Genomic DNA, 57,671 nt, shown 5'->3' on the forward strand with positions numbered 1-57,671 from the left:
CGTCATCGGCGTTGGTCTGGGAGCGGGCGTGGCCGGTGCTCGGGGTTGCGGGCAGGCTATTTCTGTCGTGATGCCTGCCATTTGTGATTCCCGCAGCACCTCGGCTTGGCGTCGTGCGAGCGCTTCAGCGCCTTCGGCGGTCACGATCTCGAACTCTGCCCTCGGCGGCTCCTGTCGTCGGCCCCCACGACGTGGAGGGCTCTTGGGTTCGTCATTGTCAGCCACTCCGTAGGTGTGCCCACCGAGCATCATCAACGCACTGAAATGCCGATGGGCGAACGCCCTACCGGTGCTCTACGATCTCGAAAGCCGGTCCACCTCCAGCCGGTTCGGTGTCACCACAGCGAGCGGTGTATGACTGAACGCGACGAGGCTGTCTCCGGAATATCTGGTGGGGCCGCGATGGGCAACGGGCCACTGCCCGAATCGAATTGGGGCATTTGCCCGATAGCGCCCGTCCGGGACGGCTTGTAGTTTCTAGCCGTATGCCGCACCGATTGACAGCCCTGTTGAGCATCGCCAGCTCGTTGTTCGCGATTGCCGTCGGTGTTGCCGCACCGCAGGCCGCCGCGGGCAATCCGGTGGTGCTGGCTCCCTGGGTCTCGTGCACTGACCGCTGGTGCCGCAACGAAACTGACGACACCTACCGCGTGGACGTGATCTTCGACTGCGGTCTAGGGAAACAGCAAATGGCCCGTGCCTACCTTCCCCCACATCTGACCACGGCCGTAGGTGGTAACTGTGGTTCTCACGACGAGCGCTGTTTGTACGACCGTGAGCGCTGGTGCAGCACGGACAATCCGATCCTCGGAATGCGGTACGAGAACGTCGTGGTCGACGACGGGCCGATTCCGCCCTGGCCCTTCAACAGCGCGGGTTCATCGCATTGAACGCGGGCACTTCGCGGCGACCGGCGTGTCCGGACAATCGAACGCACTGAACCGTTCTGGCACCGGCTGCGACCGCGCGCGCCTTCGCCTCCTCGATCAGGAGTGCGCCGACACCGTGGCCACGCGCGGCGTCGGCGACCACGACGTCTTCGATGCGCGCCCGCAGCCCTGACGGAATCGGGTACATCACCAAGCTCAGAGTGCCGACAACAGCTCCGTCGTGGCGCGCGATCAGAACGGTGGTCGAATCCGCGGACACCAACCGCGTCAACGCATCTCGATCAAGCGGCTTCGCCGATTGCGACAGCTGCGGCAGCAGCCGATCGAAGGCCGCGACGATCTCGTCATCGACCACACTCAACACTTCTACGGTGACTGCCATTCCGGCACAGTACCGCCATCCGAAATCGGCACCGCCCCTAAAATAGTGGTGTTGGAAGGGACGGGGACTCATGCCCATTCATCACATTGTCACCATTCGTGTCGCACCGGTCAGGGCGGCCGAGTTCGCCCGGGTATTCAGGGAGCTCAATGCCGTGGTGGAGGAGCAGGAGGGGTGCGAGCAGTACGAACTTTCTCAGAACATGGATGATCCGGACACGCTGGTGATGTTGGAGCGGTGGACCAATCAGGAACTGCTCGACCGGCATACCGCGGCTGAGCGCGGTTCCGATGCGGGGCTGATCGATGCGCTGATCGCGCTGTGGGCGCCGGGTGTCGCCCCGACATTCGAACGCTTCGAGGATTGACGAGGGGTTGGGATCGGGCATGGGAGGCGGCCTCCATTCTCGCCGATGTCGACTGAAGCGTCTTGGGGGGCAGTGTGTTACGCGCCCGGCGCGAGGAATTTCGGGTGACGGTCTCGACTAGCTTGTCCTCGGATGCGGCTGCCGGTGCGTGTTAGGGCCGGGGTTTACCGGGTAAGCGGAGTGCGATCGGCCGGGCGGGTGTCTCACCTGTCAGGGGAAGGAATGATGTCTGATACCAACACTTCTCGTGTTCCGGCGGACTCGTCCGGGTCTTCGTCGGACAACTCGTCCTCCACGGCCGAGCGGCTGGCGCAGAACAGTGTTTTCGAACGGTTCGCCAGAGCGGGATTCGTGGTCAGCGGCATCGTGCACCTGCTCATCGGCTATATCGCGATCCGAATCGCCTTCGGGGGCGGGGGCGGAACCGCCGATCAATCCGGTGCGATGGCGGAATTGGCGCGCAAACCCGGTGGGGTCATCGTGCTCTGGGTCGGGGTCGTCGCGTTCGTGCTGATGGGTTTGTGGCGGGTGGCCGAGGCGGCATTGGGCAGTGCTTCCGAACCCGATGCGGATTCCACGAAGGCGGAGGCGGTCAATCGGCTCAAGGCGTTCTCGGTGGCGGTGGTGTACTTAGCGTTCGCGTTCTCCGCGTTCGGATTCGCCCGTGGCAGCGGTAAATCCAGTGGCAGTCAGAGCGCCGGGTTCAGCGCGCGCATGATGCAGAACACCGCGGGCACAATCGGTTTGATCGTGGGCGGGCTGATCGTCATCGCGATCGGCGGCTACCACATCTACAAGGGAGCCAGCCGGAACTTCCTGAAGGATTTGAAGGGCACGCCCGGCGATACGGTGCGAATTCTCGGAACGGTCGGATATATCGCGAAGGGCCTGGCGATCGCCGCGGTCGGCGCACTGGTGATCCTCGCCGCCGGCCAATCACGCCCGGACAGGGCCACCGGCCTCGACGGAGCCCTCAAAACCCTCGGCGCGCAACCACACGGGGTGATCCTGCTGGTCATCGCGGGTCTGGGCATTATCACCTACGGCCTGTACAGCTTCGTCATGGCCCGATACACCAAGATGTAGCCCGCGTGTGGTTCGAGTCGCCATCACATGCTAGCGCCGGAAATCACCGGACCAGCCTCTCGCTCCGAAGCCAGTCGTAGGCGACATCGGAGGGATCCTCCCCGTCGATGTCGACCCGGCCGTTGAGCTCCCGCATCAGCTGATCGGTGAGCCGTTCGGAAATGGTGCCGAGCAGAGTCCGCAGGTTCGGGTACTTGTCGATCACAGCGGTCCGAACCACCGCGGTGCCGCTATACGGCAGAAAGAACTTCTTATCGTCTTCCAGGACAGTGAGATTCAAGTTCTTCACTCGACCGTCGGTGGTATAGACCATACCGAAATCGCAGGGTGAGCTCTTGGCGGTCGCCGGATAAACCACACCCGCGTCCATCCGGGTCACGTTCCCCGCGGGAACCCCGTTCGGATCATTGTAGGGGATACCGTATTTCGCCAGCATCGGAATGAAACCATCGGAGCGACTGAAGAATTCGTCATCGACACAGAACGTCCGATCGGCGACCGGCAGCGCCGCGACATCCGAGAGCGAGGCCACCCGCAAGCGCTGCGCGGTCGGCGTCGAAGCGGCGAACGCATAGGTGTCATTGAAATTCGACGGCGGCAACCATTCGAGATCATTGTCGCGCTTCTCGATATCGTGCACCCGCTGCCACAACTCGTGCGGATCCACGATCGTCTCGGTCTCATTGTGATAGTTGACCCAACCGGTACCCGTGTACTCCCACAGGATATCGGCATCGCCATTGAGTTGCGCCTGCCGCGAGGAGGCCGACCCGGGCGCACCCGTCAAATCCGTGACATCGGCCCCGGCGGCGGCCAGATAGGTCGCGGTGATCTTGCCGAGCAATACGCCCTCGGTGAAGCTCTTGGAGGTGACGGTCAACTTCGCACCGGCCAGCGGCGTATCCCCGCCCGGCAGGCTCGCGGCATGGAACGTGCCCGAGGAACTCACCAGCCCGCACCCGGCCACTATCGAAACCAGCAGCAGCGCAATCGATCCGGCCCGCGGTCGCCTCATGACACACCCCGCGGCGTCGCGGCCAATTCCACCAATCGACCCAGCCAGTCGATGATCAGCGCCAGCAGACCGACCAGAATCGCCCCGGAGATCAGCAGTTTGGGCAGGAACAGCGTGACACCCGTCGTGATCAAGGTGCCCAGACTGGTCGCGCCGATGAAGGTGCTCAGCGTCGCGGTGCCGACCAGGATCACCAGCGCGGTGCGCACCCCATTGAGAATCACCGGCACCGCCAACGGCAATTCGACCTGCACCAGCGTGCGCGCCGCGGAGAACCCGATCCCGCGCGACGCCTCGATGGTGCGCTGATCCACCTGCCGCAATCCGATGATCGTGTTCTGCAGAATCGGCAGAATCGCGTACACCACCAGACCGATGACGGCGGTGCGGAATCCGGTGCCCAACCAGAAGGTGAACAGCACCAGCAACCCGACCGCGGGCGCGGCCTGCCCGATATTCGCGACATTGATGACGATCGGTTCCAACCGCTTCAACCCCGGCCGGGTCAGCGCGATCCCGAGCGGAATCGCCACCACCACGACGATCAGCGTGGCGACCACGGTCAGCTTGATATGCGCCAGAATCGTGGTCTGCAAATTGGCCCACCCGAGCGAGGCCCGCTCGGTCGGGGTGAAGGTGGTGGACCGATACCACAGCATGTAGCCGATCCCGATCGCCAGAATGATGAGCGGTTCGAACCAGACGTCGATGGGTGTGCGGCGCAATCGATTCATGATTGCCCGGCCGCTTCGTCATCGCGCGCAGTCGCCGCGAGCGAACCGGGTTCGTCCGCGGCGGCGATCACCGGCGTCGGCTCGTAATCGGCGCCGTCGACATGGTTTTCGTAGGACTCTTCCGCTTCCTCGGGATGCCCCTCCGCGAGCTTGGTCCGAATGAGCTCGGTCACCGACCCGATGCTCAGCGATCCGACGACCGCACCCCGGCCGTCGGTGACCAGCGTGGCGCCCTGACTGGTCGCGAGCATCTCATCGAGCGCGTCATTCAAGGTGGAGGACCGTGCCACCACCGGCAACCGCCGATCCAGGAAGTCCGAAACCTCGGGTTTGGACGCCACTTCGGTGAGCGTGGGCCAGGCCCGCGGCCGCCCCGAGCGGTCCACGACCACGATCCAGTCGTGCCCCGCCGCCTTGGCCCGCTCGATCACCTGCCCCGATGGCTCCCCGACCCGGGCGGTGATCACCTCGTCGTACTCCACATCGCGCACCCGCGACACCGTCAGGTACGCCAGCTTCGCCCCCGATCCGACGAACTCCTGCACGAACGGCGTGGCCGGATCGGTGAGAATCTCCTCCGGCGTCGCGTACTGCTCGATATGCCCGCCCTCGGACAGGATCAGCACCTTGTCCCCGAGTTTGGTGGCCTCCTCGAAATCGTGCGTCACGATCACGATGGTCTTGCCGAGCTCGTGCTGAATCGCGATCAGACTGTCCTGCAATCGAACTCGGGTGATCGGATCGACCGCGCCGAATGGCTCGTCCATGAGCAGCACCGGGGGATCGGCGGCCAGCGCCCGGGCCACGCCCACCCGCTGCTGTTGCCCGCCGGACATATCCTTGGGCAGCCGGTCGGCGAACGTCACCGGATCGAGCCCGACCAGATCGAGCAGATATTCGGTGCGTTCGGCGATCCGCTTCTTGTCCCAGCCCAGTACGCGCGGAATCGCGCCGATATTCTTGGCCACCGACCAGTGCGGGAACAATCCGCCGGACTGGATGACATACCCGATCGACTGACGCAGCTTGTCCGGATCCTCCCGGGTGACATCGCGCCCGTCGATCAGGATCCGCCCCTCACTCGGCTCGATCAGGCGATTGATCATCTTGAGCGTCGTGGTCTTGCCACACCCGGACGGCCCGACGAACGCGACGATATGCCCGGCCTCGATCTCCAGGTCCAAGCGCTCGACCGCCGGATTCTCCTGCCCCCGATAGCGTTTGACGACACCGTCCAGGGTGATGGACGCACCGGTCACATTGCGTTCCGCCGGAACTGGCCGGGTGGTCACGGCATCGGTCATGACAGTCCCTTTGCGATGGTGAGGCGTCCGAGCAGGACGAGGAGCGCGTCGAACACCAACGCGATCGCGACAATGAGAATGGTTCCGGTGAGCGCCATTTCGAGGGCATTCGCGCCGCCGAGCCGGGACAGGCCGTTGAAGATGAGCGAACCCAGACCCGGGCCCAGCACATACGCGACAATGGCGGCGACGCCGACCACCATCTGCGTGGAGACGCGAATACCGGTGAGAATCACCGGCCAGGCGATCGGCAATTCGACGGTGAACAGAATGCGCCAGCGCGAGAATCCGATACCGCGCGCGGATTCGATGACCGAATCCGGCACCGATCGCAATCCGACAATGGCGTTACCGATCACCGGCAGCGTCGCGAAGAACGCCAGCATGAGGAATGACGGCACCACCCCGAGCCCGAACGGGACCAGCAGCAGCGCCAACAGCGCCAGGGAGGGAATGGTCAGCGCCACCCGGCTCGAGGTCAGCGTGAGCGCGGACAACAGGGGCAGCCGATACACCGCGATCGCGATCAGCACGGCGACGACCGTTCCGACCAGAACCGTCTGAAATGCCAGCGACGCATGCTGATAGGTGAGGAAGGCGAGCGTCTCGCCTCGTCCTCGAATATAGCTCCACAAATGCACGGGATACCCCTTGTCGGCCGAGGCAGGGTCGGTTCCTGATTTCGCGATCACCGAACACGTGAGCCGTTGGACAGTAGTCGATCGGCCGCGCCCGCCGGGATATGGCACGCGGTGCGCGAATAGTCGTTATGGCGTTGTGCCTTTCAGGCCGCTCGCGGCGTCGCCGATGAGTAGTCGCCGGCATCACCGGCGATGACGGTGCTGGCGCGGCCGTCGACGCCGACCGGGATATCGCCCGCGAGGGTGATGCGGGTGAGGGTGCGGCGCTCGCTGCCGTCGTAGTCGTCGATGGCATAGTGCTGAGTGGCACGGTTGTCCCAGATCGCCACATCGCCCGGCGACCAGTTCCACCGGGTGGTGTTCTCCAGCCGAGTGATTCGCTGCTGGAACAGCTGGAACAGCGCCTTGGACTCATTGCCGGACAGCCCCACCAGTTCCTTCACGAAGCAACCCAGCAGCAATGCGCGCTCCCCGGTTTCGGGATGCACCTCGACCACGGGATGCTCGGTCTCGAAATACCTCGACTCGAATTCCCTGCGATAGGCGGCGGAATTCTGTTCCGATGAGCGACCCTCACCGGCGTAGTCGTAGAGATTGGTGTGCCGCGCGCGCAGGCTCTCGGCCAGCACCTTCAGCGGTTCGGGGAGCGCCTCGTACGCCGCGACCGTCGAGGCCCAGGTGGTCGAGCCGCCGTAACTGGGCAGGGTGACCGCCCGCAGAATCGACGCCCGCGGCACCCGATCGACGAAGGTGACATCGGTATGCCAGACATTCGAGCGGCCATGCCGCGAATCGATGGCCAGGCTCTTCGCCCCGCCCGAACTCAGCGTCGGATGCGGAGTGGTCGGATTGCCCAGCAGTTCCGCGAACTCGTGCTGCCCGTCCTCGGTGAGGTGATCCTGCCCCTGGAAGAAGATCACCCGGTGCTCGCGCAGCGCCGCCCGAATGGCCGAGACGGTCCGCGCGCCCAGATCCCCGCCGAGTCGCACCCCCTCGACCCGCGCGCCGATATGAGCGCCCAGCCGCACCACCCGCACCGCGGCTCCGGAATCAGTGGCTGAAATATCCACGGACATGTGCGGGCCTTTCCCTCGAACCGAACGACAGGCCCGAGGAAATCACGTCTCGACCGGCATGAACACCTTTACGGTCAGCCAGATCCGATCCCGGCGATCGCACGGCGAACGGTGTCCCGGCGCGGACGTAGACGGTTGCCGCAGCGCAATCCACCGGCGTTGGTTGATTTCCTGTTTATGGCGTGTTTGTTATGCGGTCGAAGGGGTCGACGCCGGTGAGGGCTGAGCTGGCGGACCATAGTTGGGTGGCGGTGCCGGGGTCGGTCATGTGGGGGTGGGGGGATTCTTGATGTGGTTGGCCGCGGAGGCCGAAAACGCGTGGGCCCCAGAGTTGTCCGCTGGTGATTTCGGGGTCCAGGACTGCTCGGACGATGGATTGGGCACCTGAATGTTTGCCGTGCAGAACGATATTCGCGGGAAGGCCGCGGAGACGTTGGGCGGTCGTGCGGCTGAACAGTGGTGGGCGGGCGGGGGACAATGAGTCCAGTGCGCCGCCGGGGTGGACGATGATGCTGGCGGTGGTGGAGCCGTGTGCGCGTAGGCGGCGATCCAGTTCGAAGCCGAACAGCATTTGTGCCAGTTTCGATCGGCCGTAGGTGCGTTTGGGCCGGTAGTCGTGCTCGGACTGGAGGTCCGCGAGGTCGAGTCGTTCCGACCGCGCCGCGAAGCTGCCCACGGTGATCACGCGGCCGGCGGGGGCCGCGGACAATATCGGTGCCAGGTGGGCGACCAGCGCGAAATGGCCGAGATGGTTTGTGGCGAACATCAATTCGTGTCCCTGGGGGCTCACGCGGCGTGCCGGGTCCGACAGTAGGATCCCGGCATTGAGCACGACCGCGTGCAGGCTGTCGATGGCGAGCGCGTCCACCGTCGCGGGCAGTGTGGACAGATCCGAAAGGTCCAGGGGGATCCGGCGTAGCCGAGCATCCGGGACCCGCTCCCGGATCACCCGCATCGCCAACTCGGCCTTCCCGGAATCGCGGCAGCCGAGCACAACCGTGGCCCCACTGGCCGCGAGCTGTTCCGCGGCGAAATACCCGATGCCCGCGTTCGCGCCGGTCACCAGAAATGTCTTCCCGTCGGCACGAAGGCCGCTCTGCCATGTCATGTGATCGATGCTCGCGGTGTGCTCTTGCATCGCGCTCACATCACGCTCACGCGGGCGGTTCCGCGTGTCGGACGTTCAGCTTCCGCTCCAGCCGCCGGTGTACGCGCCACCGAGGAGGCGACGCCGCCGCCGGCGGCGCTTGGCTTCCTGGTCGGACTGGGTGGGGGCGGCTTGCTGGTCGGTTGATGGTTCGGGGTCGCGCTTGGTCTTGCGGAAGATTCCCATGACGGGCTCCTGTTCGCTTACTTTCCTGGTAGGAAAGTAACGATCCACTTTCCTGGTGGGAAAGTCAAGATGCGGGCGACTCGAAGACCGGGAAATCCAGTACCCCGGGGTGATCCGCGAATGGGGTATCACCCCGGAGGCTGATTCGGGTGAGCCCTACCGAGATGAGCAGCACCCGGCCCGAATTCACCGACGTGACACGGCCGGTGACCACGGGAAGGCTCTGGGCCATGCTGGGGGTCTACGTGGTGTCCACGCTGACCGCCTCGGTGATACTGCTTGCGGCTCAGCCGCATTCGGGCATCGATCGCGCGGCACTGTCCCTGGTCCAGTTCGGTCCGGCGCTGGGTGCGCTGATCACCTGGCCGGCCTTCAGGACGACCGTCTCGCGCCTGCTGCCCGCGCCGGTTCCCGCGCGCCGGGTCGGGGTGAATGTGCTCGCGATGGTCGCGGCATGCGTGGCCTTCTGGCTGTTGATCACCGGCGCCACCCTGCTGGTCGATATCGACCTCGTCGGCCCGGTGGCGGTCGGCGGTGTGCCTTTCGCGGTCTTCGTGCTGTTCCAGCTGGTCGGCGCATGCGGTGAGGAGATCGGCTGGCGCGGCCTCATGCAGCCGCTGCTGGAATCTCGAATGGGGAAATTCGCGGCGGTCACGGTGACGGGCGCGGCCTGGGCGCTGTGGCATGTGCAGGCCTTCGTCGCGGGTCCGGTGGTGGCCGCCTGCTTCTTCGTTTCCGTGCTGGGGTTCGCGATCATCCTCGGCTACCTGGGCACGGGCAGTTTCGGTCAGCGCGTACTGGTCGCCACGATCGGGCACTGGTTGATCAATGTCGCGATGTACCTGCTGGCCGGTGACAACACCACGGATCGGCCGCAACTCGTATTCATGGCGATAGCCGCCGTCCTCCTGGCCGCGACCACGGGGTTGGCGCGCCGCGATCACGGGTAGACACGTATTCGAGCCGGCTCCGTGCGGCGGTTCCTCCACGGTTGCGGCGTGCGGGTGCAGTATGTTCCGACTGGACGGTTCGACCGAATATCGCTCGGGGCGTGAGGAGGTACGTTGGCGCGGGCCGATGGAGACCCGATATCCCGATCCGCCGTAATCGCCGCCGCCGACCCGCTGGACGGATTGCCGCTGTCGGCGGCGCAATTGCGCTGGTGGGTGGCGCAGCAGTTGTATCCCGAGGTTCCCAATACCGTCGCCATGTATCTGACCCTGCGCGGACCGCTCCGGGTGGATCTGCTGGGCGAGTGCGCCGGGCTGGCCGCGGTGGAATTGCAGTCACCGCTCGTGCGCTTCCGGATCGAGGGCGGCTATCCCCGGCAGTTCCTGGACCGGGATGCGTTCGGCGCGCTGGGTTTCCAGGATTTCAGCGCGCTGCCCGAAGCGGATGCGATCGCGGTCGCGCTCCTGCGGATGGACCGTGATCACGGTTCGCCCCTGGATCTGCTCGCCGATGCGCCGACCGCGGCCACGGTGTTCCGGGTGGGGCGGGATCATCATCTGCTGTATCTGCGCAGTCATCACATCGTGCTGGACGGGATCGGGGCCGCGGTGATGCTGCGCCGAACCGTCGAACTGTACGCCGCTGCAACAGGTTTGACCGAGACTGTGCCCGGCGAGCGGGTGCGGACCCTATCGGGTTGTCCGCTGACGATCGCCGAACTCCTGGCAGAGGAGCGCGCCTACTCCGAGTCGATGCGCGCGCGGGCCGATGGCGAGTACTGGCGGGAGCAGCTGGCGGATATGCCCGCGCCGGTGCGGCTGGCAGGGCGCTCGGCGGTGCGCCCCCGCACACCGCATCGGGTGACGGGCCTCGTGCCGCCGCACACCGTGGCGAACGTGGCGGCCTGGCAGCGGCGGGGATACACCCTGCCGGAGCTGACCATCGCGGCCTTCGCCTGCCACCTGGCCGCGCTGACCGGCGCGGACGATCTCGTGCTGTCCCTGCCGGTGGCCGCGCGCCCGACCGCCGCGCTGCGCCGGTCGGCCGGATCGGTCTCCAATGTCGTTCCGCTGCGGATGCGCGGGCTGCGCGCCGAGACCAGGGCGGGCGTGGTCGAGCAGGTGCGCGCCCGTGTGGTCGGGGCGTTGCGGCATCAACGCTACCGATACGAGGATATTCAACGCGATCGAGGCGAAAGCCATACCGTGCGAGGCGGTTTCGGCCCGGTGGTGAATATGCTCGGGGCCGTCGCGCCGCTGAACATGGGACCGCTCACCGCACAGGTGCAACTGCTGGCCCTGGGTCCGGTGGAGGATCTGCTGATCAACGGCTACCAGCTGGGACCGGACGATGAATCCATCACCATTGGCATGCAAGCCAATTCGGAGCTGTACTCCGCGGACTCGCTCAATACCCTGCACGAACGATTCCTGGCCTATTTCGATCGATTCCTCGCCGACCCCGATCGACCGGTCCGGACCTTGGAGCCGGGCGATATCCGCGCGGTCCCGAGCGTCGAGCACGCCGATCGACTGCTCCCGGATCTTCTCCGCGGCAAGCTGAGCGTGCCGGAGACGGCAGCCGAAGACATTGCGCTACAGGATGATCCCCGTTCCCTGACCTATCGTGAGCTGGACGAGCTGTCCTCCCGGTGGGCCCGCGAGCTGATCGACGCGGGAGCGGGGCCGGGCGCCGCTGTCCTGGTCGCCATACCGCGTTCGATCGAATCGGTCGTGGCGGTGTGGGCGGTGGCCAAGACCGGAGCCACCTTCGTGCCCGTCGATCCCGCCGACCCGGTGCACCGACTGACCGTGGTCGCGACGGATTCCGGTGCGCGCCACGGGCTGGCGGTGGCATCGGCCCGCGACGCCCTCCCCGCCGGACCGGAGTGGCTGATCCTGGACGACCCGGACACTCGCACCCGGATCCAGCGTCACCCGGCCACCCCGATTCGGGACGTCGACCGGATTCGCCCGCTGCACCCGGACCATCCGGCCTATCTCATCTACACCTCGGGCACGACCGGCACCCCGAAGGGCGTGGCCGTCACCCATCGCGGACTCGGCCCGCTCACCGATCACATTGTCGAACACTATGGCGTAGCGCATGATTCGCGTGTCCTGCACGCGCACGCCCCGTCGTTCGACGCCCACCTGCTGGAACTGCTCGCGTCGTTCGCCGCCGGAGCCACCTTGGTCATCGAACCGCCGTCGGTGGTGGCGGGCGCTGCGCTGGCCGAGCTGTTGCACAGGGCGGCAATCACCCACTTCCTCACCACCCCGGCGGTACTGGCCACGATCACCCCGGAGCAGGTGCCGTCCCTGCGGGTCGCGGTGGTGGGCGGGGAAGCCTGTCCGCACGATCTGCTCCGGCGCTGGGGCCCGGCACTGCGGCTCTTCAACGGCTATGGACCGACCGAAACCACGGTGATGGCAACGCAATCGGAGGCGCTGACGCCCGCGGGCCCGGTATCCATCGGGCCGCCGTTGCCCGGCGTCCGGGCCTTGATTCTGGATTCTCGACTGCACCGCGCGCCGCCGTGCGGCACGGGCGAGTTGTATCTGGGCGGCCCCGGCGTGGCGCAGGGCTACCTCGGGCGACCCGCCGCCACGGCCGAACGCTTCGTCGCGGACCCAGCCGGCACCGGTGAACGCGTATATCGCACCGGCGATCTCGTGCATTCGGCGCTGGACGGCGCCCTCGAGTTCCGAGCGCGCGCCGACGACCAACTGAGTGTGCGCGGTCGCCGCACCGAACCGGCCGAAGTGGAAACCGCGCTCATGGCCCTGCCGGAGGTCTCGCACGCCGTCGCGACCGTCCTGGACGGGCCCGGCGGCGGCCGCGTGATCGGATATATCGTTGCGGCACAAGCGACTCCACTCGACCACGCGGATCTCACCGCGCGCCTGCGCACGCTGTTGCCCGCCGCGCTCGTACCCGCGCAACTCGTCGAAGTGGACCGGCTCCCGGTCACCGCACACGGCAAGATCGACCGCTCCGCGTTGCCGGTGCCACCCCCGGTGCGCCGCACCTACCGTGCTCCGGAGTCGCCGCTGGAGTGCCTTGTCGCCGACCATTTCGCGACGATCACCGAGACCACCCCGGTGGGCCTCGACGACGATTTCTTCGAGATAGGCGGCAATTCGCTGACGGGCGTGGCGCTTTCGGCCGAGCTGGCCGCGGCCACCGGCCTTCCGGTGACGGTGCGCTGGCTCTACACCGCGCCCACCGTCCGGGAATTGGCCGCGCGCCTGGCCGATCACGAGGGCGGAGCCGCCACCGATGACGCGCTCGGCGTGGTACTCACCCTGCGCCGCAACGGATCTCGTCCACCGCTGTTCTGCGTGCATTCGGCGGTCCCGCTGGCCTGGTGCTACGCCGCACTGGCGCAGCAACTCCACGACCGCCCGGTCTACGGGCTGCAAGCCCTGACACTCGCGGGTGAACCGCGGGCCGGGACCACCATCGACGAACTCGCGGACGGCTATGTCGAGGAGATCCTGCGGGTGTGCCCCGAAGGTCCCTACCATCTGCTCGGCTGGTCACTGGGCGGTCAGATCGCGCATGCCATCGCGATCCGGCTGACCGAGCGCGGTGCGCGGGTCGCGACCCTGGCCATGCTCGACAGCATCGTCTTCCCCGACGATATGCCCCCGCCCCCGCTGCCCCGCATGCGTGATCTGCTGACCCATCTGCTCGGGGACGAACCCGAGAACGGCGATGAGCTCGCGGACCTCACCGCCGAAGCGGCCGCGGCCGAATTGGCCGCTGCCCCGGCCTCGTTCGGCACCGGTCTGACCGCCGAACAGCTGACCCGCCTGCATCGGGGTTATGCGGAGGGCGTGCGCCTGTCGCACGGCTGCCGCCCCGGCGTGTTCGACGGTGATCTGCTCTACTTCTCGGCAACACGCGGGGTGACCGAATCGCTCGGCGCGGATATGTGGAAGCCGCACATCGAGGGCGCGCTCATCGAGCATCGCATCGCGACCACGCATGCCCAGTTCTGCAATGCCGATGTGGTTCCGATCTTCGGCCCGCTGCTCGCCGCACAGGTGGAAGCCGGTGACAGCCGATGAGGACCGGGCGGCGTTCCGGAGTCCGCTGGTGGAATGTGTACGCCGATCCCGGGCAATGGGAACGGCAGGGACCCGAGGCCGCCGCGCTGCTGCGCTGGATGACCGAGCACCTGCCCCGCCCGCATCCGGAGCTGGGTCGTCCCGGGCCGGTATGCCCGTTCGTGCGGTACAGCGCAGCCCATCGACTCATCTGGGCCGGATCGCTCGCCGGCGGCGACGTGTTGACCGAGGACCGGATGCACCTCGCGATCGACGACGCGTTCGAGGCGTATCGGCGATTGCTGCGGGAGAACCCCGCGGAGGCAAGGCGTTCCACCCTGGTCACCGTATTTCCGGGTTTGACGCGCTATGACCTGATCGATGCCGTACATCTGGCCCGCAAATCGGAAGCGGTGGCCGATGGGCTGATGCTCGGGCAGTTCTATCCCGGCTGTGGGGTTCCGGGACTGTGGAATCGCGACTTCCGTCCGCTCGACGCGCCGGTGCCGATGCTGGTGCTGCGCCCGATGATGAGCACCGACTATCCCTTTCTGGTCTCTCGCACCGAGTGGCTGTACGCGTATTTCTCACAGCTGGCTCCGGACCTGCCCCGTAAGCTGCGCTGGTCGATTGCCGAGCGAATGCTGGTAACCGGTCCGGACTGCGATGAAATAACTGCTCTGCGAATACATTCCATCGACGAACACGCTCGGTGATACCGGCGAATCCGGCCCGCACCGGTTGATACTGGAAGCATGCACCGAATCCTGCGCTGTTCTGTCGTAGTCATCGCCGCATTCGCTGTCCTATTGCCCATACCCGTGCACGCCGATCCGGGCTCCTCGATTGTCGGGGTGCGCCCGCTCGGCGGTCGTCAATTCGAGGTCGACGTCTATTCGGCCGCCATGAACCGGACGATCCCGGTCTGGGTGTCCCATCCCGATGGCCCCGCGCCCGCGCTGTATCTGCTCAATGCGGTCGACGGCGGCGAGAGCGGCGGCCCGTGGACCAATCGCACCGATATCGCGCAATTCTTCGCCGACAAACCGGTCAATGTCATTCAGCCGATCGGCGGGCGGGCGTCGTATTACACCGATTGGGTGGCCGACGATCCGGTGCTCGGGCGCAACCGGTGGTCCACCTTCCTGATCGACGAGTTACCCCCGCTGCTGGAGAACCAGTTCGGCATGACCGGCCGCAATGCCGTTGCCGGAACCTCGATGTCGGCGACCTCGGCACTGAACCTGGCCATCGAGGCACCGGGCAGATATCAGGCCGTGGGTTCCTACAGTGGATGCCCGCGTACGAGTGATCCGGTGTCGACCGCGTATGTGTACTCCCAGTTGCAGCCGTACGGTGCGAACGCGAGCAATATGTGGGGCGCACCGGGCAATCCGGCCTGGGCCGCCCATGATCCGATCGTGAACGCGGACCGGTTGCGCGGTGTGGCACTGTATATTTCGACCGGTAACGGTGCGGCCGGTGTGCACGATACGCTCGCCGACCCGTCGATCGGTGGTGATGCCGGTCGATTGGCCGACCGCATGCTGGTGGGCGGCACCATGGAGTCGGTCGTGCGCGGTTGCACCGCCGCGCTCACCGATCGGCTTGCCGCGCAGGGTATTCCGGCTCAGGTCGTATTCCGGGCAGGCACCCATGCCTGGCCGTACTGGCAGGACGACGTGCACGATTCGTGGCCCCTGTTCGCCGCGGCGCTCGGGGTCTAGCCGTTCTCGCGATGCGCCGATTCGGGCAGTACGAGCGTGAGCGTGCCCAGGGCCAGTGCCACCACCGCGATCGCGGTGAACATGGTGGCGCTGCCGTTCAGGGTGTGCGCACGGAAGAACACCGCACTGAGCAGTGCCAGACCGAGCGCATTGCCGAGCTGTTCGATGGTCGGCACCAGACCCGAGGCGGCGTCCAGCTGCCGCTGTGCCAGACCGGACAACATGACGGGTTGCAATGGCACACAGAACAATCCGACGCACAGACCCGCCAGCAGGACCGGCCCGAGCACCAGCGGTACCGAGATGACACCGGCGGTGACCCGCAGATAGATCGCGCCCACCACGACGCATCCGCCGTAGGCGGTGATCGCCCCGGCGAGCGTGCGAATTCCCCAGCGCCGCAACAGCATCGGGGAGGCGAGCGCGCCGAGGCACGCGCCCACCGCGAACGGGGTCATCAAAAGCCCTGTGCGCCAAGCGGAGAATCCGAGCACGTCCTGCATGGTGATCGAGACCGCGAAGACGAAGGCGGTGAACATGCCGAAGAAAACGGTCACCAGCACCGATCCGACAGCGAATCGGCGGTCGGCGAACAGCTCGAATCGCACCATCGGGCCGCGTCCGCGCCGGGCCTCGCGGCGCTGCTGGGCGATGAACACCGCACCGCATCCGGCGGACCCTGCGATCAATGTCAAGGGCAGGGGCCGCCAGCCGTTCTGCTGGATATCGGTGAGCGCGAACAGCAGTGCGAACAGGCTCACGGTGGACAGCAGCGCCCCGGCGGGATCGAGCCGTTCGCGCCGGAGCGGACGGCCCAGGTGCAGATACCGCAGCGCCAAGGCCAGGGCGATGAGCCCGAGCGGCAGGTTGATCAGGAATACCGCATGCCAGCCCAGTCCGAACACATCGGCCATCACCAGCGCCCCGCCGAGAATGGGTCCCACCATTCCGGCGAATCCGGCCACCGCGCCATAGATGGCGAACACCTGCTGGTGCCTGTCCCGGGGGAAGGCCGCAGCGACTATGGCAATGGTCTGCGCGGTCATTCCCGCGGCCGCAGCGCCCTGCACGACCCGCGCCGCGACGAGTTCCCCCGCGCTGCCGGACATTCCGCACCACATCGAGGCCGCGGTGAACAGCACCACCGAGGTCAGGAACATGGTGCGCCGACCCAGCAGTTCGCCCAGGCGCGCCGCCGTCAGCAGTGTGCACGCGAAGGCCAGCGAATACCCCGACACCACCAGCAGCTGTGCCTGCCGGGTGACCGCCAGATCCGCGGTGATACTGGGCAGCGCGGTGGTCACGATCGTGCCGTCGATCATCTGCATGAAGACCGCGATCAGACAGCCCGCGAAGGACAGCCACGCCGCCGTCTTCGCCCGGCTCTCCGCGCCCGGGGGTGCGACGGCAGGATCGCCGTCGTGCGCAACGGCGTCACTCGCCCCGACAACGGATTCCTCGAAACTCTGCGGTGAGTCGATGGGCTCAGCATATCCGCAGCGAACAACTCCGCGCCGCACCCCGGCCCGGCATCGCGGCGGGGTGTCCCGCGTCGGAACTCAGTGGGCCCCGACCGCGACTCAGTGCGCCCCGACCGCGACTCAGTGCGCCCCGACCGCGACTCAGTGCGCCCCGACCGCGACCGGCGGCAGGAAGCCCGCAGCCGTGAACTGTTCGAGGTAGCGGTTCAGGACCGTGCGATCGATGACCGGGCAGTGGATGTTCTGCTCGTGCAGTGCTTCTCGGGTGTGGCTGTCGTCCCATCGGGTGTGCCCGGCGAGGTCGCCGAAGGTGGAGGCCAGTACCGCCGCGCGGGCGAGGGAGTCGTCGCCCGCCGCGGAGCGGGCCGCGGATTCACGGTGCAGCTCGGCGAGTACGAAATCCATCGACCGCTCACGCACCGGGTAGCCCCGTTCGCGCAGGCATCGCAGGACCTCACGCACCGCGATCGGGGTGTGGTTGACCTGGTGGTAGACGGTCTCGCGCCGCGGGCTCGAGGTGAGGGCGACGATGGCGCGCACGACGTAGTCGACGGGGACCAGTGAGACCGTGGCCTCGCCCACCTCGGGTGCGACGCCCAGGATCGCGGCGGCGCGCACCATATTCCAGAAGGCGTCGTCGGGATTGTTGACGCCGGTGGTGGTGTCGCCGCAGATCGTGCCCGGACGGTGGATGGTCACCGGCACCCCGCGCGCACCGGCCTGCCGAATGAGTTCCTCGCCAACCCATTTCGAGGTGAGGTAGCCGTTGGACTGGAGTTGATCCGCGTGCAGACGGTCGTTCTCGGTGACGACCTCGGGGACCGGGCCCGCCGGGATGGCGGCTCCCAGGGTGGAGATGAAGTGCACCTGCTTGACCCGTGCGGTGGTGGCCAATTCGAGCACCGCACGGGTGCCCTCGACATTGGCCGCGCGCAGGCGCTCATAGGGATCGACGTGATTGACCTTGGCGGCATTGTGATAGATGATGTCGATCCGATCGGCGAGCAACTCGAATCGCGCGGAGTCCAGGCCCAGTCGCGGCGCGGCGAGATCGCCCCGCACGGCCGTCACCCGGTCGGCGACGCCGTCTGTGGGGAGTCCGAACCGGTTCAGTGCCACCAGGATTCGATCCAGTGGATCGTCGTGGGCACCCGCGCGCACCAGGCACCAGATCCGGGTCCGGGTGCGGGTCAGCAACTCGTGCAGCAGATGTGCGCCGAGGAATCCGGTCGCGCCGGTGAGCAGGACATCGTGTGCGGTGCGGCGGGCGAGCGCGCACCCCGCGATCGAGATCGCCGGGTCCAGGATCGCATCGGTCGCGGGCGTGAACGCCGGGACTGGCTGCCGGATGCCGCTCACATAGGCGGCCAGACCCGCCACCGTCGGGGCGGCCAGGATCGCGGACATCGGCACATCGCAGTCGAGTCGATCCGAAAGTCGTTGGTGCAGGACGAATATCAGCAGCGATGAGCCGCCGAGCTCGAAGAAGTCCGAGGCCGGGCCGACACCGGAGACATCGAGCACCTCGGCGAAGACCTCCGCGATCACGCTCTCCAGCGGCGTGCTCGGACGTGCGGCTTCCTCGCCGGCGAACACGGGTGCGGGCAGGGCGGCCCGATCGACCTTGCCGCTGGTGTTGACCGGTAGCGCATCGAGCACCATGATCGCGGCCGGGACCATGTACCCCGGCAGCTGTCCGGAAACCCGGTGCCGCAGGTCCTTCGGCTGGACGGTACTTCCCGGACGCGGGACCACGTAGCCGATCAGGCGGTCCTCCTGGCCGGTCCGGCGCACGGTGACCACGGCCTGCGCCACGGCGGGATCGTCGAGCAGCGCCGATTCGATCTCGCCGAGTTCGATGCGGTGCCCGCGCACCTTGACCTGGAAGTCGGTGCGGCCCAGGTATTCCAGGATCCCGTCGGGCCGGGAGCGGGCCAGGTCACCGCTGCGATACATCCGCGATCCGGGCGGTCCGAACGGGCTGGCCACGAATCGCGCCGCGGTGAGACCCGGTGCGCGGTGATAACCGCGGGCGAGCTGATCGCCCGCGAGCACGAGTTCCCCGGCGACGCCGGGGTAGAGGGGATGCAATCGGGAATCGAGCACCTCGCACTGTGAGTTCCATACGGGCACGCCGATCGGCATGCTCGATGCCCGCCGATCCGCTTCCGCGACAGGGTGTTCGGTAATGCTGACCGCGGCTTCGGTCGGACCGTACAGGTTGTGCAGCTCGGCCGGGCAGACCTCCGCGAACGCCTGGGCGGTCTCGGGCGCGAGCGCCTCGCCGATGACGAACACCGCCCGCAGGGTGTCGAGTTCGGCGGAGGTCGCGGATCGGGCCACCAGGGTGAGCATGGTCGGCACGAAATCGGTCAGGGTGACACGGTGATTCGCGATCGACCGGCAGATGGCATGCGGGTCCCGATGTTCGTCGGGTCCGGCCAGCACCAGGCGAGCGCCGGCTCCCAGCGGCAGGAAATATCCCCACAGCGAGACATCGAAGGTGGCGGCGGTCTTGTGCAGGTACGTGTCCCGGGGCCGCACGTCGTAGCGGGTGCGCATCCACGCGAGTTGGTTGACGATCGCGGTATGGGTGACGACCACCCCCTTGGGCTTGCCGGTCGATCCGGAGGTGTAGATGACATAGGCGGGATGATCGCCCCGCAGCGGTGTGGTGCGCTCGGTGTCGCGCACCGGTCCGGCGGGGTAGCCGCTCGTATCGAGGGTGTCGACGGTGTACGGATCGCCGAGCGTGAAGCCGTCCGCGGTGGTGGTCAGAACACAGTGCGCCGCAGCGGAATCCAGGATGTAGCCGATGCGCTCGGCGGGATGATCGGGGTCGATGGGCACCCAGGCCGCACCTGCCTCCGCGACCGCGTACAGCGTGATGACCTGCTCGATGGAACGCCGCATGGCCACCGCGACAAGGGATTCCGGGCCGATGCCCCGGGCGATCAACCATCGTGCGCGCCGGGTCGCGCGATCGTGGAGCTCGGCGAAGGTGACCGATTCGTTCCCGCTCACGACCGCGACCGCGTTCGGATGTTCGGCCGCGTGGCGGGCGAACGCGGCGGTGAGATGCTCCCGCGCGATCGGCACATCGTCGCCGCGGAGAGCCTCGCGGTGGTCGGCGATCATGAGATCGCCGACCGGTACGCGCGGGGCGGCGAGGATCGATTCCAGCAGCCGGGTGTAGGCGTCGATGAATCCCTGTACCGTCGCTCGATCGAAAAGGTCTGTGCTGTAACCGAATCGCAGTGCGATGGGACCGAGTGCGCCCGCGGCGTCGCGGGTGTCGATCACGCCGATGTGCAGATCGGTCTTGACGGTGTCGGTCTCGATCTCGAACACCGACATATCCGTCGCGGTCATCTCCAGATCGGCCGGGGTGAAATTCTGGAAGGCGAATCCGACCTGATACAGCGGATGCCGCCCGGGCGAGCGCACCGGATCGACCGCGTCCACCACGTGTTCGAACGGCACGTCGGCGTGCGCGAAATTGACCAGATCGCGATCTCGGGCGCGGGCCAGCAGCGCGTCGAAGTCCTCCGCCGCATCGACTCGGGTGCGAGAGACGGTGGTATTGACGAACATTCCGACCACGCCGTGCAGGGCCGGTTCGGCGCGATTGGTCATCGGCACACCGATTGCGATGTCCTCGGTACCCGACAGGCGGGCCAGCAGGACCGCGAGCGCGGTGCGCATCACCATGAACAGGCTCGCCTGGCGTGCTCGCGCGAACGACAGCAGCCGCTCGTGGGTGGCGGCGGGCAGCAGTTGATCGACCGTCGCGCCGCGCAGTGAGGCGATGGCGGGCCTGCGGCGGTCGGCGGGCAGATCGAGTTGGTCGGGCAGGCCGCGCAATTCGCCGGCCCAGTAGTGAAGCTGTTGTGCCAGCAGCGATTCGGGATCGTCCCGGGAGCCGAGCAGCTCGCGCTGCCAGAGCGCGTAATCGGCGTACTGCACCGCCACCGGCCGCCATGCCGGTGCGGTGCCGCCGCAGCGGGCGGCGTAGGCCAGGCCCATATCGTGGGCCAGCGGCGCCATCGACGAGCCGTCGGCGCAGATATGGTGCACCGCGCACACGAGCACCTCTTCGGTCGGCGTCCGCAGCAGACGCATCCGCAGCGGGACCTCGGCGGTGACATCGAAGCCCTCGCGAATCACCCGGTGCACCTGCGCGGAGAGGTCCGCCTCGGCGATATCCCGTACCGCGAAACCGTCCATGACCAGGTCCGCGTCCATGATCTGCTGATACGGCCCGTCGGCATCGGCGGGATAGCGGGTGCGCAGCGCCTCGTGGCGGGTGACCACATCGCGCAGTGCCGAGCGCAACGCCTCGGCGTTCACACCCGCCAGGCGCAATGCGAAGCCGATATTATCCACCGCCGTGGTGGTGTCGAACTGATTGCGCAGCCAGAATCGAAGCTGATTCGGCGACAGCGGAATTCGCTGCGGGCGCAGTCCGGCCAGCAGCGCCGGGCGGGCGGAGTCGAACCGCTGGGAGCGGATGGCCTTGGTGAGCGTGGCGATGGTCGGATGGTCGAACAACAGCTGCGGTGGGATCCGGGCCTTCCAGATCTCGCTCAATCGCGCGGTCGCCTGGGTGGCCAGCAGCGAATTGCCGCCTGCCACGAAGAAATCGGTATCCGCGCCGAGCTGCTCGATGCCGAGTACCCGCGCGAAAACCTCGGCGACCAGGTCCTCTCCGACGCCGGTCACGCGCCGCGGACCCGAACGCCGCACCGGAAGGTGACGTAGTGCGGCGCGGTCGACCTTGCCCGACTCGGTGCGGGGGAACTCCTCGATCACGACGATGGAATTGGGGACCATATAGATCGGCAGATGCTCGGCCAGACCTGTCAGCAGATCCGGCGCGTGCGGCTCCGCCCCGGCCTCCGGCAGTACGAAGGACACCAATTCGGCATCGCCGGAGGCGGTTTCGCGGTCGATGGTCACCGCACCCGCCACACCGCCCAGCCGGGTGAGTGCGGCGTCGATCTCGCCGAGCTCGATGCGCAGGCCCCGGATATTGACCTGGTGGTCGATCCGGCCGAGATATTCGAGTTCGCCGATGTCGTTGCGGCGCACCAGATCTCCCGTGCGATACATCCGCGTCCCCGGCGCTCCCTGCGGATCGGCCACGAAGCGGGCCGCGGTGAGTGCCGCAAGACCCGGATAGCCCCGTGCCAGCCCCGGTCCGGCGACATACAACTCGCCGACCGCGCCGGTGGCGGTCGGCCGCAATCGGGTATCGAGGATGCGGTGCCCGACGCCCAGCACCGGCCCGCCGATCGAGACGGGTGCTCCGGGGCGCAATGGACCGCTGAGGGTGGCCGCGACGGTGGTCTCGGTGGGACCGTAGGCATTGTGCATCCGCCGTGCACCGGTCGCCCAACCGGTGATCAGCGCCGGGGGACACGCCTCACCACCCACCACGATCGTGGCGAGAGTATCGAGTCCGTCCGGTTGTACGGTCGCCAGCACCGAGGGGGTGAGGAAGGCATGGGAAACCCGGCGCCGGTGCAGGAATGCCGCCAGCTCACCGCCGCCGATGATCGAGGGCGGCGCGATGACCATGGTGGCGGCCGAGCCGATCGCGAGCAGCAGTTCGAGCATGGAGGCGTCGAAACTCGGTGAGGCGAAGTGCAGGCAGCGGGACGCATCGGTGACCGCCAGCGTGGTGCGCAGGTCCGCGCACAGTGCGGCCAGACCGGCGTGGGTGACGGCCACCCCCTTGGGCAGGCCGGTGGATCCGGACGTGTAGGTCAGGTAGGCGATATTCGAAATACGCAGGGGCGCGGGCCGATCGAGATAGGAGATCGGACTCGACGGTTCCGCCGCGATATCGGCGACGATCCCCGGATCGTCCACCACCAGCCACCGCACCGTATCGCCGAGCTCATCGCGATGGCGTCGATTCGTGATCCCGAGAACACACCCGCTGTCGTCGAGCAGGTGATCGATCCGCGCCCGCGGGTAGCCCGGATCCACCGGGACGAACGCCGCCCCGGTTTTGGCGACCGCCCACACGGCCGCGATCGAGTCCACCGACCGCGGCAGCGCCACCGCCACCCGATCCTCCGGCCCGACCCCGAGCCGAGAAAGCCCGCGCGCCAACTGATTGGTCCGAGCATCCAATGCCCGGTAGCTGACCTCGACCTCCTCGGCCACGATCGCGATCCCATCCGGATTCCGCTCGACCGCGGCGGCGAGCAGCGCCGCCAAACTCCGGCCCCCGGTTCCGCCGTCGCGCCGACGTCGAGTCGAACGTGGAGTCGAACCTTGGGTGCCCTCGCGCATAGGTGTCCTGCCGTCTTGGATCGGATGCCCGCTCGATGCTACGACCGATCCGCACCCCTTGCCACAGCAGAGAAATGGGCGACCGCCGGCCCCAGCCCCGAGCTGCGGGGCGGGACCGGAGTTGCGTTACGACGGCAGCGAATTGAAGAGTTTGGCCCCGATTTTGTTGGAGTCGGCGCAGGGATCGGTTTGAGACTTGGTGTGGCGCACGGTGAATTCGATGCTGCCGAACGAGGCGGCGGTGCCGATGTAGCAGCCCAGGTTGTTGGTGTCCTGGACCGAGCGGTAGAGCGAGAGCGGGCGGCCGTAGAACTCGGTGTTACGGATGTCCTTGACGGTGCCGGGCCGCATGAGGTCGGCGAGGGGGCGCTCGGAGGCGCCGATGAGCAGTTCGAAGGATTGGTCGGCGGACTGCCAGTGGCAGATCTGGGTGGGCGGGGTGCCGGGCACGCGGGTCTTGCTGGCGGCACTCAAGCCCGCCGCGGTGAGATCGGAGGCGGCCAGCGAGCAGGGATCCCAGAGTGCGGCGGCGGCGGCGCTCGTGGTCGTCGGATCCTGTGCCGCGGTGGTCGTTTCGGTGACGGTGTTGTCGACCGGGCTGGGCGTCGGTGCGGACGAGCCACCGTCCGCCTTCGCCGGGCTGGTGACGGCCGCGCTCGCGGCTACCGTTGTGCCGCTGGACTTTTGCGAGCCGCTCGTGGAGTCGGTCCCACACCCGGCGAGCACCAGTACCGTGCCGCAGGTGATTGCCGCGAGGCACTTCCCGATTACCTTGCTTGTCATCTCGATATTCCCCTGTCGTCAGGTAGTGCGCGGTGTGCGACGGTCGAGGCATGGCCTCCGTCGGTTGTCCGTCCTGCCAAGGCGGACAACGACCCGTAGCCGACAGTTGAATCGTCGGATGATCTCCTGATTCCGTTAGCCCAACTCACGGCCCCCAAAAACAGGGGCACGCCGCTGTCCACCGAGCCTCCAAAACTCCATTGTTTCCACACCGCCGGCACCACCGCTCCGGCCCGTGCGACTCAGCTCACACCACGGCCCCGGCGGGCGCGATCGGCGTCATGCCGACCATGCATGGATCGCTTTGTGCATGTGCACGAACGCGCGGCGATTCTCCGCCGCGGAATCAATGCGCGGCCGATGCGTTGCCATGCACATGACCTCCGCACTGCGGGCGACCCGCTTCTCCATTCTCGACCGTTCACGCGTGCGGGAGGGTCAATCCCACCCCGAGGCGCTGCGCGAGACCGTCGAATTCGGCAGGCTGGCCGAGCAATGGGGTTACCACCGGTTCTGGGTTTCCGAGCATCACAGTGTGCCGGGGGTGGCGGGTTCCGCGCCCACCGTACTCGCCGCGGCGATCGCGGGCGCTACCAAGCGGATTCGGGTCGGAACGGGCGGGGTCATGCTGCCCAATCATCAACCGCTGGTGGTGGCCGAGCAGTTCGGGACGCTCGAGGCGCTGTATCCGGGGCGGATCGATATGGGTCTGGGGCGATCGGTGGGATTCACCGACGGGGTGCGCCGCGCGCTCGGGCACAGTAAGGATGACGCCGAGGATTTCGACGCGCAATTGACCGAGCTGCTCGAATACTTCACGCGCGGTCGAAATGGTGTGCACGCCTGGCCCGCCGAGGGATTGCGGGTTCCGGCATATCTGCTGGCGACGGGATCCGGGGCGCAGCGCGCCGCGCGATTCGGGCTGCCGCTGGTCATTGCCGCGGTGTCCGGTGAGGATGCCATGGTGGAGGCAATCGAGAACTACCGCAGGGACTTCCGGGCGACCGAATGGGGCAGTGTGCCGTACGTGATGGTGTCGGCCTCGGTGGTCATTGCCGATAGCGTCGAGCAAGCCCATCGTTTGCTGCTGCCCGAGGCGTGGTCCGCCGCCTGGTCCCGCACCCGCGGTGAGTTTCCGGTGCTGATGTCACCCGAGCGGATCGAGCGCGAGCCCATGACCGAGCGTCAGCGCCACCTCTTCGAGGATTCGCTGCGCGGGCATATCCACGGCCCCGAATCCCTGGTTATCCCGGCGCTGGAAAGCCTGGTCACCCGTACCGGTGCGGATGAAATCCTGGTCCACACCAGCACTTTCGACCGCACCGCGCGGCTCGAGTCGCATCGGCGACTGGCCGCGGCGGCGTGGGCGGACGCGCCCGCCCGGGTCTGATCGGATATCAGATGGTGACGCCGAAATCCTGGGCGATGCCCGCCAATCCGGAGGTGTAGCCCTGGCCGGTGGCGCGGAACTTCCACTCCGCCCCATTGCGGTACAGCTCGCCGAAGACCATGGCGGTCTCGGTGGAGGCGTCCTCGGAGAGGTCGTAGCGGGCCAGCTCGGTGCCGTTGGAGCGGTCGACGACGCGAATGTAGGCGTTGCGGACCTGGCCGAAACTCTGTGCGCGGGTGTCGGCTTCGTAGATCGAGACCGGGAAGACGATGCTGTCGATGGTGGCCGGGGTGTTCACCAGGTCGACATTGATGACCTCGTCATCGCCTTCGCCCTCACCGGTCTTGTTGTCACCGGTGTGCTCGATGGTGCCCTCGGGCGACTTGAGGTTGTTGAAGAAGACGAAGTGCCCGTTGGACACGACCTTCTTCTCCGGCCCGAGCGCGATGGCGCTGGCGTCCAGGTCGAAATCGGTCCCCGTCGTGGTCCGCAGATCCCAACCCAGTCCCACGGCCACTGCCGTCAGGTTCGGAGCCTGCTTGGTCAGCGAGACATTGCCACCCTTGGTGAGACTGACACCCATACCGACTTCTCCTAACGATCTGAACGGTGACCGGTCGGCCACCGAATACTCGGAGTTCCGCTCCGCAACCGCTCAACGACGCTGCCCCCGCGAAGGTTCCGAGCCTTCCCTCGAACCGTAACCCAGGCCACCCTGACCTGGGGGATGGTTTCGCCCCCTGCGATCCCGCGGTCGCCGCCGAACAATTGCTCGCCCTGCTCAATGCCGTGGTCGCAGAGAAGGTTCCGGGCCGGCCGGAGGTATCATGCCGGCATTGCCGCTTAGCGGCGGAGGGCGGCGTCGAGGGCGAGGGTGTCCGCCAGGACCAGGTCGTCGGTGAGGCGGCCCCAGCGCGGGGTGAGCCATGGATTGCGGTGTGGCGGCAGGGAGTTCCGTCGGCGAGGGTGCCGGTGACGCGAAGTTGTACGGCCACGGTCGTTTTCACGGCCATCCGTTGGCGACGACGTCCGTCAGTTCGAGGCGGACGCCCGGAGGTGCTGTTCGAAGGTGTCGAACCACTGTCGGAAGGCTTCTCGGCCGTGATGAGCAGCATGCGAAAGTGACTGCCGCCGAACTGAAGTCGATCTCCGACGTGGCTGCCGACATCTTCCTCGCCGCTGCCAACCGCGACGCTGGCGATAGACGCGGCACCGCGAACTCTCATACGAGGGCGGCGAGGGACCGCACGTAGATGATGGCGTCGTCGCTGTACTCGGGTGACTCCTGCGCCGCGATGCCGCGCAGCAGCTGATCGATCGCCTCGTCGAGTTGGGTGCTCGGCCCGCCGTCGGCGAGCAGGACGACGATCGCTTCCCGGATGCCGAGGTGCGGATCCGGTTGGGCCAGTAGCTCATCGAGATAGTGGTCGGGTTCGAGCAGCCGAATGGCGCGGCGGGCGTAGGTGTGCACGCGGCGCGGGAGTTCGGCGCGGATGGTGTCGATATCGGCCGGGTCGATGTGGCCCTGGTCCACCAGGCGCAGGGACCACATCTCGGTCATGGCCTCGGGCAGGCCGTCGGGGATCAGGCCCGGGCCGGTGGCCTCTTCGATGGGGATCGGTGCGAGCCCTAGTCGGGTGTTGCGCCAATTGCGGAACTCCCACCAGGGCAGCGGTGTGGTGCTCATGGTCAGACCGAAGCGCAGGATCTGCTGACCGCCGGTGAAGGTGCGGAAGGTACGGGTGCGCCCGATGGTCGCGACCCCGGCGTCTTCGACGCGTACCCAGGTGGGCTCCTCGCCCTGGAATCCGTACGGCTGCAGTAACTTTCCTGTGTCGCGCATCAAGCGCCGCAGCGCGGATTCCGGTTTGACCATATTCGGCAGATTAGCGCCGGGGGCCGACAGATCGGTGTAACCCGCTCTCGCGCCGTGTCTATCGCGGTGTCGGGTGCGCGGAACTGCTCTGACCGGGCCGGGTGGTCGTGGTGCCGCGCGTGGTCGTGGTGGTCGTACCGGTCGAGGTGCAGGAGTATTGGATGCCGTACTCCTTCGCGCCGGCCTTGGTCAGGCAGCCGAACGGCACCGCGCCGGCCGAGCTGAGCTGTACCGCCGAACCGGTGGATCGGTTGCCGCAGAACAGGCCGGTCTGGTCCATCCGGCAGTCGTAGTCGTCGATGCTGAGCTTGCTGCCGTAGGCCAGCGTCGCGCCCTCACCGAGCGAGAACTGTCCCGGATCGCCTTCGAGGTGTCCGATGCCCAGGGCGGAGCCGGGGAAGTCGACCCAGCTGCCGACCCATTGGCCGTTCGGGCGAGTGGAGGGCCGCGCGGGTGGATCGTCGAAGCTGACCATGCAGGTCAGTCCGCCCTGTCCGAAGCTGGTGCCCGATTTGGGGGTCATGCACTGGATCTTCTTCGACGGGCTGGTGAAGGCGACGGCCGAACCGAGGTTGTTCTTGGTGCCGTCGGTGGCGGTCGCGGTGTGGAAGTCGCTCGCGCTGACCGGTGTGCCCTCATTGATCCAGCCCAGCACCACGGCCAGCGAGGCTCCGGCGGCCGGTGGTGCCGAAGGCGCGGGTTTGGCCGAGGTGGTGGTCACCGGGGCCGCCGACACCGTGGTGGTCGGCAGCGCGCTCGTGGTGTCGGTGGAGCCGCTGAATTTTCTGGCGGCGAAGAATCCGCCGGTGGCCAGGGCTATGACCAGGACGGTCGCCAATCCGATGAGGGCGTACCGAACCGCCGGTGACATGCGCCGGGCGCCGGGCTGCGGCTCGTACGCCGGGTCGTAATCGCCGACGACCGGCAGTATCTCGGTGTCCTGACTCCACAGGTCATCGGGCCGTCGGTAATCCGGTGACATCGATACTCCCCAATTCCATTGATCCGCAAGCACAGTCGGTAGGGCGGCGGTGCGTTGTGAGGCAGCATACGGTCAGATGCGGTCGGAGGAGAGGTTGCTGGCGGTGGCAAGGGCTTCGGTATAGACCGCGAGAATCTGGGTGATATGTCTGGATTGCCGGGGCTCGTCGGAGTGCGGTGCGAGAGCCCCGCGCATGGCCTCGACGCGCGATCGGTCCTGTGCGAGAGTCCGCAGTGCCGAGGCGAAGGAATCGACCGCGGCGGTGGGGGTGCGCAGGCCGCCGTCGGCGGGGACGGTTTCGGAGAGCTCGGGATCGCAGTAGACGATGGGCAGGCCCATGGCCACGGCCTCGAGCAGCACCATGCCTTGTGTATCGCAATCCGAGGTGAGCAGCAGGAGATCGTGGGTGCGCATGGCGGCGAGGCAGTCGGCCTGGTCGACTTCACCGTGCAGGCGCACGCGATCAATCAATTTGCCCTGCGCCACTGCGGATTCGACTCGATCGGCCAGCGGGCCGCTGCCGTAGATGTCGAGGGTGCAGTTCTCGACCCGGCTGACCGCCTCGATGGCTTCGAGAGGACGTTTCTCCGCGGAGAGCCGACCGCACCAGAGGGCACGCAGTGGAGCCCGCGGATCCACGGACGGAGTGGTCGCGGCGCGAATCCGCTCCAGCAGCGCACCGTCGATTCCGTTGGACACCACATGAATCGGCCGGTCGACGCCTCGTGCGGCCAACCGTCGGGCGAAGTGATGGGTGGGAACGGTCACCCGGTCGGCGGCCTGAGCCTGCGCGATCATGGGCCGCCAGGCCAGGCGGGTGGTGCGGGTGTCACCTTGGAATGGCGGTCGGCTGCGCAATGGCACGAACCAGCCGTGCAGCAGCCGCATGGTCAAGGCGGCCAAATACGGTGACGGCGAATATTTCTCGATCACCGTGTCATCGCGACTCTGCATGGTCTGCACCACCGGGATGCCGTGCCCGCGTGCCGCGCGAATACCCGCGATCCCGCAGCCGTACGTGGTGAGCGTATGCACGATGTGCACGGGCCCGCGTTCGGCGAACGCGGCGTCGATCACCCGCCGATTGCCCCGCGTCGGCAGTACCACGGGCAGGCCGGTCGACATCTTGAACGGCACCGAATCCAGCACCACGGTATTGCCGTCCGCCGCCAAGGATCCCGGTGCGGGAGCGCAGAATACGGTCACCCGATGGCCCAGCGCCCGCAGTCCGTCGCAGAGCGAGCGCATCGCCGTCTGCACCCCGCCCAGCGTCGCCGGATGGAAGTCGGTGAACAGCGCGATATGCAGTGAATCCACGGGTCAGGCCGATGCGTTGGCGGCGAGCTTCTCCACCGCGTCGGCGGCGGCCGCGACACCGTTCTCCTGGGACACCCGGCGGCCCAACTCCGCGGCCCGATCCCGTGCCTGCGGGGTGAGCGTGCGCACGAGCGCCTCGTACAGCCGGTCCTCGGTCAGCGACGGATAGGGGAAGTCCGCACCGATGCCGAGCGCGGAAATCCGCCAGCCGTAGAAGAATTGGTCGCTGTGCACGCCGATCACCACCGCGGGCAGTCCGGCGCGCAGCACATCGTGGGTATTGCCGCTGCCGCCGTGGTGCACCACCGCGCGGCAGCGCGGCAGCACCCGGTCGTAGTCGAAGGAGTCCAGTACGAACAGGTTTCGGTCGTAGCCGATACCGCGCGGATAGCCCTCGCCCTTGACCGTCACCAGTGCGCGCGCTCCCAGTCGGCCGCACACCTTGGCAATGAGATCGCAGCAGCCGACCGGGTCCAGGATCGGCATTCCGGTGAGGCAGAAGTAGATCGGCGGTTCACCTTCGTCGAGCCAGTCGCTGAGTTCGGGGGAGACCACGGCCTCACCCCAGGCATCGCGCAGCCGCTGCGGCAGAATCGGCGCGCCGACGACGGTGGCGCGCTCCTCCCAATCGGCGGGTTTGGGCAGTAGCACCGGACTCACCATGTGTACCAGCGGAATTCCGTCTTCGCGGATGCGCTTGAACGGATTGCGCGGTGCGCCGGGCAATCCCATCATCTCGCGGACGCGCCGATCCATCTTGCGGTAGGCCACCCCGTAGGCGAGTTCGAAGGCCGAGTAGCTGGCCAGGCGCAGCCGCCGCGAGGAGATCATCTTCTTGATGGTGAACGAGGACGGGAACTCCGCGGTGCGCTCGAGCGGATATGGCAGTCCGCCGACCACGACCTGCCCGGTCTTCTCCCGGCGCTCCATCGCCCACGGCAGTGTGGAGGCGCAGGAGACGATCACATCGGCGGATTCGACCGCGTCGGTGAGCACCTCGTGCATCTGCGCACCGCGCTCACCCGCCATGATCTTGACCGTATCGAGCATAATTCGCAGGAACGGCAGCGGATTGCCGGACGAGAGCCCGCGTTTGGCGGCGGGCGACTCCAGCAGTTCGGCGGAGTTGAACGGGATCACATGCGGTTCGAATCCCGAGCGCCGCACCACATCGGCGTAGTTCTCGGTCGCGGTGATCTCGACATGATGGCCGCGCGAACGTAATTCATCGGCCAGCGCCAGATATGGCTGATGGTCGCCCCGGGTTCCCGCCGTCAACAATGCGATTCGCATACTCTCGACTTTCGTTGGTGATCTGCGCCGTTGTCTCGTCGAGGAAGTCGACGATATGCCCGAAGACGTCCAGGGCCGCGCCGCGGCCGATGAAGGTGTCCAGGTGGCCGTAGGACGGAATCTCGGTGTAGCGCACCTCGACACCCGGATTGCGTGCCGAAAGCACCTCGTGGCAGAGCCTGTTGGAGTCGACCCAGGCTTCATTGCGGCTGCCCGCGAGCAGTAGTACCGGGCAGTCGATCCGGGAGGCCGCGTCCAGGGCGTTCGCCGGGAGCGCGTGATAGCGCTCATCGTCGACATTCCAGCGCACCACCGCGTGCGCCAGCTCCATCTGCCGCAGGTGCGGGAGGACCGAAAGCGGTACCGCGCCGAACAATTCGGCGAGCCGGTCGTGGGTGACGGGGTGCAGGTGGTCGTGTTCGAAGAGTTTCGCGCCCATACCCCAGCCGTAGTGCACCAGGCGGCAGGTGGGGTCCGGGCAGTCGCCCTTGCGTGAGAGGGCGGCGTAGAGCAGCGTGCGCTTGTTCCACAGGCCGACCTTGCGGAAATCCGACTCCAGGTGGGTGACGCGGGAGCCGAGCATTTCGCTGGCGAGCAGCACGCGCATGCGCGCGGAGGTGCTGACCTTGGGGGTCAGGAAGACGCCCTGCGCGACCACGCCCGCCAGACCGGGGAGCAGGCCGCCGGTCAGGCTGAGTGACAACGAGATCGCGCCGATACAGTGTGCGACCGCGAACAGCGGCCGGTCGCCGATCTGTTCGCGGATGGTGGCGACCGCCGCGGGCAGGTCGTAGAGGGCGACATCGTCGAAGGTGTACGGGCGGCCGGATTCGTTGTACGGCAGCGCGCAGCTGCCGCGCCAATCCAGCAGCCAGGACTGGTAGCCCGCGTCCGAGAGGACGTCGGTGATATTGCGAATCTCCGGGAGCGCGAACATCTCCGCGGAGACGCCGTGCCCGTGGATGAGCAGCACCGCCGGACCGTTGTCCGGTCCGATCTTGCGCAGGCGCAGGTCGAGGCCGTCGTCGGTGCGGAAGGAGATCATGTCCGCCGAGGTGGGTTCGGGCCGGGTCACCGTCGCTGCTCCTTTCGCATGGCGCGGCGCAGATCCAGCAGATCGGTGCCGACGCGCAGCATCGGTTCGAGCAGACTCTTGCCGAGTTGTCCGCCGAACCAGCTGAGCCACAACATCTTCGCGAGCCGACGCTGGCGTTCGGGCAGGCGCGGATCGATTTCGATGCCGTCGATCTGATCGGGCAGGTAGGTGTGCATCGGTACCGCGACCTCGCCGGTGAACGCGGCGGGTTCGCCGGCGCGGCCGATCTCGATGAGCTGGGTGCCGAGCTGGCGGACCATTCGGCGGCGGGCCGCGGCGAATTTGTAGCCCTCCAGCCACCAGGCGTCGCCGGAGGAATCACGCAGGGTGAGTTGGTAATGCATGATCGGATGCCGGGTCTCGTGGGGCAGCGGGGTGCCGTCGTGCGGGCGCACGATCGCGGTGCCCTCGACGGTGAGTGGTTCCGCGTGCAGGGCGGCGCAGGTGAGTTCGCCGTGAACGTCGAGGGTGCGTGCGGAGAACACCTGGGCACTGCTGGCCACGGACAGGGCCAGACGGAGATCGCACTGGATGACCGCCGACTCGCCGACCGGACCGATTGTGCCGCTGAGCGTTTCGTGGAAACGCAGATAGGGTTCGTCACCCGGCTGCGGTCCCATACCCGCCATGGTGGCGAGCATCTTGCCGCGCTGGGCGGGGCCTGGAATGGTCGCGGTGGGCAGGCCGTGTGCGGCGACGAAGGCATCGGTGCGGGCGGCGGTGGCCGCGGGAGCGGTGACCATGGCGGCGAGTTGGGTACGGGCGACCGGACTTTGGAGCACCTGGGCCAGCGATTCGAGTTCGGGCACCTGAACCTCCCGGATGGCGCGGACCACATCCTCGCACCACTGCTCCCAGTGCTGGACGCGAATTCCCAAGCCGCCCAGCGAGGTTTCGGCGACGATCTGTTCGAGTGAGGTGGGCGCGCCGGTCAGGTGATAGGTGTGCCCCCACGCGTCGGGCGCGCAGACGATCGCCGCGGCCGTGCGGCTGACCCAATCCACCGGGGCGGAGTTGAGATACCGGAAGCCCGGCACGGTGCGAAAACGCATGAGCGCGGCCGTGATTCCCGCATTGAGATCGCGCGGATTGTGCGCACCCGTCTCCGGATGACTGCCGATCCCGCCCGGTCGCATGATCGTGACCACGAGCCCGTGTTCACCGGCCCGGCGCAGTATCGCCTCCGCCGCCCACTTGGACCGGTCGTATCCGATGGGCAGTGCGGCGACATTGGCGGTGGGCGCATCCTCGCCGAGCGTCTCCGCGTCGGACCCGTTGAACACCGCCATCGAGGAGATGTGATGAATGGGCTTCGGGCGACCGGTGCAGGCCAGCTCCGCCAGCGTCAGCGGCCCCAGCACATTGGTGCGCCGCAGCGAGGGATACCCCCGCAGGAAATCCACCGCCGCCCCGGCATTGACAATCGAATCGACTTCGGCGGCAAGCGTATTCCACCGCTCCTCGGACAATCCGAGCCGAGGCAGCCGCAGATCGCCCGCCAGTGGTGTCACCCGCCGCGACACCTCCCGCGACCACGGCAGCGCGAACCGCCGAACCGCGTCCTCCAGGCGCTGTGCGGCGGCCTGGTCATCATCGGCCCGTACCAGGCACACCACATGAGCCTGACTGTGCCGCAACAGATCCAGCAGCATATGACTGCCCAGGAACCCGGTCGTCCCGGTCAACAGAATCCGCTGCGGCGCAACCCGTTCCGGACCCGCCACGATGGGCAACCGATCCGCGCCGCCCAGATCGGCGAAGAGCAGCGCCAAATCATCGGTATCGGTGAAGGTCTCGGCCTGCGAGGCCATCGCCTCGGGGGCGGCACCGTATCGAGCGGGGTCGCCGTTGGCCCCCCGCGCGAGATGCTCGCTGGGCCGTGGCGCTGTGGACTCACCGGGTATTCGGCCGAGGTCGCCGGATGCGGTGTGGGTTCGTTCGTGATCGTCGACGGACTTCGGTGTGACGGCCCCGGATTCCAGGGGCCGTCGCGTGTTCTGGGCGGGCTGATCGGCGGGCGCGGCGAGTTCGGGGTGGTCGGCCAGCCAGCGGCGTGCGAGCCTGCGCGGCCGGGCATCGAAGAAGATCGTGTCCAGATCCGGGTGGATATCGAGTTCCCGCGCCAGGGTCGCGACCAACTCCACCGCGGCCAAAGAGGTTCCGCCCGCGTCGAAGAAGTCGGTATCGGCGTCGATGGGCACGGTGGTGAACCGATTCGCCAGGTCGGTGATCGCCTCGGCCAGGGACTCCGGGGTCCAGCCGCGTGGGGTTGACCAGGTTCCGGCGGCGTGCACGGGCTGTGCATGGGCTCGGGTCCGCGCGTTCCGCTCTTCCGGTCCAGGGGATATTCGAGCGGAGGTCCCCGACGTCGAGTCGCGAGGTGCTCGCTGGAGATCGGCGCGAGTCGCCTCGGCTGTCCCGGCGACCGGATCGGATCGCACCGTGCCGATCGGTGCGAATCGTTGTGCGGCCGTTGCGGTGTGTCCCTGCGTGCTGGAGGAGGCGCTTGCCGACTGGACCGGCGGCGGGTGCCCGGTGTCGTGCTCGGCCGCGGCCCCGCCCGCCCGCGCCGGGGTGCCGGTGCGAGCGAGGAGGTCGGCGATATCCATGGTCGCCGCGCCGCGCTCGAGGGTTTCGGCGCGGTGGCGGCGGTCCACGGCCGCGTTGCGGATCGGGGGACGCTCGTCAGGACCGGTCACCGGTCACCTCCTCAGTGGTCGACTGCGGTTCCCAGGAACGGAACTGCCGCAGGCGGTCGGGGGTTACCGAGACGTCGAGGCGGCCGGTGTCGGGGGTGGTGCCGAGCAGGCGGGCTGCCAGTCGGCGGGCGGGTTCGTTTCTGGGGGTGCGGTCGAACGATATCCGGACGGTGGTGTGGCCGAGGGCATCGGCCTGGTCGGCTGCCCAGGACAGCAGGCGTTCTTCGACGCCGCGGCCCAGGGCGCGGCAGCTGAGTTGCCAGCCGGTGATGGTGAGGGCGTCATTGTCGGAGCGCAGGGCCAGGACCGAGATGAGGCCGTAGTCGCCGAAGCGGTCGCGGGCGGTCGCGGTCCAGACTTGGCCTTCGGCGCGCCAGCGGTCCAGATCGGCGGTGGTGACGGTGCCGAGGGTGAATTGGTTGGTGCGGCGCACGAGCTGTCGGGCGCGTTCGAGGGTGGTATCGGTCAGGGGATCGATAGCTACTTCCAGGTCCAGCTGTGCCAGGAAGTCCGCGAATTCGGCTGCGGCGCGGGCTTTATCGCGTTCGCGGTCCTGCCGGTAGAAGTCGGCGCGGGCGCTGTCCTCCGCGGTCGCGGCGAGGGGGACCATCGGCCACAGGCGGGTGAGGAAGGCTGCCAGTTCGTCGGCCGGGGGACAGGTCACCGAGAGCACCTCGGGGAGGTCGGAACGCATGCGCGCCACCTCGACCGGGTTGTCGTCGAGATAGCAGAAGGTGTCGAGTCCCAGGCCCAGGGTCTGCGCGATGAGTTCCAGCCGCTGCGGCTTGGCCTCCCAACCTGCCGATATGGCGGCGAAATCCGCGCGGCGCAGCGGGCTTTCGGGTCGGTCGAGGATCGCTTCGACGGTGTCCGCGTCATTGTTGGAGAGCAGCACCAGCAGCGTTCCGGCCGACCGCCACTGGGCGAGGCGCTGTGCCAGTGCCAGTCGGGGTTGGTCGAATGCCACCGCGGTCGAACCGATCTCGCCCGCCGTCCCGCTCCAGAGGGTGTCGTCGCCGTCGACGGCGATCACCTTCGGTGCGGGTTCGGTGACCGCGCCCACCGTCGACACCAGGGTCAGCGCGACGGCCGCCTGGAATTCGGGGGTGAAGGGCAGGTGCGCCAGGATGGCGGTGCGATCGTCGAAGGGGTTGTCCACCCGGTGATTTCGCGTCCACTCGTCCGGGCCGAGCAGTGCGACACCGGGAATTGCCCGCAGGCGTTCGGTGACGACCCGCTCCCATGCGGCGAGCCGCTTTTCGGGGGCGGCCGACGGCAGGATTCCGACGATCACCGGTTTGCGGGTGCGTTCGGTGAGTTCCCGTATCGCCGCCGGGTATTCGGCGGCGAGTTCGGTGAGTAACTCGTCCGAGAGTCCGCCGAAGCGCTCCAGATCCGCCGCGCGCAGCAGCACGATGCTCAGTGACATCGAGGGCTGGGCGAAGACGCCCGACGGGTCACGCAGGCTCGACAGCACATGGTGGTATGGGGCCTCGGCGACGGTGATCGCCGTGGTGTCGGCGGCCGCCACCATCAACTCGGGGAGTCTGCCCAGTGCGAAGGTCGCGCCCACTGCCGCGCGAAGGCTGGAAACCTGCTGTGCGTCAGCGAGTTCCGGGCGCGCGGGGGCTCCCGGATCATTGACCGCCGCCGCGACCGTCGCCAGGTATTCCGCACCGAATTCGGTGCAGGTCTCGGCGTCGATGATGTCGCTGTTGTAGGTGAACCACACCTGCCCGGTATCGGGGAGCACCGCGACCATGAGGTCGAGATCGGAGTAGCCGGTGCTCACCGGAACGACCTCGGCCGCCGCGACGGCGGAATTGGCGCGCAGATAGTTGAAGTAGACCTCGATCAACGGCGCGTTGTCGCGGTGCAGGCCCTGCGCGGCCAGGGCCGCGAGCACTTCGGCGAAGCCCGCACCGGGTGCGAGCAGGGTGCGCAGGCGTTCACCGGTGCGGTCCAGGACATCGGCTACGCGATCCTGCGCGGTGACCGTGGCCGGGAATGGCACCGGGAGACCGAAGTATCCGACGGCGTCGGTGGCATCGGCGTGCATGCGGGTATCCACGGGAACGGCCAGGGCGAAGCGATCGACCTGCTGACGCCGGGCCAGCAGCACACTCAGTGCGCCGAGGAAGACTGCGGCCGGGGTGACCCCGAGATCGCGGGCTCGATCGGCGACGCGGTCGTGCAGTCCGGCGGGCATATCGAGGGCGATCGCCCCCGCACCGTAGCTGCGCTGCGCCGGACGCTGGTGTGCCAGAGTCAATTCCAGGCGCTGCGCTCCGGCGAAGAGGTCGCGCCAGCGGGTGATGGCGGCCTCGTCACCGGTGCGCTTGTTCGGCTGGGCGATGAGCAGCTGATGCATATCGCGGTTGCTGACGGTGTCGTCCAGCGTCGCGCCGGAGAGTTCCGCGGCGAGTTCGCCCGCTACCAGGAGCATCGACTGCACATCACTCATACCGTGGTGAGCGCCGAAAAGCAGTACGGCCGAAGCCGATTCGGCATTGAGCAGCTCGAAGCGCCACAGCGGACCCGTCTCCAGGTCGAACGGCCGGGTCATCAGCTCACGGAAATGCCGCTGCACGATGGCGTCATCGAGGTGTTCGAGATCGCGCCAGGTTGCCAGTGCGCCCGGCTCGCGGCGGATCTCCAGCTGGCGGCCGTGCTCCTCGCTGCGGTGAATCGTGGTGCGCAGTGCGGCATGTCGGCGCGCCAGGCGGTCGACGGCCTGCTCGAGCCGCTCGCGAGTCACCGCGATGGGCAGGCGTACCGCCACACCGCCGGTTTGCGCGGCGCTGGGGATGCCCAGCTGTTCGGTGCGCAGCAGTCGCATCATGTCGCGGGTCACCGGGAGGATCTCCAGCTCGGGGACCTCGGCGGCCACGGTGCTGGACGCACCGGAATCACCCTGTCGCAGCACCTCTTCCACGAGGTATCCGGCCAGATCGGTGAGGTTCTGCTCGGCGAGAATGCTGCCGAGAGGTACCGAGACGCCGGTGTGCTCGCGGACCTTGTTGCGCAGTTCGATCGCCATCAGTGAATCCAGGCCCAGGCTCTGGAAATTCGCCTCGGCCGAGACCTGCCCCGCGCCCGCGTGACCGAGGACCTGCCCGGTCCATTCGGAAATGGCGGCGATGGCCAGGGCGAGGGCCTCCGCGCGCGGAACGGTCCGAAGTCGTTCGGCGAAAAGGGATTCCGCTACTACATCGACAGCCGACCGATCGGCCACGGCCCGGCGGGCGGTGCGGCGTACCAATCCGTGCAGCAGGCGCGGGACACCCGGTTCCCGGCGCAGCACCGCGGTATCGAGCAGCAGCGGAACCAGCATCGGCTCACCCGCCCGCAGCGCGGCGTCGAAGCAGGCCATACCGTCGGCGGTGGAGAATGCGCGCACCCCGGCGCGTTCGAAGCGTTGCAGGTCCGCGCGTGCCATGTACTCGGTCTGATTGACCGCCCACGCACCCCAAGCCAGAGACTGGGCGGGCAGTCCGACGCACCGCCGATACAGCGCCAGCGCATCGAGATAGGCGTTCGCGGCGGCGTAATTGGCCTGTCCGGGCGTGCCGAACAGACCGCCCGCGGCGGAGAACAGCACGAAGATCGACAGCTGTCTATCGGCGGTCAGTTCGTGCAGATGGTGCGCCGCATCGACTTTCGGCCGCAGCACGGTATCCAGCTGCGCCGGGGTCAGCGAACCCAGCGTGCCGTCATCGAGCACGGTCGCCGCGTGCACCACCCCGGCCAGCGGCAGCCCGTCGAGCAGAGCCGCCAGCGCTTCGCGATCGGTGATATCGCACCGCGCGAATCGCACTCGCACACCGCGACTTTCGAGATCCGCCCGCAGTTGGTGTCCGCCCGGCCCGTCGACGCCGCGCCGACTGACCAGCACCAGATCCCGTACCCCGTACGCCTCGGCCAAATGCCGGGCCAGCGCCGACCCGAGCCCACCCGGAGCGCCGGTCACCAGCACCGCGCCGTCCCCGAGGCCGACCCGCCCCTCCTGCATCCGAGCGGCGTTCTCCGGCAGGCGAGCCAGCCGCGGCACGAATGCCACCCCACCCCGCACCGCCAGCTGCGGCTCCTCGGTCGCGAGCAGCGCGGCGACATCAAGTTCGGCATCGGTGGAATCGATCAGCACGATCCGCCCCGGATTCTCCGACTGCGCAGACCGCACCAACCCCCACGCCACCGCACCCGCCGGATCCGGACTCCTCCGGTCCCCCCGCGCGATCGGCTCACTCGGTGCCACCGCCCCGCGCGTACGAACAACCACCGTCGCCCGCTCGAACCGGCGGTCACCGATAATGCCCTGGAGCGTCGCCAACAGCCCCTGCGTGATCGCATGCACCCGCGCGGGCGAATCGCCTTCGGGCACTTGGAGAATGATCGCGTCCGCGTCCTCGGCCGCCGTGGGCACGCGGACGTTGTTGATGGTCGCCGAATTCGACCCGCCGTGCGCGCTCGCGGACGACGTGGCCGGTGGCGATTGCGCTCCCGCATACCCGTTCGACGTCGCGGACAATTCCGACTGCCCCTGGGTGACATCTGCCAGTTCGGGGAAAGGCCACTCGGACAACGTGAGCGTTCGATTCACGGTGCCGACAGCGCGTTCGGACCAGTCCAACCGGTACAGACGCCGATGGGCCGGGGCAAGGGATGCGGCATCCCACTGGGTTGCCGCCACCGGTCGCAGCAGCAGCGAGCCGACCGAGACGACCGGACGACCGGTCCGATCGGTCGCCGCCATCGTGACGGTATCGGTGGCCGACCGAGTCAAACGGACGCGCAACGCGGTAGCGCCTGACGCCCAAAGATTCACATCGCTCCAGACGAAGGGCAGCAGCGCGTGCTCCCCGTCGGGGGCATACAGCGCCGTGGTGTGCAACGCCGCGTCGAGCAGCGCCGGATGGATACCGAACTTCGCGGCGTCCCCCTGCGCGCCCTCGGCGAGTTCGACCTCGGCGAAGATCTCAGCCCCACGCCGCCACGCCGCGCGGACCGCCCGGAATTGCGGACCGTACTGATGGCCCCGCGCATACAGCTCGGCATAGAGCGCCTCGACATCCACCCGCTCGGCATCCGCCGGCGGCCACGCAGACGAATCCGATGGTGGCCAAGCCACGCCACCCGACCCCGCGAGTGCGCCGGACCTCGAGCCCGCGATGTCGTGAGCCTGTCGCGATGTCGCCGAACCGGATCCTGCCGGCACCCCCGATTGTGGGGCTGCCATGTCATGGGACTGTGGCCAGGTCGCCGCGCCGGACCCTGCTGGTGGGCCTGTGACGTCATGGGGCTGTGGCCACTGCACCCCTGCGCGCGCCGGGGACGGTTCCCATTCGTCGGAGTGCGGGCGTGCTGGTGAATATGCGTGTGCCGCAGCATATTCCGTGTCCTCGGTAAGGGTGCCTTCGGCGTGCAGGGTCCACTGGGGGTCGGGGTCTTGGTCGTCGCGGGCGTAGATGCGGACCGTGCGGCGGTCTTCGGTGTCGGGGCCGCCGACGACCGTTTGGATGCGCAGGGCGCCGCGGTCGGGCAGGAGCATGGGGGCGCGCAGGATCAGTTCGCGCAGGGTGGGGGCGTCTGCCTCATCGCCTGCGCGGATGGCCATTTCGACCAGGGCCGCGCCTGGGATGAGTACCGCGTTGGGGCCCGCGTGGTCGGTGAGCCAGGGTTGCAGGTGGCGGGAGATGCGGCCGGTGAGGATTACGCCGCCGGAATCGGGTTGCGGCACCAGCGCGCCCAGGATGGGGTGGTCTAGATCGCCTAGGCCCAGGGCGGTGGAGTCGCGGTTGATCCGCTCGGTCCAGAAGCGGCGTTCGTCGAAGGCGTAGGTGGGCAGGTCCACCGGTGCGGCATCGGGCAGCAGGCTGGTCCAGTCGAGTTCATGTCCGGCGACGTGGAGTTCGGCCTGGGCGCGGGCCAGAGCGGTCGGGCCGTCCTGATCGCGCAGCAGCGAGCCGACGGCGATGACCTCGCGGGACAGCTCCTCGGAGAGGGATTTCACGGCCGCGGTGAGCATCGGATGCGCGCCGAGTTCGACGAAATAGCGGAAGCCGTCGGCGATCATGCGCTCCACCGTGTCGGCGAAGCGCACCGTCTGGCGGGCATTGCGGAACCAGTAGCCGGGTTCGACCGCGGCGGTGACCGGCTCACCGGTGACAGTCGAATACCACTGTGTGACAGGGGGTTCGGCCGTCATTCCGGCCAGTGCGGCGGCCAGCGGTTCGCGCAGCGGCTCATACATCGGGCTGTGCCCGCCCAGGCTCGGCCCGGCGGCGCGCAGCTTGTTGTAGATCCCGGCCTCGGTCAATTCGGCGAGGAACTGCTCGACCGCGGCCTGCTGCCCGGTGACGAATGTCGAGCGCCGCACATTGACCGCGGCGATCGACACCCGATCACTGAATCTCGCCAGTCGCGGAACGACTTCGGCCTCGGGCAGGCCGACCACGGCCATCGCGCCCGGCTCCTCGATATCCTGAATCAGCCGGCTGCGGGTGACGACAATCTTTGCGGCGTCACCCAATTCGAGCACCCCGGCGCAGTAGGCCGCCGCGACCTCACCCTGACTGTGCCCGATCACCGCGTCCGGGATCACGCCCGCCGCACGCCAGGTGGCCGCGAGTGCGGCCATGGTCATGAACAGCAGTGGCTGGATGAGCGGATGATCCCAGAGATCCTCGACCGTCATGGTGGCCAGCCGATCCTGCGGCGACCAGCCGAGCAGGGCGCTGAAAGCCTTGTCGCAGCGCTCGAATTCGGTGCGGAACTCCTCCGACGCGGTGAGCATATCGCGCGCCATCCCGACCCACTGCGTGCCCTGACCGGGGAAGATGAACGCGGTCTTGGCGTTGGTGAGCACCGGGCCCTTACCGACGACGGCATCGGGCGATTCATCACCGTCCACGAGGGCGCGCAACGCGCCGATCAGCTGTTCGCGATCGGCCGCCACCACCACCGCACGTCGCTCGAATCGAGTGCGCCGCAAGGCGAGTGAGCGCGCGACCGGACCCGGCTCGAGCGCCGGATCGGCACTCACCAGATCCAGCAGCCGCTGCGCCTGACCGAGCAGCGACGCCTCGCTCCGCGCCGAAATCGGCAGCAGCGCCACCCGCTGATCGGCACCGCTCGCCTCGGACACCGCGACCGGCCCGACCGGCGCCTCTTCGAGAATCAGATGCGCATTGGTGCCGCTGAGCCCGAAGGCGCTGACCCCGGCCCGCCGGACCCGCTCCCCACGCCGCCACGGCAGCGTCTCACCCGCCACCGCGACACCGCTGCGCTCCCAATCCACATGCGGTGAGGACGTTTTCGCGTTCAACGTGGCGGGAATGCGCTCATGCTCCAGTGCGAGAACCAGTTTGATGACGCTGGCCACACCCGCCGCTGCCTGGGTATGTCCCACATTGGATTTGAGCGACCCGATACCCAGCGGGCGTTCCGGATCGCGGCCCGGTCCGAACACCCGCGCCAGCGCACGCGCCTCGATCGGATCGCCCAGGGCGGTGCCGGTGCCGTGCGCCTCGACGTAGTCGATATCGTGCGGGCTCAGCCGGGCAACCCGCAGCGCCGAACGCAGCACCTGTTCCTGCGCAGCGCCATTCGGCGCACTCAGCCCCTGACTGCGACCGTCCTGATTCACCGCCGATCCACGAATGACGGCCAGTACCCGGTCACCGTCGCGGCGGGCATCGCCGAGCCGCTTCAACAGCACCATGCCCGCGCCCTCGGCCCAGACCGTGCCGTCCGCCTCGGCGGAGAACGGTGCGCATTTGCCGGTGGGGGACAGCACGCCCAGCTTGCACAGCTCGATATGCGCGATCGGCGACATGAGCAGTGTTGTGCCGCCCGCCAGCGCGAGATCGCATTCGCCCGCGCGCAGCGCCGCCATGGCCGAATGCATGGCCACGATCGAGGACGAGCACGCGGTATCGAGGGTCACCGCCGGGCCGTGCAGACCCAGCGTGTAGGAAATGCGCCCCGAGGCGACACTCGGCGAAAGTCCCGTTCCCACTTGGCCATTGAGCTGTTCGGGCGCGGGATCGGCGAGATATCCGGTCGCGTACACCCCGAGGTAGACGCCCGTGGCGCTCCCGTGCAGGGTGCGCGGATCGCGTCCGGAGCGCTCGATCGCCTCCCACGCCAATTGCAGCATCACGCGCTGCTGCGGATCCATGACCGCGGCCTCGCGCGGACCGATGCCGAAGAACGCGGCGTCGAAACGATCCAGGCCGTCGACGTACCCGCCGCGGAAGGTGTACGCCTTACCGCTCGCGGTGGTATCCGGATCGTAGAGATCCTCGATATCCCAGCGGCCCTCCGGCACCTCGCCGAGACCGTCTCGGTTACCGTCCAGCAAGCGCCACAGCGCCTCCGGCGAGTCGGCAGCGCCCGGGAAGCGACAGGACATGGCGATGATGGCGATCGCGTCCTCATCGATCTCGTCACCGTCCGCGGGCACCGCGGCGGCGGTGACCTCGGGTTCCACCGCGTCCGGAACCGTCGCCGCGGCAGGCGCGAGCGCCTTGGCCACACCGTCGATGGTCGGATTGTCGAAGAACAGATTGGTATCGAGGAATTCGCCGTAGAACTCCGAGAGATCGATCACCAGCTCGACCAGATCGGCCGAGCCCAGACCGAATTCGACGATCGGCTGATGCACGTCGATGCGCTCGGGATCCAGCGCCGCCTGCAGCGCGATGGTCTTGACCAGCCAGGTCCGCACCGCTTCGGCGGAGGGCTTATCGCGGGCGTCGCCCGGAGCGGACGCGGTCTCCTCCTCGAAGTCGAAGAGTTCATCCTCCGGTGAGCGCAACGGTCCCGCGGTCAATTCGAGCAGTTCGCCCGACCCGTACGCGGCCCGGCACGCCTGCCGCTGGATCTTGCCGCTGCTGGTCTTGAAGATGGTCCCGGGGCGAATCAGCATGACCGTGGCCAGCGTCAACCCGTGCTCGGTGGAGACCGCGCCGCGGATGGCCGCCTCGATGGCATTGAGCTCCTCTTGCTCCTCGGTCCGCACCTCGGCGACCACCACGGGTTGCTCACCCCCGGACCCGAGTTCGACCGAGAACGCGGCGACACAGCCCGCGCGGACCCCGGCGTGCGCGGCCTCCACGGTCGCCTCGATGTCCTGCGGATAGTGATTGCGCCCATCGATGATCAGCAGGTCCTTACTTCTGCCGGTCACGAAAAGTTCGCCGTCGGAGACGAATCCGAGATCGCCCGTGCGCAGGAAACGCCGCTCGTCACCGGACAGCGTCGCCGCGAAGACCTCGGCGCCGGCCTGCTCATCACGAAAATACCCGGCCGCCACACTCTTTCCTGCGACCCAGATCTCACCCTCGGACCCGGCGGCGCGTTCGAGACCGCTCACCGGGTCGACGATCGCGATCGACAAACCCCCGACCGGACGTCCGACGCCGACCAGTTCGGCCCCGCGCCCGCGATCGCCGAGCGCATCGCGCACCTCGTGGAAGGTCGGTGCCACGCCGATCTTCGGCCCGGTCACAATCAGCGTGGCCTCGGCCAATCCGTACACCGGATGATGGGATTCGGCCCGGTACCCCGCCCGCCCGAAGGTCTCGGCGAACCGGCGAATCGTGGCCGCCCGCACCGGTTCGGAGCCATTGAACGCCACCCGCCAGTGGCTCAGATCGAGCTGATCGATCTGCTCGGCCGCGACCCGCCGCACGCACAGCTCATACGCGAAATTGGGTCCGCCGCTGGTGTGCGCGCGGTACGTGGAGATGGCCTGCAACCAGCGCTCGGGCCGTTGCAAGAAGTGCATCGGCGACATGAGCACCGAATGCGCGCCGAGGTAGACCGTATGCAGTAGCGGCGCAATGAGTCCCATGTCGTGGTACATCGGCAGCCAGCTGGCGAACAGCGCGCCATCCCAGGATTCGGCGAAATTCGGATCGTGCCCGAGCCCGTCGACCAGCGCGCCCTGATTGTGCAGGAGATTCTCATGAGTGATCAGCACACCGCGCGGAGCGCTGGTCGAACCCGAGGTGTACTGGATGAACGCGACCGACCCCGGGGTGAGATCGGGCTCGCGCCACCGTGTTGCCTCGGTCCCGGAGATCTCATCGGTGGCCAGCCAGCGCAGTCCGGCCAGCTCCGGAATCTCCGCGCTCAGCGCCGCAGAATCCGCGACCACCCGCGCCGGGGCGAGCACCACATCGACCTCGGCGTGCGTGACCATCCGCCGCAGCCGCCGCAGCGACCGGTTGTCCCATTCCGGCAGCGGTGCGGGCACGGCCGCGACACCCGCGGCGAGGCATCCGAAGAACGCCTCGGCGAAGTCCTGTCCCGCCGGATAGAGCAGTAGCGCGCGCTCGGGTCGCGAATCTTGCAGGGCGGCGGCGATGGCCTGGGCGCGCACACCCAGGTCGGCATACGACATTTCGCGGACAACGCCTTCGACATCACCACTGTCCAGGAACCGGTAGACCGGATCGGCCGGGCGGCTCGCAATCTGAGCGAACAGTGTTTCAGTAAAAGTGTTGAGCACGAAAATCCTTCTCTACCTGGTGAAACGTATTCTTCGGCCGGACTTCGTTCCCCAGGTGCATGAGGAAGCGGCTCAGTGGGGCGTTGCGGCCTATTTGCGCCCACCCTAGTCACATTCGCCCGGCGTTCCCAGCGCCGAGCGCTCCAACCCGAGCCCCGAAAAGTAGGGGCACCAGAACGTGACACTCGTTGGCGCCGCACGGATTTCATGTTTGCCAGACGCTCGGCCAGCGGTGAAGATGGCTGCGTGTCACAGACCCCGATAAAGCTGCGCCATCTACCCCACCTACGCACCCGCCGCCTCGCGCAGCTCGGTGGCCTGATCCGCCCGGGCGCGCACAGCTCCCCGCTGGTGGCCCTCGGCAAGCGTTTCGTCGCCGACCCGCCCGGCTTCCCGACCATGCTCATCACACACGAGATGAACGATGTTCGAGAGGTATTCACCAATAACGAGGACTTCTCCATCGGCCAGTTGATGGCCAGGCTGTCGAGTCACGACATGGTCTTCGGCAAGGAGACGCTGATCTTCCTGGAGGGTGATGATCATCGTCGCGAGCGCAAGCTGTATTCGCCGCCGTTCCAGAACAAGGCGCTCAAGTCGTACGAAGAACTGATGATCGAGGTCGTCGAACGCGAACTGCCCAAGTGGCCCGTGGGCGAGCCGATCGAATTCCTGACTGTTGGCTACGATCTGGCAATCGGGGTGTTGCTGGGGGTCGTATTCGGTGATGTGGCACCGTCGCGCCGGGGGCGGCTCGAGAACGCGGTGAGCGCCTGGTTCCATGAGATCGAGAGCCGGGGATTCCTGGCGGTCACATTGGCGACGCCGTTCCTCGGCGGGTTCACACCGCCGTATCCGCCGCTGGGGCGGGCGCAGGCGAAAGTCGACGAGGTGATCATCGAGGAGATCACCGCGCGACGGGCCGCCGGGGAGGATGGGGCCGATCGTAAGGATGTGCTTGCGCGGTACATCAATACGGATCTGGATCAGCATGACGATGCCGGACTTGCGCGGAGTATGCGCGGAATCCTGTTGGGGGCGTACGAGACCACCGCGATCACGCTGGGATGGATAGCGACGATGCTCGCCGCGCATCCCGAGGCGATGGCGGAATTGGACGCGGCTATCGAGTCGGGTGATGAGGCGCGGTTGGACGCCTACCTGGACGCGGTGGTCGCCGAAACCATGCGGTTGCGGCCGGTTTCGCCGTTCACGGGGCGAATTGCCGTGCGGGACACGGTAATCAATGGCGTGGAGATTCCCGAAGGGACGATTGTGATCGTTCCGATTCTGCTGATTCACGAGTCCGAGGAGATCTACCCGGATCCGTTGGCCTTCCGGCCTGAGCGGTTTCTCGATCGGAAGCCCGACGGGCATAACTGGTTGACCTTCGGTGCCGGGCCGCACCGTTGTCTGGGGGCGCAGTTCGCGCTGGCTGAGGCGCGGATCTTGTTCCGGGCGATTATCGAGAAGCGGAGGATCGATCCGATCCCCGGGCCGATGGAGCCCGCGCGGAAGTATCATACCGGGCTGAGCCCGGCCTACAATGCGCGGATTACATTGCGGCACAGGTAGAGAGGGTGCCCACCGCCGTCCTCCCCTCGGGGGCGGGGGTTTTCGTGGGTGGGTCCGGTAGCTGGAGTCGGGTACGGCAGGCGGCGTGCTCGGCGATGCCTGGTTTGCCACGGTGATCGCATGTACGAAATGCGGCCGTCGCCGCATTGTTCGGCCCCTGCCCGCGATCCGGTCCCAGGGCAGTCCCCACCCCCCGCCAGGCCGCCGGATAAGTCCGGTTCGGGGGACGTGCATGCACTCACGCTGGTAAACGCCGAGAGGCCCCCTGCGTGAGGACATGCACGTCGAAAGTCACCTGCCGGTCGGTAGGCGGGAGGACCCTCAAGCGGTCGGATTTGTCCATATATTCCAGGTTCCCCGCAGGCGAGCGCTGTTGTGAGAGCTCCGAATCGTGTGGAGTTCACGGCTGAGGCGGAGTGCGACCTTATCGAAATAGACTTTCGCGGAACATGTTTCAGGATCGCAGTCCTGGTGCGTGGCTTGGCCGCGCCGCGCGACCTCCAAATTCATGACCGGATAGTCCGGTGGTTCGTGACTGATCGCCATGCTGCGCAGCTCCTCCTGGTTGCGGGCGAACCCTCCTGTGCTGGTGTGGAACCCGCGATGACCGGTACTCGGTGCGGCAACGTTTCAACCGAAACTGAAAGGGGCGGACAGCGATCCGATTGATGTTCACGTTTCCCGGTCATCGGGGGCCAATCCAGTAGACAATGAGCCGGGGCGGTTTGGAGCTTCTGCTCCGGCAGATTCGGCGGGAACGGTCCGGACAGCCATTTCGGGTACTTCCAAAATTCAGCCCTCTCGATAGCGAGGTTAAGCAATGGCTGGATCTACCCTCGCGGCCCGAGCTCTCGGGCGGCAACTCGCGATGCATCGCACACGTGCCGGAATGACGAGATACGCAGCGGCGCAGGTGGTTGAGACCTCTCAGCAAACCCTCGCGCGCATCGAAGACGGGCTCAAGGCGAAGGTCCCGGATCTATGGATCAATGCGCTGGCGAACGCCTTCTCATGTACGGATCAGGAGCGCCGAACGTTGCTTGGCCTCGCTCATGAGCTTCGAAGTGCACAGAAGAGCTGGTGGCGCGCGTATGCCGATGAGATGCGCGAAGGCTTCGATCACTATGTCGGCCTGGAAGAGTCGGCGCGGCGCATGTCCACGTGGCGTGTCACCGTGATTCCCGGGCTGCTCCAGACCCCGGAGTATCGACGCGCGATCGCCTGGACTGAATCGCCGGATATGCCAACCGAACAGGTGGAGAAGCGGCTCGAGATGGCCGGGCGCAGGCAGGCACGATTGGCGGATCCATCCTTCGCAATTGATGTGTTGTTGTCAGAAGCGGCGCTGCGCGACCAGATCGGCGGTGCGAGTGTTCTTGCCAACCAGCTGAGGCGGTTGGCTGAGATGAGTGAACTGCCGAATGTCTCTGTTCGGGCTGTGCCGTTCGACGCGCCACATCACCTGGGCTCGCTGGTGGGTTCGTTTGTGCTGCTGGAGTTTCCGAAGCTGTCGGCGACCGGGATGACCGAGCCACCGGTGGTGTACGTGGAGGAGCATGCGGGTGATCTCTACCTCGAGCGGGAGTCCGAAGTGAATCGATATCGGGACGCCTATACCGAGATCGGCCGGGTAGCGTTGGACGTGGATATGACCAGACAGCTCATGCTGTCGATAGCCAAGGAGTGCGGCGAGTGATGATCGACCTATCGGGAGCCGAGTGGTTCAAGTCAAGCCGGAGTACCAGCTCCGGCGGGGAGTGCCTGGAGGCGGCGCACCTGGGCGGGGGCTCGGTCGGGGTGCGCGATTCGAAGTTGGGGGAGGCCAGTCCGGTGCTGGTTTTCGGTCCGGCCGAATGGGATTCGTTCACCGGGGCGCTTCGGGGCGGGCGGTTCGATCGGCCCTAGTCCGGGCGCGTGCCCATGATGCCGTAGAGGAGTAGGTCCTCCAGGGATTCGGCGTAGCCGTCGAGGTCCGTTATGTCGCGGATGCACATGGCGAACAGGGCTGCGCCGGCGATGGTGTCCAGGAGGGTGTTCGGGTCGAGGCCGGGGCGGGCGGGCCGGTCTTCGGTGGGGAGGTAGTCGGCCAGTTCTTCGCGGGTGGGGGTGTCGAGGCGGGCGGACAGCTTTTCGTAGAGGCCGGAGTCCTGGCGCATTTCCGCCATCAGGCCGGGCATGGCGGCGCGGGTTTCGGCTGAGCCGAAGAGTTGGATGGTTCCCCGGATGACCTTGCGGATTTCCGAGGTCAGGTCGGGGGCGATCTGGTCCGAGCCGACGTCGGGGAAGACCGCTTTGGCGATGAGGTGCGCCTTGGTGGGCCAGCGGCGGTAGATGGCGGGGCGGCTCACCCCGGCGCGGGCGGCTATCGCGTCGATTGATGTTGCGGCATAACCGCGTTCGACGAGTAGCTCGCGGGCGGCGTCCAGGACGGCCCTGTCCACCGCGGGATCGCGGTGCGGGCCCAGGCGGTGGCGTTCGGTCACGAAATCCGTCCTTGTCAGCGCGGGTGAGAGTCGTTACAGTCTGTCACAGCAAAGCCGTTACACTCTGTAACTGCTGCGGCTCGAGGAGTTATCGTGTCTGCTGCCCCGCATCTCACCGAGACCTATCGGCCGGTGCCGCTCTTGCAGGACAAAGTCATCGTGGTGTCGGGTATCGGTCCCGGACTTGGTCATTCGCTGACCGTGGAGGCGGCCCGGATGGGGGCCGATCTGGTGCTGGTCAGTCGCACCGAATCGCGGTTGGAGAAGCTCGCCGCCGAAGTGCGCTCGCTGGGGCGCAACGCACTGGTCGCGCCGACCGACATCACCGACGAGACACAGCGCCGGGCGCTGGTGGAGCGTGCGGTGGGGGAGTTCGGGCGGGTCGACTGCCTGATCAACAATGCCTTCGCCATTCCGCCGATGAATCCGATCACCGAGATCGAGATCGAAGCGCTGCGCGTCGCCAATGAGACCAATGTCTTCGCGCCGCTGCGACTGTCGGCGCTGTTCGCCGATGCGCTGGAGCAGACACGCGGGTCGATCATCATGCTGAACTCCTGCGTCTCGTACAGCTCGCAGCCGGAGTTCTCCGGGTACAAGCTCTCCAAAGGCGCGCTCTCACACCTGGCTTCCTCGCTGGCGACCGAACTCGGCCCGCGCGGTATCCGCGTGAACAGTGTCGCGCCGTCCTATGTGTACGAGGACATCAACAAAGCGTACTTCGACTGGCTGGCCGGCCAGGCCGGAACCACGCACGAGGACATCTACCGGCAGAAGGCCGCGCCGACCGATCTGCGCCGCCTCGCCGGACCCGAAGAGGTCGCGCGCGCAGCGCTTTTCCTGGCCAGCGATCTCGCCAGCGCGGTCACCGGCCAGATGTTGACCGTCGACTGCGGTGAATTCCACCGATGAATCCAGGAGTGCCCGTGAAGAAGCGAATCGTGCTGTGGGGCACCGGCGTTGTCGGCTCCATGGTGCTGACCGAGATCCTGCGCCACCCGCTCTTCGAACTGGTCGGCGTCGGGGTGAGCAATCCCGACAAGGTCGGCAAGGATGCCGGTGATCTGTGCGGGCAGCCGAAAACCGGTGTGCTGGCGACTGATTCGGTCGATGAGCTGATCGCGCTGCGGCCGGACGCGCTGGTGCACTACGGGCCGACCGCGCAGTTCGCCGACGAGAACATCCGGGTCATGACCGCGTTCCTGCGCGCCGGGATCGACGTCTGCTCGACCGCCATGACGCCGTGGGTGTACCCCGAGATCAAGCAACTGCCCGACGTGTGGCGCGATCCGATCACCAAAGCCTGTGCGGCGGGCGGGTCTTCGTGCTTCACCACCGGCATCGACCCGGGGTTCGCCAATGATCTGTTCCCCATGACGCTCATGGGACTCTGCGGTGAGGTGCACTCCGTGCGCGCCTCGGAGCTGCTGGACTACACCGATTACGAGGGTGACTACGAATTCGAGATGGGCATCGGGTATCCGCCGGAGTTCAAGGCCATGCTCGAACATCCCGACTTGCTGATCATGGCGTGGGGGCCGACGGTGCCGATGATCGCGCGGGCGGTCGGCATCGAACTGGATACCATCACCACCACCTGGGACAAGTGGGTCACGCCCGAGGATCGGCCGTGCGCCAAGGGAATCATCAAGGCGGGCACGGTCGCCGCGATCCGCTTCACCATCAACGGGATCTACCACGATCGCGAGGTGATCACCCTCGAACACGTGAATCGGATCGGGCTCGATGCCGCGCCCGAATGGCCCGCCGGGGTCAAGGACGATGTCTACCGCGTCGACATCATCGGCTCGCCGTCCATCTCGCAGGAGACCTCGTTCCGGTTCACCGATGGTTCCGGGCGCGCACCCGCGGTGGCCGGATGCCTCGCCACCGGAATGCGCGCGCTCAACGCGGTACCCGCGGTGAACGCGCTGCGGCCGGGATGGGTTACCGCCCTGGACCTTCCGCTGATCGCGGGGGCGGGCACCATCCGCTGAACCCCCGGGTCACTCCGCGAGAGCGCGGAGTTGGCGTTTGTAGACCTTGCCGCTGTCATCGCGCGGCAAGGCGTCCACGATGGTGATGCGGGACGGCAGCTTGTATGTGGCCAGTGAGCCGGAAAGGGCTTCGCGCACACCGCGTTCGGTGAGGTCCGCGCCGGGCCGGGGCAGGATGTGCGCGGCCACCAGCTCGCCCATATCGCCGGGATCGGGAATGCCGAACACCGCGACGTCTTCGACACCGTCCAATGCGGCAATGGCATTCTCGATCTCGGCGGGGTAGATGTTCACCCCGCCGCGGATCACCACCTCGGCATCGCGGCCGGTGAGATACAGGTAGCCGTCCTCGTCGAGACGGCCGAGATCGCCGACCCACAGCATGCCCTCGACGGGGGAGTCGGGTGCGCCCTGATTCAGGTACTCGAAGCGCGGCCAGTAGTCCGCCCCGCGCACCCAGACCCGGCCGATCTGCCCGGCGGGCAACGGATTTCCGTGCTCATCGCCGATGAGAACCGCCGAGCCGTCGGCCGGGCGGCCCACGCTGCCCGGATGCGCGAGCCACTCCGCGGCGCTGATCCAGGTGATGGTGCCCGCCTCACTGCAACCGTAGAACTCCCACAGCGCGTCACCGAACAGTTCGATGGCGGCGCGTTTGAGCGCGGGCGGACACGGTGCGGCCGAATGGATCACGTGCGTCAGGCTGGACAGGTCGTACCGCGCACGCTCGTGCGCGGGCACGCTGAGAATGCGCGACACCATGGTCGGCACGATCTTGACCTGCTGAATGCGATGCCGGTCGACCAATCGCAGGAAGACCCGCGCATTCCATTTCGGCATGATCACGATATTCGCGCCCATCCGAAGACCCAGCACCGCAACGGCATTGGGGGATGTGTGATAGAGCGGTCCGGCCACCAGCATCGGCACGCCCGGGGCCAAACCCATCCGCTGCGCCGTCGCGCCCGCGATGCTCAACAGCTGGTGCGCAGACATCTTCTCGCGCGCAACGCCTTTGGGCTTGCCGGTGGTCCCGGAGGTGTAGATGACGCCCATGGAATCCGAGATCGCGCCCTCGATATGCCCGACCGGCTCCGGATGCGCATCGATCCACTCCTGCAACAGCTCGTATCGCCCCGTCGGCTCCGCCAACCCCGCATCCCAGCCGCCTTCGGCGAGAAGCTCAGGGGCCATGGCGATCTCGACAATCCGCGCCGCGCTCCCGGCCAGCTCACACGCCGCCTCCACCACCGGCACGAACTCGGTATGCGCGAATATCAGCCGCACCTGCGCATCACTCAGCACATGCGCGACCTCACCCGCCACCCACCGGGTATTGATCGGCAGTGGATTCCCGCCCGTCGCGGCGATCCCCACCGAAACCTCGAGAAACTCGATGTCATTGCGCGCCATGATGACACATTTGTCGCCCCGCCCGATCCCCGCGGCCAGCACCGCCGCCCCGATCCGCCCGGCTCGCGCGAGCGCCTCCGGCTGACTGCGCTCGCGCGCACCGCAAGTTATGGAGGCGACCTTCGGATCCTGGTTCATACCGACGGAGTCTGCCAGGCCCGGTCGGCATCGCGGGGTGTGGATCCGGCCCAGGTCGTCGACTCGCCGATGACGTTGCCGCACAAGGGCCCTGGATGCTCCGGCGCGCATTACGCATTTGATTCAGGCGCTGCGGGAGTTGCGTGGCGGTGTGCATTTGATGGCGGTGCGGGCGAGTGGTTTGGCACCGGCCCAAAGCACGCCGGGATGACGAGGGTTGGCGCACGCCTGCTGAAGAGATTGGCGCGTGCTCGATGACGGTGATTGGGGCGTGCGCTGATGAGGGTATCGGCCTATGCGGGGATGGCGGGGGTTGGCGCATGCCGGGATGACCGGGGATTGGGGCGTGCGCTGCGGGTGATAGGCGTGTGCGCTGATGAGGGTATCGGTTTGTGCGGGGATGGCGGGGATCGGCACTCGCCTGGGTGATGGGGATTGGCACGCGCCGGGTCGATGGGTATCGCTGCACGCCAGCGCGATTGGGCAGTGGGTGGTGGCGGTCAGTGGGGCCATGTCGGGTGATGATTGGTGGGCCGTGCCGGGTGATGGTCGGCGGGGCCGTGCCGCGAGATGGTCGGCGGGGCCGTGCCGGGTGATGGTCGGTGGGGCCGTGCCGCGAGATGGTCGGCGGGGCCGTGCCGGGTGATGGTCGGTGGGCCGTGCCGGGTGATGGTCGGTGGGGCCGTGCCGCGAGATGGTCGGCGGGGCCGTGCCGGGAGGTCGGCGGGGCCGTGCTCGGCGGGCTGGAGAGTACCTCGGCAGTGGACAACGGCCCGGAAGCCGAGGGGCCTCCGGGCCGTTTCGTTTTTACTCCCGGCACCAGCACTTCTATCCGACGTCCCGCTGGGCACCGCCGGATGAGCACCCCATGTCATCGGAGCCGTCTGCGTGGGCTTCGGCGACGCGAAGTGCCTTCCCTGCACAGTGCGCGCTTCGGTGCGCCGCGCCATGCCCGGAGCAGACCGGTCGTAATTCCCGTATCCATGAATCACTGCCGGTCACAACGAGTCTCACCGACATTTCGGTCGCCGTCGAACCGGGCGAACCGGCTGGCACTGCGGGTCGGCGAGTTGGCACGGCCGGTCGGTCGGCGTGGGGCGGCGGTTTGCGGCGATGCACAGGGGATATTGCGTGGATAGTCCGTGGATAGTCCACTGAACTACTCGCACTGGAGGAAATATGCGCAGCTGGTCGATGGGAACTGGGACGGCGCTGATGGCCGCGCTGGTGGTGGGTACGCTGGTCAGCGGGTGTGAGCAGGCCAAGGAAGCGGTCAACAAGGGCGGGGATACGCCCTGCAGTGAATTCACGGCCCAGGACAAGGACAAGCAGCGGGTCACCGTGCGGAAGTATTTGGAGAACGACACCAAGGTGACCCCGACACCGGATGCCAACGGCGTCGATGCCGCCATCGCCGCCATCGGGCTCATGTGTCAGGCGCAGGCCAATCCCGACACTCCGATTCGCAATGCCGACCTCACCGGGATTCTGGTGCCGAAGAAGTAGCGGTCACCGCTCCGTACCGGGCAGCCAGTTCGGCGCCCGGTACGGCGAGGCCAGTGGGCGCAGCGACGAACTGGCCGGACCGTCCAGCAGGGTGCCGTCGGGCGCGAAGCGGGAACCGTGCAGCGGGCAATCCCACGATTTCTCGGCATCGTTCCAGCACAGAATCCCACCCAGATGCGGGCAGACCGCCGAGATCTCGGTGGTGACGCCGTCGACGGTCGACACAGCCGTCGGCATGACCCCGTGCCGCTCGATCCGCCCCTGTCCCTCGGCGGGCAGCGCACCCCGCCCCGAACCCAGCGCATGCCGCCATCCGGTGAGCAACTGCCGTGCGACGGAGGCGTTCGCGGAGACGGCGGTCGGCAGCGAACGCAGCTCCGAGGTTCGCCAGCTGCTCAGCGAACCCGCCCAGGCCGGTGGCTTACCGGTGACCCGGCCCGCCAGCGCGAGCGCGGCCGCGACACCGTTCGTCAATCCCCATTTGGCATAACCGGTGGCCACCAGGATCTGCTCACGGCCGGGCAACAGCGGCCCCACATAGGGCAGCTCGTCGATCGGCAGATAATCCTGGGCGGACCAACTGTGCAGCGGTTCGGCGCTGGGGAACCAGCGCCGGGTCCATTCGATCAGTTCGTCGGCGTGCCGCTGGGCCGAGGGCGCGCGGCCGACGACATGGCCGTGCCCGCCCACCATCAGCACATCCCCCTCGGGGGTCGGGGCGTACCGCACCGATCGGGTGGGACTGCCCGCGCTGAGGAACATCGGCTGCGGAATCGGCTCGGTGACCCGGAATGCGGACAGGTACGAGCGCCGCGGCACCAGCCGCGCGAAGTATCCGCCGCGATCGAGAAACGGTGTGCCGGTGGCGATGACGACCGTGCGCGCGGTGATATCGCCGTGCTCGGTCTCCACCCGCAATTCGCCGTGCTCGCCCTCGTGCACATTGTGCACCAGCGTCGATTCGAAGATCGGCGCGGTATGGGCCTCCACCTCGGCGGCGAGCGCGGCCAGCAGGGCGATCGGATCGAGCTGGGCCTGATCGAACAGGGTCACCGCGCCGAAGAACGGGAACGGGACATCGGCCTCGGTCATGGACTCCACGGGCAGTCGTGCCACCCGCAGTGCTTCCAATTCCTTTCGCACAGCGGATTTCTCACCGGCGCTCTGCGCGTAGGTGACCGCCGACTCGCGCTGCACGGGCAGCGAATGCTCCTCGCAATACCGCAACAACCATTGCCGCCCGGCCTGATTCGCCTCGACATAGTTGATCAGCGCCCGATCCCCGTGCCGCCGGCGAATCCGCTGCGCACGCGTCCCCTGCAACAGGCTGACCTTGCCGGTCGAGGCGCCCGTGGTGGATTCACCGATGCGCCGCCCCTCGACGACCGCCACCTCGGCCCCGCTCTCGGCCAGCAGCAGCGCCGTCACCAGCCCGGTGATCCCGGCGCCGATCACGACGGTGTCGAACCGGGACCCGGGGGTCAACCGCAACCGCGCCGGGGTCTCGGCGTCCTTCATCCACAGAGAGGTCATGGTCGGGCTATAGCCGCACACTCGCCGACGAAACCGAATGCCACGGTCACTATTCGGATTGAGCCGCCCGATGCCGGGTATTGCGGCGAATAACGCAAGGAAAGGAGTCGCACGTGCCGGAACCCATCACCAGCACCCTGGAGCCGCAGGCGCAGAAGATCACCGGAGACGCGCTCTGCGCCACCGTCATCGACCTCATCGACCTGTCACTCATCGCCAAACAGGCGCATTGGAATGTGATCGGCCGCCACTTCCGCTCCGTGCACCTGGCATTGGACGAGCTGGTCGCGGCCACCCGCGAATTCACCGATGCCGCCGCCGAACGCGCCACCGCGGTGGGCGTAAGCCCCGACGGGCGCGCGGTGACGGTGGCCCGGGGTACCGGCACCATCGGATTCCCGGAGGGCTGGCAGGCCGATGATGCGGTGATCCAGGCCATCGTCGGCAATCTCGCCATTGTGATCGCACGCCTGCGCGTCCGGATCGACGCCACCGAGAAGGCCGATCCGGTGACCCAGGACCTGTTCATCGAGATGGTGGCTCGACTCGAAAAGCTCCAGTGGATGTGGCAGGCCCAGCTCGCCACCGCTCCGCACTGATTCCACTACTGATTCCACCGCCGGTTCGAAACCGCGCCGGCACCGCATAACTCACCATGGAGTTGAACAATGAACGCATATGACGACCGACGAATGGTGCGCGGCAGCCGATCCAGCCTCGCGGGCCTGGTCGGCTTGCTGCTGGTGGTCTGGCTGATCATCGGTGCGGTGGCCGCCGGACAGCGCCACTACTTCGACAGCGCCCCCACCAACTGCGCGAGCACCGGCACCATCGCGGTGACCATCATCGCGGGGCCGTTGAACTATATGGGCGCGAACCCCAAGGTCAGGGACTGCGATGTCAACGTTCCGCAGCCCAGCCCGTAGCGAGACCGGTCCGAACCGGTCGGAGCCCCGAGATCGTCGATCATGAGCGCGCGGCGGGTGCGTAGGGAACGGTGAGGGCGCGATTGTCGTCCACCTGAATGGGACGCCCGAGCTGCGGGAACGCGCGCTGCGCGCAATCGGCCCGCTCGCACACCTTGCAGCCCGCGCCGATCGGCGTGGTAGCGGCGCGTCCACTCCGGATCCTCCGCGGTGGCGATCTTGTTCCACAGCGCGATGGTGTCCGGCCGCTGCGCCCGCTCCGGCGCGTAGGACCGCTCGTGATGCCAGCCGCCGTCCTGCAACGCGCCCGCGAAGATGTACGTGATCGAGTGATCGAGGGTTTCGCGAGAAGCCTTGGGGTCGAACTTCTGCGGGTCATTGGACCCGGTGCCGATCACATAGTGGGTGTGGTGGCTGGTGTGCAGCACGATCGAGGCGATCTGATCCAGATCACCGATCCGCTCGCGCAGCCGGAACGCCAGATCGATCGGGGCCCGACTCTGGTATTCGGCGGAGTGCTCCTTGGTGTAGGTGTCCAGGATGCCGCGCTTGGGCTCGCCCGGACCGGGCAGCGGCACAGCGTATTCCGCGGTCGGACCGCCGAGCAGCCAGGCGATCACGCCTCCCAGATGGGCGCGGGCGCGCCCTCCCCGCGCATGGCGCGATCCACGGCCGGCTTCGATATCGAGGCGTTCACGCCCATCTTCGTGATGAGCCGCATCACCGGCTGGACCGCGCACATCATCGAACAGGGCGAATCCAATGCGCTGATCCGGCCGCTGAGCGAATATATCGGCGTGCCA

The 57,671-nt window shown here is 67.3% G+C and carries 39 protein-coding genes and 2 pseudogenes (1 of these 41 running past the window's edge); 18 read left to right on the plus strand and 23 right to left on the minus strand.

Features of this window, described 5'->3' with window-relative positions; translation table 11 throughout:
• Positions 1 to 497 precede the first annotated feature (497 nt).
• Positions 498 to 890: a hypothetical protein gene (locus NA10_RS15140; RefSeq protein WP_169812584.1), complete on the plus strand. Its 393-nt coding sequence runs from the start codon at positions 498 to 500 to the stop codon at positions 888 to 890.
• On the opposite strand, the gene NA10_RS15145 is transcribed toward NA10_RS15140, so the two are convergent.
• Complete coding sequence (locus tag NA10_RS15145) at positions 865 to 1,245, minus strand: GNAT family N-acetyltransferase (RefSeq protein WP_218021525.1); 381 nt, start codon at positions 1,243 to 1,245, stop codon at positions 865 to 867. The genes NA10_RS15140 and NA10_RS15145 overlap by 26 nt on opposite strands.
• A 97-nt stretch (positions 1,246 to 1,342) precedes the next feature.
• On the opposite strand from NA10_RS15145, the gene NA10_RS15150 reads away from it, so the two are divergent.
• On the plus strand, positions 1,343 to 1,639 hold the full coding sequence (locus NA10_RS15150) for an antibiotic biosynthesis monooxygenase family protein (RefSeq protein ID WP_067568475.1): 297 nt from the start codon (positions 1,343 to 1,345) through the stop codon (positions 1,637 to 1,639).
• 225 nt (positions 1,640 to 1,864) lie between these two features.
• Positions 1,865 to 2,725: a DUF1206 domain-containing protein gene (locus NA10_RS15155; protein ID WP_067568559.1), complete on the plus strand. Its 861-nt coding sequence runs from the start codon at positions 1,865 to 1,867 to the stop codon at positions 2,723 to 2,725.
• Positions 2,726 to 2,768: 43 nt separating this feature from the next.
• On the opposite strand, the gene NA10_RS15160 is transcribed toward NA10_RS15155, so the two are convergent.
• The 7 genes from NA10_RS15160 to NA10_RS36715 form a co-directional block, all read right to left on the minus strand.
• Positions 2,769 to 3,740 (minus strand): glycine betaine ABC transporter substrate-binding protein, encoded by a 972-nt coding sequence (locus tag NA10_RS15160; protein ID WP_067568476.1) that lies wholly within the window; start codon positions 3,738 to 3,740, stop codon positions 2,769 to 2,771.
• Positions 3,737 to 4,474, minus strand: a complete 738-nt coding sequence (locus NA10_RS15165) for an ABC transporter permease (protein WP_067568477.1) — start codon at positions 4,472 to 4,474, stop codon at positions 3,737 to 3,739. The genes NA10_RS15160 and NA10_RS15165 overlap by 4 nt, the downstream gene beginning before the upstream one ends.
• Positions 4,471 to 5,778 carry an ABC transporter ATP-binding protein gene (locus tag NA10_RS15170; protein ID WP_067568478.1) on the minus strand — a complete coding sequence of 436 codons (1,308 nt, stop codon included), beginning with the start codon at positions 5,776 to 5,778 and terminating at the stop codon, positions 4,471 to 4,473. The genes NA10_RS15165 and NA10_RS15170 overlap by 4 nt, the downstream gene beginning before the upstream one ends.
• Positions 5,775 to 6,419, minus strand: a complete 645-nt coding sequence (locus tag NA10_RS15175; protein WP_067568560.1) for an ABC transporter permease — start codon at positions 6,417 to 6,419, stop codon at positions 5,775 to 5,777. The genes NA10_RS15170 and NA10_RS15175 overlap by 4 nt, the downstream gene beginning before the upstream one ends.
• Before the next feature lie 143 nt (positions 6,420 to 6,562).
• Entirely contained in the window at positions 6,563 to 7,495 is a 933-nt protein-coding gene (locus tag NA10_RS15180; RefSeq protein ID WP_067568479.1) for a TauD/TfdA dioxygenase family protein, read from the minus strand.
• A gap of 175 nt (positions 7,496 to 7,670) precedes the next feature.
• Entirely contained in the window at positions 7,671 to 8,603 is a 933-nt protein-coding gene (locus NA10_RS15185; RefSeq protein WP_067568561.1) for an SDR family NAD(P)-dependent oxidoreductase, read from the minus strand.
• Between the two features lie 75 nt (positions 8,604 to 8,678).
• Complete coding sequence (locus NA10_RS36715; RefSeq protein WP_157556524.1) at positions 8,679 to 8,828, minus strand: hypothetical protein; 150 nt, start codon at positions 8,826 to 8,828, stop codon at positions 8,679 to 8,681.
• 149 nt (positions 8,829 to 8,977) lie between these two features.
• Here NA10_RS36715 and NA10_RS15190 point away from each other — a divergent pair, with 149 nt between their 5' ends.
• The 4 genes from NA10_RS15190 to NA10_RS15205 all read left to right on the plus strand — a co-directional run bounded on the left by NA10_RS15190 (position 8,978) and on the right by NA10_RS15205 (position 15,561).
• A complete protein-coding gene (locus tag NA10_RS15190; RefSeq protein ID WP_157556525.1) occupies positions 8,978 to 9,778 on the plus strand; it encodes a CPBP family intramembrane glutamic endopeptidase in 801 nt (266 codons plus the stop codon).
• Between the two features lie 114 nt (positions 9,779 to 9,892).
• The gene (locus NA10_RS15195; protein ID WP_084514711.1) at positions 9,893 to 13,855 is read left to right on the plus strand and encodes a non-ribosomal peptide synthetase; all 3,963 of its coding nucleotides are present in this window, start codon (positions 9,893 to 9,895) and stop codon (positions 13,853 to 13,855) included.
• A complete protein-coding gene (locus NA10_RS15200) occupies positions 13,852 to 14,550 on the plus strand; it encodes a DUF6875 domain-containing protein (protein ID WP_067568481.1) in 699 nt (232 codons plus the stop codon). The genes NA10_RS15195 and NA10_RS15200 overlap by 4 nt, the downstream gene beginning before the upstream one ends.
• Before the next feature lie 39 nt (positions 14,551 to 14,589).
• Complete coding sequence (locus tag NA10_RS15205) at positions 14,590 to 15,561, plus strand: alpha/beta hydrolase (protein WP_067568482.1); 972 nt, start codon at positions 14,590 to 14,592, stop codon at positions 15,559 to 15,561.
• Here NA10_RS15205 and NA10_RS15210 read toward each other — a convergent pair.
• The 3 genes from NA10_RS15210 to NA10_RS15220 all read right to left on the minus strand — a co-directional run bounded on the left by NA10_RS15210 (position 15,558) and on the right by NA10_RS15220 (position 24,128).
• Complete coding sequence (locus tag NA10_RS15210) at positions 15,558 to 17,081, minus strand: MFS transporter (RefSeq protein ID WP_245677224.1); 1,524 nt, start codon at positions 17,079 to 17,081, stop codon at positions 15,558 to 15,560. The two genes, NA10_RS15205 and NA10_RS15210, sit on opposite strands and share 4 nt — an antisense overlap.
• Before the next feature lie 102 nt (positions 17,082 to 17,183).
• Positions 17,184 to 23,270 carry a non-ribosomal peptide synthetase gene (locus tag NA10_RS15215; protein WP_067568483.1) on the minus strand — a complete coding sequence of 2,029 codons (6,087 nt, stop codon included), beginning with the start codon at positions 23,268 to 23,270 and terminating at the stop codon, positions 17,184 to 17,186.
• Positions 23,271 to 23,471: 201 nt separating this feature from the next.
• Positions 23,472 to 24,128 (minus strand): DUF3558 family protein, encoded by a 657-nt coding sequence (locus NA10_RS15220; protein WP_067568484.1) that lies wholly within the window; start codon positions 24,126 to 24,128, stop codon positions 23,472 to 23,474.
• A gap of 370 nt (positions 24,129 to 24,498) precedes the next feature.
• Here NA10_RS15220 and NA10_RS15225 point away from each other — a divergent pair, with 370 nt between their 5' ends.
• The gene (locus tag NA10_RS15225; protein ID WP_307188393.1) at positions 24,499 to 25,518 is read left to right on the plus strand and encodes an LLM class flavin-dependent oxidoreductase; all 1,020 of its coding nucleotides are present in this window, start codon (positions 24,499 to 24,501) and stop codon (positions 25,516 to 25,518) included.
• Between the two features lie 7 nt (positions 25,519 to 25,525).
• Here NA10_RS15225 and NA10_RS15230 read toward each other — a convergent pair whose 3' ends face one another.
• The 8 genes from NA10_RS15230 to NA10_RS15265 form a co-directional block, all read right to left on the minus strand.
• Positions 25,526 to 26,101 (minus strand): TerD family protein, encoded by a 576-nt coding sequence (locus tag NA10_RS15230; RefSeq protein WP_067568486.1) that lies wholly within the window; start codon positions 26,099 to 26,101, stop codon positions 25,526 to 25,528.
• 639 nt (positions 26,102 to 26,740) lie between these two features.
• Positions 26,741 to 27,394, minus strand: a complete 654-nt coding sequence (locus NA10_RS15235; protein WP_067568487.1) for a hypothetical protein — start codon at positions 27,392 to 27,394, stop codon at positions 26,741 to 26,743.
• Positions 27,395 to 27,452: 58 nt separating this feature from the next.
• Positions 27,453 to 28,376 (minus strand): hypothetical protein, encoded by a 924-nt coding sequence (locus tag NA10_RS15240; RefSeq protein WP_067568488.1) that lies wholly within the window; start codon positions 28,374 to 28,376, stop codon positions 27,453 to 27,455.
• 72 nt (positions 28,377 to 28,448) lie between these two features.
• A complete protein-coding gene (locus NA10_RS15245) occupies positions 28,449 to 29,693 on the minus strand; it encodes a glycosyltransferase (protein ID WP_245677228.1) in 1,245 nt (414 codons plus the stop codon).
• A gap of 3 nt (positions 29,694 to 29,696) precedes the next feature.
• Entirely contained in the window at positions 29,697 to 30,986 is a 1,290-nt protein-coding gene (locus NA10_RS15250; protein ID WP_067568489.1) for a glycosyltransferase, read from the minus strand.
• Positions 30,919 to 32,061, minus strand: coding sequence for an alpha/beta hydrolase (locus NA10_RS15255; protein WP_245677233.1), 1,143 nt, complete (start codon positions 32,059 to 32,061; stop codon positions 30,919 to 30,921). Before NA10_RS15255 ends, NA10_RS15250 begins: the two co-directional genes overlap by 68 nt.
• Positions 32,058 to 34,781, minus strand: coding sequence for a thioester reductase domain-containing protein (locus NA10_RS15260; RefSeq protein WP_067568490.1), 2,724 nt, complete (start codon positions 34,779 to 34,781; stop codon positions 32,058 to 32,060). Before NA10_RS15260 ends, NA10_RS15255 begins: the two co-directional genes overlap by 4 nt.
• Positions 34,768 to 45,297 (minus strand): type I polyketide synthase, encoded by a 10,530-nt coding sequence (locus NA10_RS15265; protein WP_084514715.1) that lies wholly within the window; start codon positions 45,295 to 45,297, stop codon positions 34,768 to 34,770. The genes NA10_RS15260 and NA10_RS15265 overlap by 14 nt, the downstream gene beginning before the upstream one ends.
• A gap of 246 nt (positions 45,298 to 45,543) precedes the next feature.
• Between NA10_RS15265 and NA10_RS15270 the strand changes: the two genes are divergently transcribed.
• From NA10_RS15270 to NA10_RS15280, 3 genes are all read left to right on the plus strand, one after another.
• Positions 45,544 to 46,872, plus strand: a complete 1,329-nt coding sequence (locus tag NA10_RS15270; protein ID WP_067568492.1) for a cytochrome P450 — start codon at positions 45,544 to 45,546, stop codon at positions 46,870 to 46,872.
• A gap of 820 nt (positions 46,873 to 47,692) precedes the next feature.
• A complete protein-coding gene (locus tag NA10_RS15275) occupies positions 47,693 to 48,568 on the plus strand; it encodes a helix-turn-helix domain-containing protein (RefSeq protein WP_067568493.1) in 876 nt (291 codons plus the stop codon).
• The gene (locus NA10_RS15280; RefSeq protein ID WP_067568494.1) at positions 48,568 to 48,777 is read left to right on the plus strand and encodes a DUF397 domain-containing protein; all 210 of its coding nucleotides are present in this window, start codon (positions 48,568 to 48,570) and stop codon (positions 48,775 to 48,777) included. Before NA10_RS15275 ends, NA10_RS15280 begins: the two co-directional genes overlap by 1 nt.
• Here the strand turns inward: NA10_RS15280 and NA10_RS15285 are convergent.
• Positions 48,774 to 49,355, minus strand: coding sequence for a TetR/AcrR family transcriptional regulator (locus NA10_RS15285; protein ID WP_067568495.1), 582 nt, complete (start codon positions 49,353 to 49,355; stop codon positions 48,774 to 48,776). The two genes, NA10_RS15280 and NA10_RS15285, sit on opposite strands and share 4 nt — an antisense overlap.
• 93 nt (positions 49,356 to 49,448) lie before the next feature.
• Between NA10_RS15285 and NA10_RS15290 the strand changes: the two genes are divergently transcribed.
• Together NA10_RS15290 and NA10_RS15295 are read left to right on the plus strand one after the other, a co-directional pair.
• Positions 49,449 to 50,267 (plus strand): SDR family oxidoreductase, encoded by an 819-nt coding sequence (locus NA10_RS15290; RefSeq protein WP_245677239.1) that lies wholly within the window; start codon positions 49,449 to 49,451, stop codon positions 50,265 to 50,267.
• Positions 50,264 to 51,352 carry an NAD(P)H-dependent amine dehydrogenase family protein gene (locus tag NA10_RS15295; RefSeq protein ID WP_067568497.1) on the plus strand — a complete coding sequence of 363 codons (1,089 nt, stop codon included), beginning with the start codon at positions 50,264 to 50,266 and terminating at the stop codon, positions 51,350 to 51,352. The genes NA10_RS15290 and NA10_RS15295 overlap by 4 nt, the downstream gene beginning before the upstream one ends.
• A gap of 9 nt (positions 51,353 to 51,361) precedes the next feature.
• Here NA10_RS15295 and NA10_RS15300 read toward each other — a convergent pair whose 3' ends face one another.
• Positions 51,362 to 52,903, minus strand: a complete 1,542-nt coding sequence (locus NA10_RS15300; protein WP_067568498.1) for an AMP-binding protein — start codon at positions 52,901 to 52,903, stop codon at positions 51,362 to 51,364.
• Positions 52,904 to 52,994: 91 nt separating this feature from the next.
• Here NA10_RS15300 and NA10_RS39535 point away from each other — a divergent pair, with 91 nt between their 5' ends.
• A complete protein-coding gene (locus NA10_RS39535) occupies positions 52,995 to 53,114 on the plus strand; it encodes a helix-turn-helix domain-containing protein (protein ID WP_373862378.1) in 120 nt (39 codons plus the stop codon).
• A gap of 968 nt (positions 53,115 to 54,082) precedes the next feature.
• Positions 54,083 to 54,409 carry a hypothetical protein gene (locus tag NA10_RS15305; RefSeq protein ID WP_245677242.1) on the plus strand — a complete coding sequence of 109 codons (327 nt, stop codon included), beginning with the start codon at positions 54,083 to 54,085 and terminating at the stop codon, positions 54,407 to 54,409.
• Positions 54,410 to 54,412: 3 nt separating this feature from the next.
• Here NA10_RS15305 and NA10_RS15310 read toward each other — a convergent pair whose 3' ends face one another.
• Positions 54,413 to 55,942 carry an FAD-dependent oxidoreductase gene (locus NA10_RS15310; RefSeq protein WP_067568499.1) on the minus strand — a complete coding sequence of 510 codons (1,530 nt, stop codon included), beginning with the start codon at positions 55,940 to 55,942 and terminating at the stop codon, positions 54,413 to 54,415.
• Between the two features lie 113 nt (positions 55,943 to 56,055).
• Here NA10_RS15310 and NA10_RS15315 point away from each other — a divergent pair, with 113 nt between their 5' ends.
• Together NA10_RS15315 and NA10_RS35610 are read left to right on the plus strand one after the other, a co-directional pair.
• Positions 56,056 to 56,541, plus strand: coding sequence for a Dps family protein (locus tag NA10_RS15315; protein ID WP_067568500.1), 486 nt, complete (start codon positions 56,056 to 56,058; stop codon positions 56,539 to 56,541).
• Positions 56,542 to 56,610: 69 nt separating this feature from the next.
• The gene (locus tag NA10_RS35610; protein WP_245677246.1) at positions 56,611 to 56,868 is read left to right on the plus strand and encodes a hypothetical protein; all 258 of its coding nucleotides are present in this window, start codon (positions 56,611 to 56,613) and stop codon (positions 56,866 to 56,868) included.
• Between the two features lie 173 nt (positions 56,869 to 57,041).
• Here the strand turns inward: NA10_RS35610 and NA10_RS35620 are convergent.
• Positions 57,042 to 57,541, minus strand: a pseudogene (locus NA10_RS35620) (MmgE/PrpD family protein); the annotation flags it as partial.
• A 1-nt stretch (position 57,542) separates the two neighbouring features.
• On the opposite strand from NA10_RS35620, the pseudogene NA10_RS15325 reads away from it, so the two are divergent.
• Positions 57,543 to 57,671 (plus strand): annotated as a pseudogene (locus tag NA10_RS15325) (citrate/2-methylcitrate synthase) (its annotated part continues 21 nt past the right edge of the window); the annotation flags it as partial.

Source organism: Nocardia acidivorans NBRC 108247 (assembly GCF_001625085.1).
Taxonomy (GTDB): domain Bacteria; phylum Actinomycetota; class Actinomycetes; order Mycobacteriales; family Mycobacteriaceae; genus Nocardia; species Nocardia acidivorans.

What these genes read in the sequence shown, in the direction of transcription:
- NA10_RS15150 (WP_067568475.1), top strand. Translation starts at nt 1,343, where the DNA reads ATGCCCATTCATCACATTGTCACCATTCGTGTCGCACCGGTCAGGGCG.
- NA10_RS15155 (WP_067568559.1), top strand. Translation starts at nt 1,865, where the DNA reads ATGTCTGATACCAACACTTCTCGTGTTCCGGCGGACTCGTCCGGGTCT.
- NA10_RS15160 (WP_067568476.1), bottom strand. Translation starts at nt 3,740, where the DNA reads ATGAGGCGACCGCGGGCCGGATCGATTGCGCTGCTGCTGGTTTCGATA.
- NA10_RS15165 (WP_067568477.1), bottom strand. Translation starts at nt 4,474, where the DNA reads ATGAATCGATTGCGCCGCACACCCATCGACGTCTGGTTCGAACCGCTC.
- NA10_RS15170 (WP_067568478.1), bottom strand. Translation starts at nt 5,778, where the DNA reads ATGACCGATGCCGTGACCACCCGGCCAGTTCCGGCGGAACGCAATGTG.
- NA10_RS15180 (WP_067568479.1), bottom strand. Translation starts at nt 7,495, where the DNA reads ATGTCCGTGGATATTTCAGCCACTGATTCCGGAGCCGCGGTGCGGGTG.
- NA10_RS15185 (WP_067568561.1), bottom strand. Translation starts at nt 8,603, where the DNA reads ATGACATGGCAGAGCGGCCTTCGTGCCGACGGGAAGACATTTCTGGTG.
- NA10_RS36715 (WP_157556524.1), bottom strand. Translation starts at nt 8,828, where the DNA reads ATGGGAATCTTCCGCAAGACCAAGCGCGACCCCGAACCATCAACCGAC.
- NA10_RS15200 (WP_067568481.1), top strand. Translation starts at nt 13,852, where the DNA reads ATGAGGACCGGGCGGCGTTCCGGAGTCCGCTGGTGGAATGTGTACGCC.
- NA10_RS15205 (WP_067568482.1), top strand. Translation starts at nt 14,590, where the DNA reads ATGCACCGAATCCTGCGCTGTTCTGTCGTAGTCATCGCCGCATTCGCT.
- NA10_RS15220 (WP_067568484.1), bottom strand. Translation starts at nt 24,128, where the DNA reads ATGACAAGCAAGGTAATCGGGAAGTGCCTCGCGGCAATCACCTGCGGC.
- NA10_RS15225 (WP_307188393.1), top strand. Translation starts at nt 24,499, where the DNA reads ATGCACATGACCTCCGCACTGCGGGCGACCCGCTTCTCCATTCTCGAC.
- NA10_RS15230 (WP_067568486.1), bottom strand. Translation starts at nt 26,101, where the DNA reads ATGGGTGTCAGTCTCACCAAGGGTGGCAATGTCTCGCTGACCAAGCAG.
- NA10_RS15235 (WP_067568487.1), bottom strand. Translation starts at nt 27,394, where the DNA reads ATGGTCAAACCGGAATCCGCGCTGCGGCGCTTGATGCGCGACACAGGA.
- NA10_RS15240 (WP_067568488.1), bottom strand. Translation starts at nt 28,376, where the DNA reads ATGTCACCGGATTACCGACGGCCCGATGACCTGTGGAGTCAGGACACC.
- NA10_RS15250 (WP_067568489.1), bottom strand. Translation starts at nt 30,986, where the DNA reads ATGCGAATCGCATTGTTGACGGCGGGAACCCGGGGCGACCATCAGCCA.
- NA10_RS15275 (WP_067568493.1), top strand. Translation starts at nt 47,693, where the DNA reads ATGGCTGGATCTACCCTCGCGGCCCGAGCTCTCGGGCGGCAACTCGCG.
- NA10_RS15280 (WP_067568494.1), top strand. Translation starts at nt 48,568, where the DNA reads ATGATCGACCTATCGGGAGCCGAGTGGTTCAAGTCAAGCCGGAGTACC.
- NA10_RS15295 (WP_067568497.1), top strand. Translation starts at nt 50,264, where the DNA reads ATGAATCCAGGAGTGCCCGTGAAGAAGCGAATCGTGCTGTGGGGCACC.
- NA10_RS15300 (WP_067568498.1), bottom strand. Translation starts at nt 52,903, where the DNA reads ATGAACCAGGATCCGAAGGTCGCCTCCATAACTTGCGGTGCGCGCGAG.
- NA10_RS15305 (WP_245677242.1), top strand. Translation starts at nt 54,083, where the DNA reads ATGCGCAGCTGGTCGATGGGAACTGGGACGGCGCTGATGGCCGCGCTG.
- NA10_RS15310 (WP_067568499.1), bottom strand. Translation starts at nt 55,942, where the DNA reads ATGACCTCTCTGTGGATGAAGGACGCCGAGACCCCGGCGCGGTTGCGG.
- NA10_RS35610 (WP_245677246.1), top strand. Translation starts at nt 56,611, where the DNA reads ATGAACGCATATGACGACCGACGAATGGTGCGCGGCAGCCGATCCAGC.